Source organism: Pantoea endophytica, from assembly GCF_002858935.1.
Lineage (GTDB): Bacteria > Pseudomonadota > Gammaproteobacteria > Enterobacterales > Enterobacteriaceae > Pantoea > Pantoea leporis.
Genome location: NZ_PJRT01000029.1, coordinates 1 through 57671, shown reverse-complemented (window position 1 = coordinate 57671; position 57671 = coordinate 1). Strand labels below are relative to the sequence as shown.

The 57671-nt window shown below is 53.6% G+C and carries 51 protein-coding genes and 6 tRNA genes (1 of these 57 running past the window's edge); 33 read left to right on the top strand and 24 right to left on the bottom strand.

Translation table 11 applies throughout. The features are described from left to right. On the bottom strand, positions 1–157 hold the 5' portion of the coding sequence (locus PZBJ_RS17900) for an IclR family transcriptional regulator (RefSeq protein WP_101763601.1). 629 nt of this gene lie to the left of the window's left edge; 157 of the gene's 786 nt are visible here — the first part of the coding sequence; its start codon is at positions 155–157; its stop codon lies beyond the left edge, outside the window. Between the two features lie 150 nt (positions 158–307). Here PZBJ_RS17900 and PZBJ_RS17895 point away from each other — a divergent pair, with 150 nt between their 5' ends. From PZBJ_RS17895 to ypdK, 3 genes are all read left to right on the top strand, one after another. Continuing rightward, a complete protein-coding gene (locus tag PZBJ_RS17895) occupies positions 308–1909 on the top strand; it encodes an MFS transporter (protein WP_101763600.1) in 1602 nt (533 codons plus the stop codon). Positions 1910–1914: 5 nt separating this feature from the next. After that, a complete protein-coding gene (locus tag PZBJ_RS17890) occupies positions 1915–2943 on the top strand; it encodes an HlyD family secretion protein (protein WP_101763599.1) in 1029 nt (342 codons plus the stop codon). A gap of 202 nt (positions 2944–3145) precedes the next feature. Then, on the top strand, positions 3146–3217 hold the full coding sequence (gene ypdK, locus PZBJ_RS17885; protein ID WP_099686956.1) for a membrane protein YpdK: 72 nt from the start codon (positions 3146–3148) through the stop codon (positions 3215–3217). 41 nt (positions 3218–3258) lie between these two features. On the opposite strand, the gene alaC is transcribed toward ypdK, so the two are convergent. Then, the gene (gene alaC / locus PZBJ_RS17880; RefSeq protein ID WP_008101332.1) at positions 3259–4497 is read right to left on the bottom strand and encodes an alanine transaminase; all 1239 of its coding nucleotides are present in this window, start codon (positions 4495–4497) and stop codon (positions 3259–3261) included. Positions 4498–4615: 118 nt separating this feature from the next. After that, positions 4616–5140: a GNAT family N-acetyltransferase gene (locus PZBJ_RS17875; protein WP_101763598.1), complete on the bottom strand. Its 525-nt coding sequence runs from the start codon at positions 5138–5140 to the stop codon at positions 4616–4618. A 419-nt stretch (positions 5141–5559) separates the two neighbouring features. Here PZBJ_RS17875 and PZBJ_RS17870 point away from each other — a divergent pair, with 419 nt between their 5' ends. Together PZBJ_RS17870 and PZBJ_RS17865 are read left to right on the top strand one after the other, a co-directional pair. Beyond that, positions 5560–7251 (top strand): sensor histidine kinase, encoded by a 1692-nt coding sequence (locus PZBJ_RS17870; protein WP_101763597.1) that lies wholly within the window; start codon positions 5560–5562, stop codon positions 7249–7251. Further along, positions 7248–7973, top strand: coding sequence for a LytR/AlgR family response regulator transcription factor (locus tag PZBJ_RS17865; protein ID WP_101763596.1), 726 nt, complete (start codon positions 7248–7250; stop codon positions 7971–7973). Before PZBJ_RS17870 ends, PZBJ_RS17865 begins: the two co-directional genes overlap by 4 nt. Before the next feature lie 31 nt (positions 7974–8004). On the opposite strand, the gene glk is transcribed toward PZBJ_RS17865, so the two are convergent. Together glk and PZBJ_RS17855 are read right to left on the bottom strand one after the other, a co-directional pair. Further along, on the bottom strand, positions 8005–8970 hold the full coding sequence (glk, locus tag PZBJ_RS17860; protein WP_101763595.1) for a glucokinase: 966 nt from the start codon (positions 8968–8970) through the stop codon (positions 8005–8007). A 160-nt stretch (positions 8971–9130) separates the two neighbouring features. Next, positions 9131–10783: an alpha-keto acid decarboxylase family protein gene (locus PZBJ_RS17855; protein WP_101763594.1), complete on the bottom strand. Its 1653-nt coding sequence runs from the start codon at positions 10781–10783 to the stop codon at positions 9131–9133. Positions 10784–10996: 213 nt separating this feature from the next. On the opposite strand from PZBJ_RS17855, the gene mgrA reads away from it, so the two are divergent. Beyond that, positions 10997–11986, top strand: coding sequence for an L-glyceraldehyde 3-phosphate reductase (gene mgrA / locus PZBJ_RS17850; protein WP_101763593.1), 990 nt, complete (start codon positions 10997–10999; stop codon positions 11984–11986). Between the two features lie 159 nt (positions 11987–12145). After that, a complete protein-coding gene (locus tag PZBJ_RS17845; RefSeq protein WP_101763592.1) occupies positions 12146–12502 on the top strand; it encodes a DUF2502 domain-containing protein in 357 nt (118 codons plus the stop codon). Positions 12503–12547: 45 nt separating this feature from the next. On the opposite strand, the gene PZBJ_RS17840 is transcribed toward PZBJ_RS17845, so the two are convergent. Then, a complete protein-coding gene (locus PZBJ_RS17840) occupies positions 12548–13789 on the bottom strand; it encodes an Nramp family divalent metal transporter (protein ID WP_008101352.1) in 1242 nt (413 codons plus the stop codon). Positions 13790–14158: 369 nt separating this feature from the next. On the opposite strand from PZBJ_RS17840, the gene PZBJ_RS17835 reads away from it, so the two are divergent. From PZBJ_RS17835 to PZBJ_RS17820, 4 genes are all read left to right on the top strand, one after another. After that, the gene (locus tag PZBJ_RS17835; RefSeq protein WP_101763591.1) at positions 14159–15349 is read left to right on the top strand and encodes a NupC/NupG family nucleoside CNT transporter; all 1191 of its coding nucleotides are present in this window, start codon (positions 14159–14161) and stop codon (positions 15347–15349) included. A gap of 192 nt (positions 15350–15541) precedes the next feature. Beyond that, positions 15542–16630 (top strand): LLM class flavin-dependent oxidoreductase, encoded by a 1089-nt coding sequence (locus PZBJ_RS17830; RefSeq protein ID WP_101763590.1) that lies wholly within the window; start codon positions 15542–15544, stop codon positions 16628–16630. A 5-nt stretch (positions 16631–16635) separates the two neighbouring features. Next, a complete protein-coding gene (locus PZBJ_RS17825; protein ID WP_101763589.1) occupies positions 16636–17226 on the top strand; it encodes a cysteine dioxygenase family protein in 591 nt (196 codons plus the stop codon). After that, positions 17219–18820: a rhodanese homology domain-containing protein gene (locus PZBJ_RS17820; protein WP_101763588.1), complete on the top strand. Its 1602-nt coding sequence runs from the start codon at positions 17219–17221 to the stop codon at positions 18818–18820. The genes PZBJ_RS17825 and PZBJ_RS17820 overlap by 8 nt, the downstream gene beginning before the upstream one ends. A gap of 140 nt (positions 18821–18960) precedes the next feature. Here the strand turns inward: PZBJ_RS17820 and PZBJ_RS17815 are convergent. Together PZBJ_RS17815 and PZBJ_RS17810 are read right to left on the bottom strand one after the other, a co-directional pair. Next, positions 18961–19036 (bottom strand) — tRNA-Ala (locus PZBJ_RS17815). A 42-nt stretch (positions 19037–19078) separates the two neighbouring features. Further along, a tRNA-Ala gene (locus PZBJ_RS17810) sits at positions 19079–19154 on the bottom strand. Positions 19155–19515: 361 nt separating this feature from the next. On the opposite strand from PZBJ_RS17810, the gene PZBJ_RS17805 reads away from it, so the two are divergent. Beyond that, entirely contained in the window at positions 19516–20304 is a 789-nt protein-coding gene (locus PZBJ_RS17805) for a formate/nitrite transporter family protein (protein ID WP_101763587.1), read from the top strand. 111 nt (positions 20305–20415) lie between these two features. Beyond that, positions 20416–20769 (top strand): YfeC-like transcriptional regulator, encoded by a 354-nt coding sequence (locus PZBJ_RS17800; RefSeq protein ID WP_101763586.1) that lies wholly within the window; start codon positions 20416–20418, stop codon positions 20767–20769. Between the two features lie 35 nt (positions 20770–20804). On the opposite strand, the gene gltX is transcribed toward PZBJ_RS17800, so the two are convergent. Beyond that, positions 20805–22226, bottom strand: coding sequence for a glutamate--tRNA ligase (gene gltX, locus PZBJ_RS17795; protein ID WP_101763585.1), 1422 nt, complete (start codon positions 22224–22226; stop codon positions 20805–20807). A gap of 273 nt (positions 22227–22499) precedes the next feature. Here gltX and PZBJ_RS17790 point away from each other — a divergent pair. The 5 genes from PZBJ_RS17790 to PZBJ_RS17770 all read left to right on the top strand — a co-directional run bounded on the left by PZBJ_RS17790 (position 22500) and on the right by PZBJ_RS17770 (position 23388). Next, positions 22500–22575: transfer RNA gene (locus tag PZBJ_RS17790), tRNA-Val, on the top strand. 49 nt (positions 22576–22624) lie between these two features. Then, a tRNA-Val gene (locus PZBJ_RS17785) sits at positions 22625–22700 on the top strand. Between the two features lie 41 nt (positions 22701–22741). Further along, positions 22742–22817 (top strand) — tRNA-Val (locus PZBJ_RS17780). A 4-nt stretch (positions 22818–22821) separates the two neighbouring features. Then, positions 22822–22897: transfer RNA gene (locus PZBJ_RS17775), tRNA-Lys, on the top strand. A 161-nt stretch (positions 22898–23058) separates the two neighbouring features. After that, the gene (locus PZBJ_RS17770; RefSeq protein ID WP_101763584.1) at positions 23059–23388 is read left to right on the top strand and encodes a FlxA-like family protein; all 330 of its coding nucleotides are present in this window, start codon (positions 23059–23061) and stop codon (positions 23386–23388) included. On the opposite strand, the gene PZBJ_RS17765 is transcribed toward PZBJ_RS17770, so the two are convergent. Further along, on the bottom strand, positions 23385–24305 hold the full coding sequence (locus tag PZBJ_RS17765) for a LysR family transcriptional regulator (protein WP_101763583.1): 921 nt from the start codon (positions 24303–24305) through the stop codon (positions 23385–23387). The genes PZBJ_RS17770 and PZBJ_RS17765 overlap by 4 nt on opposite strands. A 102-nt stretch (positions 24306–24407) precedes the next feature. Between PZBJ_RS17765 and PZBJ_RS17760 the strand changes: the two genes are divergently transcribed. Then, positions 24408–25409, top strand: a complete 1002-nt coding sequence (locus PZBJ_RS17760; RefSeq protein WP_101763582.1) for a bile acid:sodium symporter family protein — start codon at positions 24408–24410, stop codon at positions 25407–25409. Positions 25410–25440: 31 nt separating this feature from the next. Here PZBJ_RS17760 and PZBJ_RS17755 read toward each other — a convergent pair whose 3' ends face one another. The 3 genes from PZBJ_RS17755 to zipA all read right to left on the bottom strand — a co-directional run bounded on the left by PZBJ_RS17755 (position 25441) and on the right by zipA (position 28725). After that, on the bottom strand, positions 25441–25659 hold the full coding sequence (locus tag PZBJ_RS17755) for a DUF3820 family protein (RefSeq protein WP_101763581.1): 219 nt from the start codon (positions 25657–25659) through the stop codon (positions 25441–25443). Between the two features lies 1 nt (position 25660). Continuing rightward, the gene (gene ligA, locus PZBJ_RS17750; protein WP_101763580.1) at positions 25661–27679 is read right to left on the bottom strand and encodes an NAD-dependent DNA ligase LigA; all 2019 of its coding nucleotides are present in this window, start codon (positions 27677–27679) and stop codon (positions 25661–25663) included. Between the two features lie 68 nt (positions 27680–27747). Further along, positions 27748–28725: a cell division protein ZipA gene (gene zipA / locus PZBJ_RS17745; RefSeq protein WP_101763579.1), complete on the bottom strand. Its 978-nt coding sequence runs from the start codon at positions 28723–28725 to the stop codon at positions 27748–27750. Positions 28726–28942: 217 nt separating this feature from the next. Here zipA and cysZ point away from each other — a divergent pair, with 217 nt between their 5' ends. The 5 genes from cysZ to crr all read left to right on the top strand — a co-directional run bounded on the left by cysZ (position 28943) and on the right by crr (position 33889). Further along, positions 28943–29701, top strand: coding sequence for a sulfate transporter CysZ (gene cysZ / locus PZBJ_RS17740; protein ID WP_101763578.1), 759 nt, complete (start codon positions 28943–28945; stop codon positions 29699–29701). 140 nt (positions 29702–29841) lie between these two features. Continuing rightward, positions 29842–30813 (top strand): cysteine synthase A, encoded by a 972-nt coding sequence (gene cysK, locus PZBJ_RS17735; RefSeq protein WP_101763577.1) that lies wholly within the window; start codon positions 29842–29844, stop codon positions 30811–30813. Between the two features lie 388 nt (positions 30814–31201). Beyond that, positions 31202–31459 (top strand): phosphocarrier protein Hpr, encoded by a 258-nt coding sequence (gene ptsH, locus PZBJ_RS17725; RefSeq protein WP_101763576.1) that lies wholly within the window; start codon positions 31202–31204, stop codon positions 31457–31459. A gap of 157 nt (positions 31460–31616) precedes the next feature. Beyond that, the gene (gene ptsI, locus PZBJ_RS17720) at positions 31617–33344 is read left to right on the top strand and encodes a phosphoenolpyruvate-protein phosphotransferase PtsI (protein WP_101763575.1); all 1728 of its coding nucleotides are present in this window, start codon (positions 31617–31619) and stop codon (positions 33342–33344) included. A gap of 41 nt (positions 33345–33385) precedes the next feature. Beyond that, complete coding sequence (crr, locus tag PZBJ_RS17715) at positions 33386–33889, top strand: PTS glucose transporter subunit IIA (RefSeq protein WP_008107804.1); 504 nt, start codon at positions 33386–33388, stop codon at positions 33887–33889. 227 nt (positions 33890–34116) lie between these two features. On the opposite strand, the gene PZBJ_RS17710 is transcribed toward crr, so the two are convergent. The 11 genes from PZBJ_RS17710 to PZBJ_RS17660 all read right to left on the bottom strand — a co-directional run bounded on the left by PZBJ_RS17710 (position 34117) and on the right by PZBJ_RS17660 (position 43923). After that, complete coding sequence (locus PZBJ_RS17710) at positions 34117–35478, bottom strand: ATP-binding protein (protein WP_101763574.1); 1362 nt, start codon at positions 35476–35478, stop codon at positions 34117–34119. After that, positions 35475–36155, bottom strand: a complete 681-nt coding sequence (locus tag PZBJ_RS17705) for a response regulator transcription factor (RefSeq protein WP_008107810.1) — start codon at positions 36153–36155, stop codon at positions 35475–35477. The genes PZBJ_RS17710 and PZBJ_RS17705 overlap by 4 nt, the downstream gene beginning before the upstream one ends. A gap of 176 nt (positions 36156–36331) precedes the next feature. Beyond that, positions 36332–37213, bottom strand: a complete 882-nt coding sequence (gene cysM / locus PZBJ_RS17700; RefSeq protein ID WP_101763573.1) for a cysteine synthase CysM — start codon at positions 37211–37213, stop codon at positions 36332–36334. Positions 37214–37285: 72 nt separating this feature from the next. Continuing rightward, complete coding sequence (gene cysA / locus PZBJ_RS17695; RefSeq protein ID WP_101763572.1) at positions 37286–38374, bottom strand: sulfate/thiosulfate ABC transporter ATP-binding protein CysA; 1089 nt, start codon at positions 38372–38374, stop codon at positions 37286–37288. Continuing rightward, the gene (gene cysW / locus PZBJ_RS17690) at positions 38364–39236 is read right to left on the bottom strand and encodes a sulfate/thiosulfate ABC transporter permease CysW (RefSeq protein ID WP_101763571.1); all 873 of its coding nucleotides are present in this window, start codon (positions 39234–39236) and stop codon (positions 38364–38366) included. The genes cysA and cysW overlap by 11 nt, the downstream gene beginning before the upstream one ends. After that, positions 39236–40069: a sulfate/thiosulfate ABC transporter permease CysT gene (gene cysT / locus PZBJ_RS17685; RefSeq protein WP_064739484.1), complete on the bottom strand. Its 834-nt coding sequence runs from the start codon at positions 40067–40069 to the stop codon at positions 39236–39238. Before cysT ends, cysW begins: the two co-directional genes overlap by 1 nt. Beyond that, a complete protein-coding gene (locus PZBJ_RS17680; RefSeq protein WP_101763570.1) occupies positions 40069–41085 on the bottom strand; it encodes a sulfate ABC transporter substrate-binding protein in 1017 nt (338 codons plus the stop codon). The genes cysT and PZBJ_RS17680 overlap by 1 nt, the downstream gene beginning before the upstream one ends. A gap of 269 nt (positions 41086–41354) precedes the next feature. Next, positions 41355–42251 (bottom strand): Dyp-type peroxidase, encoded by an 897-nt coding sequence (locus tag PZBJ_RS17675; RefSeq protein WP_101763569.1) that lies wholly within the window; start codon positions 42249–42251, stop codon positions 41355–41357. A gap of 101 nt (positions 42252–42352) precedes the next feature. Beyond that, positions 42353–42973, bottom strand: coding sequence for an RpoE-regulated lipoprotein (locus PZBJ_RS17670; protein WP_101763568.1), 621 nt, complete (start codon positions 42971–42973; stop codon positions 42353–42355). Between the two features lie 63 nt (positions 42974–43036). Next, on the bottom strand, positions 43037–43489 hold the full coding sequence (locus PZBJ_RS17665; protein ID WP_233501682.1) for a DUF2919 domain-containing protein: 453 nt from the start codon (positions 43487–43489) through the stop codon (positions 43037–43039). Positions 43490–43497: 8 nt separating this feature from the next. Further along, entirely contained in the window at positions 43498–43923 is a 426-nt protein-coding gene (locus tag PZBJ_RS17660; protein WP_061717913.1) for a GNAT family acetyltransferase, read from the bottom strand. 211 nt (positions 43924–44134) lie between these two features. On the opposite strand from PZBJ_RS17660, the gene amiA reads away from it, so the two are divergent. The 9 genes from amiA to PZBJ_RS17615 all read left to right on the top strand — a co-directional run. Then, positions 44135–44992, top strand: coding sequence for an N-acetylmuramoyl-L-alanine amidase AmiA (gene amiA, locus PZBJ_RS17655; RefSeq protein WP_101763566.1), 858 nt, complete (start codon positions 44135–44137; stop codon positions 44990–44992). 48 nt (positions 44993–45040) lie between these two features. Continuing rightward, positions 45041–45964 (top strand): oxygen-dependent coproporphyrinogen oxidase, encoded by a 924-nt coding sequence (gene hemF, locus PZBJ_RS17650; RefSeq protein ID WP_101763565.1) that lies wholly within the window; start codon positions 45041–45043, stop codon positions 45962–45964. 268 nt (positions 45965–46232) lie between these two features. Then, positions 46233–48875: a type VI secretion system Vgr family protein gene (locus PZBJ_RS17645; RefSeq protein ID WP_240632922.1), complete on the top strand. Its 2643-nt coding sequence runs from the start codon at positions 46233–46235 to the stop codon at positions 48873–48875. Position 48876: 1 nt separating this feature from the next. Further along, positions 48877–51282: a phospholipase D-like domain-containing protein gene (locus PZBJ_RS17640; RefSeq protein ID WP_101763564.1), complete on the top strand. Its 2406-nt coding sequence runs from the start codon at positions 48877–48879 to the stop codon at positions 51280–51282. After that, a complete protein-coding gene (locus PZBJ_RS17635; RefSeq protein ID WP_101763563.1) occupies positions 51279–52460 on the top strand; it encodes a T6SS immunity protein Tli4 family protein in 1182 nt (393 codons plus the stop codon). Before PZBJ_RS17640 ends, PZBJ_RS17635 begins: the two co-directional genes overlap by 4 nt. Before the next feature lie 24 nt (positions 52461–52484). Further along, complete coding sequence (locus PZBJ_RS17630; protein WP_240632921.1) at positions 52485–54467, top strand: phospholipase D-like domain-containing protein; 1983 nt, start codon at positions 52485–52487, stop codon at positions 54465–54467. Then, a complete protein-coding gene (locus PZBJ_RS17625; RefSeq protein WP_158238613.1) occupies positions 54467–55648 on the top strand; it encodes a T6SS immunity protein Tli4 family protein in 1182 nt (393 codons plus the stop codon). Before PZBJ_RS17630 ends, PZBJ_RS17625 begins: the two co-directional genes overlap by 1 nt. Then, the gene (locus PZBJ_RS24465) at positions 55649–56623 is read left to right on the top strand and encodes a phospholipase D-like domain-containing protein (RefSeq protein ID WP_101763561.1); all 975 of its coding nucleotides are present in this window, start codon (positions 55649–55651) and stop codon (positions 56621–56623) included. Then, the coding region (locus PZBJ_RS17615) for a T6SS immunity protein Tli4 family protein (protein ID WP_101763560.1) at positions 56620–57671 on the top strand (1052 nt) is incomplete at its 3' end. The genes PZBJ_RS24465 and PZBJ_RS17615, both read left to right, overlap by 4 nt.

Genomic DNA, 57671 nt, shown 5'->3' with positions numbered 1-57671 from the left:
GCACCGTCGAGCGCGGCAGATCAACCACCTGCGCAATTTCACCTAAACTCATGCCGCCGGGATGCTCACCCAGCGCGTTCAGAATTTTTGCCGCACGCGCGATGACCTGAATGCCACCCGCTTTTTCATCCTCACGGCTTGAGGGAAGTTCAACCATGATGCGTTCCTTTTTGGCCTGCCCTACTTTAACGCGAATGATCGCACTTTTACACCCTGTATCACATTGCAATACAGCATATCGATATGTAAGATGCCATCTGTATCACATCGCAATACACTGCATCAACATCATAACGAGAAGCCTGCTATGAACGCCCAGCCCATTGCGGCTCCGGCCCCCCATCCGTTTACTCTGCGCCTGGCGCTGGGATTGGTTGGCGTGCTGATTGCCGCGCTCACATCGGGATTAAACGATCGCGTCACTGATATCGCGTTAGCCGATATCCGCGCTGCCATCGGCATCAGTTACGATCAAGGCAGCTGGATCATCTCCGCGTATCAGGCCGCTGAAGTGGCGGCAATGATGATTGCGCCCTGGTTCGCCGTCACCTTTTCGCTGCGCCGCTTTGCGCTCACCGTCTCCGCTGGTTTTATGCTGAGCGGTCTGCTGCTGCCGCTGATGCCTAACGCCACGCTGTTTATCGCCTTGCGCGTGGTGCAGGGGTTATTTGGCGGCGCGCTGCCGCCAATGCTGATGACCGTTGCGCTGCGCTTTCTTCCGCCGCCGATCAAATTATACGGTTTAGCCGGATATGCGCTGACCGCCACTTTCGGTCCGAATATGGCCGCTTCGCTGGCGGCGTTCTGGACCGATGACGTCAGCTGGCTGTTTGTCTTCTGGCAAGTGGTGCCCGCCATGCTGATTGCCATGCTGCTGATTAGCTGGGGTTTGCCGCAGGATCCGCTGCGCCTTGAGCGTTTTAAACAGATCGACCTGTTCGGCATGCTGACCGGCTGCTCCGGTATGGCGCTGTTGATTCTGGCGCTGACGCAGGGCGAACGACTCGACTGGCTCGAATCGCCGTTATTCTGCGGCTTATTATTCAGCGCGCTGGCGTTGCTGACTGTGTTCTTTATTAATGAATGGTTTCACCCGCTGCCGCTGTTCAAATTGCAAATGCTGGGGCGGCGCAATCTCGCGCACGGCTTGCTGGTGCTGGCGGGCGTGCTGATTCTGTCGCTGTCAGGTTCGGCGCTGCCGTCGGCCTATCTGGCGCAGGTGCAAGGCTTCCGCACGCTGCAGTTCGCCCCGCTGGCGTTGACCATCGGATTGCCGCAGTTGCTGATCGCGCCTTTTGTTGCCGCGCTGCTGAATATTCGCTGGGTGGATTGCCGCTGGATGTTGACAGCGGGCGTAGCGCTGTTGGTGACGTCCTGCCTGATGGGCATGCACATCACCACCGATTGGGCGCGGCAGAATTTCTGGCTGATTCAGATTTTGCAGGCGTTCGGCCAGCCCATGGTGATTTTGCCGGTGCTGATGAGTGCCACCAGCGTGGTTGCACCCCCAGAAGGCCCCTTTGCCTCGGCGATGTTCAACACGGTGCGCGGTTTCTCCAGCATCGCCGCCAGCACGCTGGTGGAATGGTTTATCAGCCACCGTGAAAAATTCCACTCCAACGTGCTGGTCGATAGCGCCGCCAGCCGTTCATGGCTGATGACGGCGCCGAACAGCGCACAATCCAGCAGCAGCGTGCCGTTGCTGCCGGACGGCAGCGTCAGCAGCGCGGAAAACCTCAGCGGCTTCGCCACCTTGCTGAAACAGCAGGCGATGGTGCTGAGCCTGAGTGATTGCTACCAGATGCTGATTGCCTTCGCCGCCCTGCTTTTACTGTTAACCGCCTGGTTGCCAAAACGCGTGTGGCCACCACAAACACTGATTCAACCTGTTACGACGACGTCGAGATAATTGATATGCAAGCTTTTGCTTTGAAGAGAACGGTGCTGTTGAGCGCCTTATTACTGGTGTTATTAGCGATGGCTTTTTTTGTCTGGTCATCAATGACCGGCAACGATCACCGCACCACCGATGCCTACGTGAATGCCGATTACACGCTGGTTGCACCGAAAGTTTCCGGCTACATCGCCAGCGTCAACGTGCAAGACAACCAGCGCGTGAAGGCCGGCGAACTACTGGCGACACTCGACGATCGCGATTACCGTGTGGCGTTAGAGACCGCGCAGGCCAATTTGCAGGTCAGCGAGGCGAAGCGTTTGAGTAGCCAGGCGCAGCTGGAACAGCAGCAATCCACTATCGACCAGGCGAAGGCCACGTTAGCGGCGAGCCAGGCTTCAGCGCAGTACGCCGGACAAAGCGCCGCGCGTTACAACCAGCTGTATAAAAGTGGCACCATCGCCGCAGACGATCAGCAAAAAGCCAACTCAACGCAGCGATCCGCTTCGGCTACCGTCCGCCAGAGCGAAGCGGCGCTAGCTTCCGCCGTCAAGCAAGTTGGCGTGCTACAAGCTGCGGTGCGTCAGGCCGCTGCCGATGTCGCTGCCGCGCAGGCCAGCGTCGATCAGGCGCAGCTCAATCTTTCCTACACGCGGATTGTGGCGCCGGTGGATGGCATGGTCGGTCAGCGTTCGGTGCGCCTCGGCGCCTACGTTAGCGCAGGCACGCGTTTGCTGGCGGTGGTGCCGCTGCAGCAAACCTATATCACCGCTAATTATCTGGAAACGCAGCTGGCGGATGTGCAGCAAGGGCAGAAAGTGAGCGTGAAGGTGGATGCCTTGCCGGGCAAGGTATTTAGCGGCCGCGTCGACAGCATCGCTCCGGCGACGGGCGCGACCTTTTCCGCCATTTCGCCGGACAACGCCACCGGCAATTACACCAAAGTGGTACAGCGTTTACCGGTGAAAATTGTGCTCGATGAGAACCAGCCGGATCTGGCCAAACTGCGCGTGGGAATGTCGGCGATACCGGAGATTGAGACCCGCTGAAAATGTGAGCAATATCTCAGAAGCGGCCTATTTATTTTTGGGACAAATCCGCGTAAATTAGCCCTCGATCCTGTTTCGGGCTTGCCTGGAGCGACCTGAGAAGAAAGCGTGTAGCTATGATGAACTCCACCTTTCTCTTATTCTGTTCGGGTTACGCGGGTTTGGGATCGCCCGCCGGGTAGCCGCTCAGAGGAGTTGTTTTGTGAGATACGCTTTGATGGGAATTTCTTTCTTCCTGTTGCTTTGGGTCGGTACTTTTGTACTGATGCTGTAGAGCCGCCAGGCGGGGCGACGCTGAGTCGCCCCACTTAATGGTTATTCCTCTTCTTCTTCCAGCGCTTTCACCGTTCCCGGCAAAATGCCATCGGCACGGAACATCGATTTAATCCCCCGCACCGCCTGACGAATACGATCGCTGTTTTCAATCAGCGCGAAACGCACGTGGGTATCCCCGTAATCACCGAAACCGATGCCCGGCGAGACGCACACTTTGGCCTCCTGCATCAGTAATTTGGCAAACTCCAGTGAGCCAAGATGCGCGTAGTGATCGGGAATTTTCGCCCAGACGTACATCGACGCCTTCGGCAGATCGACCATCCAGCCCGCTTCGTGCAGGCCTTTCACCAGCACATCGCGGCGGCGTTTGTACTGTTCAGCGATATCGCGCACGCACTGTTGATCGCCTTCCAGCGCCGCAATCGCTGCGACCTGCAGTGGCGTGAAGGTGCCGTAATCGTGATAACTTTTGATGCGCGCCAGCGCGGAGACCAGCTCTTTGTTACCGACCATAAAGCCGATGCGCCAGCCCGCCATGTTGTAGCTTTTCGACAGGGTAAAGAATTCTACCGCCACATCACGCGCGCCTGGCACCTGCATAATCGACGGCGCTTTCCAGCCATCGTAGGTGATATCAGCGTAGGCGAGATCATGGATGACCAGCACGTTGTACTGCTTCGCCAGCGCGATGACGCGCTCAAAGAAGTCGAGCTCAACGCATTGCGCTGTAGGGTTCGACGGGAAGCCGAGAATCATCATTTTCGGTTTGGGATAGCTTTCGCGAATCGCCCGCTCCAGCTCGTTGAAGAAATCAACGCCCGCTACCAACGGAACAGAACGCACCTGCGCGCCAGCAATGACCGCGCCGTAAATGTGAATCGGATAGCTGGGGTTCGGCACCAGCACGGTGTCGCCGTGATCGAGCGTGGCCAGCATCAAGTGCGCCAAACCCTCTTTGGAGCCGATGGTGACAATCGCTTCCGATTCCGGATCGATCTCTACCTGATAACGGTCTGCGTACCAGCGCGAAATCGCGCGACGCAAACGGGGAATACCTTTCGAGGTTGAGTAACCGTGCGTGTCTTCGCGCTGCGCCACCTGGCAGAGTTTTTCGACGATATGCGGCGGCGTGGGGCCATCCGGGTTGCCCATCGAAAAATCGATGATGTCTTCGCCGCGCCGACGCGCAGCCATCTTCAATTCAGCGGTAATGTTAAAAACATACGGGGGAAGGCGTTCAATACGCGAGAAACGACGGGGTGTGCTGTTATCAGCCATGATGTCCTCTGGTTTACGTAAGCGCCCGGACCGTCCGAGCGACGTGGGTCACTGTGGTGACCGCACCAAGAACATAACGCGCTGATAACAAGATTGTCGAGAGCAGACGGAAATTTTTTTAATGTTGCGGATTCAGGCGGCCAAACACCCAATCGCTTACCCATTGGCCGTTTAGCAGATAATTATCCCGCAGCGTACCCTCAAGGACGAAACCATTCTTCTCAAGAATGCGGCGCGACGGCCAATTCCCCTCAATCACCATCGCTTTCAGCTTATGAAATTCTGCCTGTAGCAAAAACTGGCACAGCGCGTCGAGCGCTTCACTGCCATAACCCATTCCGGTAAACGCCGCGCGCAGCATGTAACCCACTTCGGCCTGACGATAAGGATGCCACTCGGCGCTGCAGCCAAACAGGCCAATCGGCTCGCCGGTTTCCCGGATGCGCGCCACCAGACACAGCATATGAAAACTGCTCGCCTGCCACGGCGCCAGACGCTCAGTAAAGCGTTGACGAATATCGTTTTCATCCGGGATTTCACTGACCCACGTCATGGTTGCGCGGTCCTGATGTACCGCTTTGAAAATCCGCCAGTCTTCAGGTTGAAGCCGACTGAGGGACAAACGTGGCGTGAGTAATTGCATGGCTGAGTTCCCCTTTTTATCCGGCAACATAGCAAACCGGCGTATTGACAACCAGCGATCGGCGCACGCTTTCGCTAATCCTCTTTTTGTTACTCAAGTTTTCCTCTTTTGGCAGAGGTCGCCATTTATGGCGTAATGCCGATCAGTTAAGCACCTAATCAAATCACCGCATATTCCGTAGCGGCGCGATTTATCGCGCAATGAATTGCGCCGCTACAATGTGTGCTCGCGGTAATTAAGGGTTTTCATGTCTTAACTGACAAGCATTAGGTCATTTATGGCGACCAGGCATGCTCAAAATTGATCCCGGCTACGAGAAAGGTCTGCAGATTGCTGTGAGGCTGGCGGATCGTGACCACATTTTTTATCATAGCCTCCCGTTTCTTGCCTGAGAGATGCCCTTGCCTTCCCACTTCGACATGCTGCTGGCGGTTTTTGACCGCGCGGCGCTGATGCTGATCTGTCTGTTCTTCCTCACGCGCACGCGGGTGTTTCGTCAGCTGTTGCAAAAAGATGAGCATTCGGTGCGCGAAAAACTGGTGGTGACGGCAATATTCTCGCTGTTTGCGCTGTTCAGCACCTGGTCAGGCATTAACGTCGACGGCTCGCTGCTCAATGTGCGCGTGATTGCGGTGATGTCCGGCGGCATTCTGTTTGGTCCGTGGGTAGGCATCGCCACCGGCGTGATTGCCGGTTTGCATCGCTATCTAATTGATATGGATGGCGTCACGGCGGTGCCTTGCCTGCTCACCAGCATCATTGCCGGTATCGCTTCGGGCGTGATCAACCGCCGGGTGAATAAAGAGCAGCGCTGGCGCGCCGGTATTCTTGGCGGCATGTTGTGCGAAAGCCTGACCATGCTGCTGATTGTGCTGTGGGCCAAGCCGATGACGCTGGGACTGGCGATTGTGTCCGAAATTGCGCTACCGATGATTCTGGGCGCCTCAAGCATCGGTTTAATCGTGCTGCTGGTGCAGAGCGTCGAAGGTGAAAAAGAGGCGATTGCGGCGCGTCAGGCCAAGCTTGCGCTGGAGATCGCCAACAAAACATTGCCGCTGTTTCGCCAGGTTGATAGCCAGTCGCTGCATAAAGTGTGCGATATCATCCGCACCGACATTCACGCCGATGCGGTCGCCATCACCAATAACAAACAGATTCTCGCTTACGTCGGCTACGGCGAGCAGAACTATCACAACGGCGATGATGCCATCAGCCCGACCACCGCGCAGGCGATCGCCAGCGGTAAAATTATTATTAAAAACAACGACGAGGCACATCGCACCAAAGATATTCACTCGATGCTGGTTATTCCCCTTTGGGAAAAAGGGGAAGTGACAGGCACGCTAAAAATCTATTATCGCCGTGCGCATCGCATCACCGGGTCGCTGAAAGAGATGGCGATTGGGCTGTCGCAAATCATCTCCACCCAGTTGGAAGTCTCGCGGGCTGAACAGCTGCGTGAGATGGCGAACAAGGCAGAATTGCGCGCACTGCAGAGCAAAATTAACCCGCATTTCCTGTTTAACGCCCTGAATGCTATTTCCTCTTCGATTCGCCTTAATCCGGACACCGCGCGCCAGTTGGTGATCAATTTGTCACGTTATCTGCGTTACAACCTCGAACTCAACGATGACGAGCTTATCGATATCAAGAAAGAGTTGTGGCAGGTGAAGGATTACATCGCGATTGAGCAGGCGCGTTTCGGCGATAAGCTGTCGATGATTTATGACGTGGATGAAGATCTGCACTTCACGCTGCCCAGCCTGCTGATTCAGCCGCTGGTAGAGAACGCCATTGTGCACGGCATTCAGCCTTGCCGCGGCAAAGGCGTAGTGACGCTGAGCGTGAAGGATTTAGGCGATCGGGTGCGCGTTGCGGTGCGCGATACCGGTGATGGCATCAGCGATGATGTGATGAGCCGCGTGGCGCGAAACGAGATGCCCGGCAACAAAATTGGTCTGCTGAATGTGCATCATCGCGTTAAGCTGCTCTCCGGCCAGGGCTTGGTCATCACCCGCCATCATCCCGGCACGGAAATCGCCTTTACGCTTAGCAAGAATGGCCAGCGGCTGCCTGCCCCGCTGCGCCCCACCACGGAAACCGCCACGTGAAAGCCATCATCGTTGAAGACGAATTTCTTGCCCAGCAAGAGTTAAGCTGGATGATTCAGCAACATAGCCAAATCAGCGTTGAGGCCTGCTTTGATGATGGGCTGGAAGTGCTGAAATATCTGCAGAACCATCGTGTGGATGTGATTTTCCTCGATATCAACATTCCTTCGCTTGATGGCATGCTGCTGGCGCAAAACATCAATCAGTTTGCTCATAAGCCATTGATTGTGTTTATCACCGCGTGGAAAGAGCATGCGGTTGAAGCGTTTGAGCTGGACGCGTTTGACTACATTCTCAAGCCGTATCATGAGTCGCGCATCATGACCATGCTGCAGAAACTGGAAGCCAGCGCGCAACAGCAGTTGCAACCACAAAACGCAGCCACCAGCTCGCCACAAACCGTCAATCTGGTGAAAGATGAACGCATTATCGTCACCGATATCAACGAGATTTATTACGTTGAGGCGCACGAGAAGTTGACGTTTGTGTATACGCGGCGCGAAGCCTATGTGATGTCGATGGTGATCAGTGAGTTTTGCAGCCGTTTACCGGAACAGCAGTTCTTCCGCTGCCATCGCTCTTACTGCGTCAACCTGAGCAAGATTCGTGAAATCGAGCCGTGGTTTAACAATACCTATTTGGTGAAGTTGCGTGATTTGGATGCGCAGGTGCCGGTGAGTCGCAGCAAGGTGAAAGCCTTTCGGCAGTTGATGAGATTATAAGGCGAACGGCGGATGCCGCTCGCCTGCGTGTTTACAGCTCGCGGCCCAACACCTGACGCAGGTGCGCACCGGCGCCGAGTAAGCCCGGCTGATCGTGAGTAATCATATATACCGGAATATCGACCAGGTAATCGCGGAAGCGACCTTTATCTTCAAATGCCGCGCGGAAACCGGAGGCTTTAAAGAAATCGAGGAAGCGCGGCACAATACCGCCCGCGATATAAACGCCGCCGAAAGTGCCCAGATTCAGCGCCAGGTTGCCGCCAAAACGGCCCATGATCACGCAGAACAACGACAGCGCGCGACGGCAATCGATGCAGGTATCTTTTAATGCGCGTTCGGTGACATCTTTAGGCTTGAGGTTTTCTGGCTCACGCTCATCTGACTTCACGATGGCGCGATACAGATTAACCAAACCGGCACCGGACAGCACGCGTTCCGCCGAAACGTGGCCAATCTCCGCGCGCAGCACTTCGAGAATTTCACCCTCTTCTTCGCTATTTGGCGCGAAGTCAACGTGACCGCCCTCGCCCGGCAAGCTGATCCAGCGCTTATCCACGTGCACTAAATGGCTGACGCCGAGGCCGGTACCCGCACCATAAATCGCGATAGGCTTGCCTTCAACCGGCGCTCTACCGCCAAACTGAATCACTTCCTGTTCGCTCAGCATCGGAATCGCCATAGAAACGGCGGTGAAATCATTAATGATTTCCAGGCTTTCCAGCGCCAGATGCTCTTTCATCACTTTGGTCGAGAACGCCCAATCGTGGTTGGTCATCTCCACCCAATCGCCGGTAATCGGACAGGCAATAGCGATACAGGCGTGCTTAATGTCCTGTTTTTGCTCGTCCAGATAGTGGCGAATCACCGCTTCGAGATTGTCGTAGTCTGATGTTGAGAAGGTTTGGGCTTGCGAGATAGCGCCGTTTTCTACCTCACACAATGCGAGACGGGCATTGGTACCGCCCACATCGCCGACCAGGGCGTATGTTGTCATTCTTCTGCTGCTCCGCTTGGGTCATAAACAATTGCAGGACACTATAAAAGCCTGCCAATAAAACAACAACGCCCACCTGCACGATGGGCGTAATCCATTCAAAGATGCTGCACAGCCTACCGATCACCTGCCCGACTTCCCAGCGGCAACTTTCCGAAATTTAGCCACTATTACGCTGATGCAGTGCGGCGGTGACTTTACGTAGCAGCGGCGGCAAGTCCTGTTTGTCCATCACCACTTCCACCAGCGACAGACGTCGATTTCGCATTAATTGTTCCATCACCGCGTCGAGTTGCACCGTTTCGCTGACGCGCCAGCTTTGCGCCGCACAGTGCTGGCTCAGCGCCTGCGGTAGCACGGTCCAGTTCCATTGCGCGATATCATTGTAACGTTGCTCAGCACCGTGAATCGCGCGCTCAACGGTATAACCATCGTTATTAATCAAGAAGATAATCGGCTGCTGGCCGTCGCGTAGCATCGAACCTAACTCCTGAATCGTCAGCTGCGCAGAGCCATCGCCAATAATCAGGATGACCCGCCGATCTGGCTGCGCGGTTTGCACACCAAAAGTGGCGGGTAAAGTATAGCCAATCGATCCCCACAGCGGTTGCACCAGCAGTTGCGCATCCTGCGGTAAACGCAGCGCCGCCGCGCCAAAGGCCGCAGTGCCTTGATCGGCAAGGATAATATCACCGGGTTGCAGGAAGCGCTGCATCGCCTGCCAGAATGCCTGCTGACTGATTACCGCCGCAGCAATTTGCTCACTTTCCTCGTACTCAGACGCATCTGCCAGCCGCCAGTGCGCGCAGTGACGCTGATAAATCGGCGTCAGCGCCGCCAGCGCCTGCTGCATGCTCAACGGCGCAAACACCTCGCCAGCGACCGTGGCCTGAAACGGCTGCAGATCGATCACGCGCTCGGCGGGCAGATTTTGTGTGAAGCCGGCGGTTAAGGTGTCGGTAAACCGCACGCCGACGCACAGCGTAACGTCGGTATCTTCGATGGTCTGACGCACCGCATCGCTGCTGCCTTGCGCGGCATACGTACCGACGAAGCCCGGCTGCTGCTCGTTCAGCACGCCCTTGCCCATCAACAAGGTGGCGGCAGGAATCGCACGCAGCTGGCGCAACACCTCAAGCTGTGGCTGCAACTGCCAGCGTGAGGCCAGGAAATCGGCCAACAGCGCCACGCGCTGTGCTGGTGCCAGCAAGCGTTCTGCCGCATCGGCAAAGGCCACGGCAACCTGCTGATGGTTATCTGCGGCTGTGGCTTTTTCCTCTGATAGCGAAATCTCAGCCGCCGCCACATCCACCGCCAGCAGTAAATAGCCGGGGCGATGTTGCGTTAGCGCCTCGCTGATAACGCGATCAATCTCAGTCACTGCGTTTTCCGCCGTCAGCACCGCCGATGCCACACTTACTTCCTGCGCCATACGCAGGAAGTGACCAAAATCGCCGTCGCCCAGCGAATGGTGCACACAATCGCCCTGCTGTTGCGCCTGACTGGCGGGCGCGCCAACGATATGAATCACCGGCACATATTCGGCATAGCTGCCGGCGATGCCGTTAATCGCGCTTAGCTCGCCGACGCCAAAGGTGGTCAGCAGTGCCGCCGCACCGTTGCAGCGCCCGTAACCATCCGCCGCATACGCCGCATTCAGTTCATTGGCACAGCCAACCCAGGCAATGTCGGGATGCGCAATCACGCTGTCGAGAAATTGCAGGTTGTAATCGCCGGGCACGCCGAACAGATGACGGATGCCAGCTTGCTGTAATCGGTGCAGTAAATAATCGCCAACGTTCGGGTTTTTCATCGACAGCTCCTTGTTAAGGGGATAATCACGAGTATTAGCGATGTGGCTGAATTGGCGAGATATTCATCATCGTGGCGTGGTGATTTGTGGCAAGCATTCGTTACGACGACAGATAATTCTGTAAGTTGCGATCTTCGGCGCGTTTCGCCTTAGTGTAAACGCATACACTGATATGCTGATGTCACTTTCTCCCCTATGAGACAGGAACGCTGCATGAGTGCTTTTCCCCATCCCGAACGTTATCAACAGATGCAATACCGCCGCAGTGGCCGTAGCGGCCTGAAGTTACCGGCGATTTCACTGGGTTTGTGGCATAACTTTGGCGACAGTACGCGCGTCGATAACAGCCGTGAACTGCTGCGCCATGCCTTTGATCGCGGCATTACCCATTTCGATCTCGCCAATAATTACGGCCCGCCGCCGGGATCGGCGGAATCCAACTTTGGTCGCATTCTGCGCGAGGATTTTCAGGGACTGCGTGACGAGCTGGTGATTTCAACTAAAGCCGGTTACACCATGTGGGACGGCCCATACGGCGATTGGGGTTCGCGCAAGTATCTGATTTCCAGTCTCGATCAAAGCCTGAAGCGCATGGGATTGGAGTACGTTGATATCTTCTATCATCACCGCCCCGATCCCGAAACGCCGCTGGAAGAGACTATGCGTGCGCTGGATCAGGTGGTGCGTCAGGGCAAAGCGCTGTATGCCGCCATCTCCAACTATCCGGCAGACAAAGCCGCCGAAGCGATTGCGATTCTGCGCGACCTCGGCACGCCTTGCCTGATCCACCAGCCGCGTTATTCGATGTTTGAACGTACGCCTGAGCAGGGTTTACTGGATGTGCTGGGCGACAACGGCGTTGGTTGCATCGCCTTCTCGCCGCTGGCGGGTGGCGTGTTAACCGACCGCTATTTGCAGGGTATTCCACAAGACTCGCGCATCGCCAGCGGCAGTAAGTTCCTGAATGAAAACCAGCTGACGCAAGAGAAGATGGAAAAAGTGCGTCAGCTGCAGGCGATTGCCCAACAGCGCGGCCAGAAGCTGGCGCAGATGGCGCTGAGCTGGGTGCTGCGCGATGCGCGTGTTACCTCGGTGCTGATTGGCGCCAGTAAAACCGCGCAAATTGATGATGCGGTTGAGATGTTGAGCCAGCCGGAACTAAGCCAGGATGAGATCGACGCTATCCACAATATCTTAGTGTAAACGTTTACCCGCCCGGCATTGGTCGGGCGTTTTCCGCAGCAGAAAATTCTCATTTCAGATTTCCCTCAGCGTTTTCAGACTGATTCTCAAGGCTTCCCTGGTCCGATGTGGCAAACTAGCGCAACGGTGGCAGTTATAAGCTACTGAAAAGGAGAAGTTATGAAACGTGCCATTTTGTTTGCCGCCTTGCTGGCAACCTTATCCCCGTTGGCTATCAGCACAGCACAAGCCGACAGCGCCACCATAAATTTGGGTCCGGGCGTTACGCTGCATCTCGGCGATCGCGATCGTCACGGTAATTACTGGGACGGCGGTCGCTGGCGCGAGCCGCGCTGGTGGAACGATCGTTATCAGTACAACGATCATCGCTGGTGGCGTCACGAAGAGTGGAAACGTCATCGCGCCTATGAACGTGAGCGCGAACGCCGCTGGCATGAGCGTGAACGTCGTGAACATCACCGCCACGATCATCGCCATGATGATCGTCGAGGTCACCACGATCACCATCATCACTAAACAAAAAATCCTGCACAATGGCGGGATTTTTCTTTTCTCTGGCAGTTACCAACCGAGCGCTTCGCCGACCAGCAAATAGAGATTGAGGGCGATCACCAGCACCACAATCAGCCGCCCGGCATTTTGCATCAGGCGTGAGTTCACCATCTCATCGCCCATCAATTCGCGGTTGCCGGTAAAGGAGAGCAGCGGAATCAGCGCCAGCGCGATACCGAAACTCAACAGCACCTGACTCATTACCAGAATGCGCGTGGGATCCCAGCCCGCCCAAATTACTATAAAAGAGGGCAACATGGTGATAGTGCGGCGGAACCACAGCGGAATGTGGAAACGGATAAAGCCCTGCATCACCACTTGTCCCGCCAGCGTGCCGACCACGGTAGAAGAGAGACCGGCAGCCACCAGACTCAAACCGAACACAATCGCCGCCGCTTCACCCAACAGCGGTTGCAGCGTTAAGTAAGCCTGATCGAGATCGACGATGCTGGAGTGACCGCTAAAGTGAAATGCCGCGGCGGCGGTGGCCATCATCGCCAGATTCACAAAGCCAGCGATGGTCATGGCGATAGCCACATCCAGCTTGGTTGAACTGTAACGTTGCGCCTTGCTGCCTTTATTGCCGTGCTGCGTCAGCGCCGAATGCAGATAAATCACGTGCGGCATAATGGTGGCGCCTAACACACCAGCAGCGAGGAATACCGCATCCGATGTTGGCAGCGATGGCAGCGCCATGCCAACCACCAGCTCACTCACTTTAGGCTGGGAGAAAAACAGCTCCACAATATAAGCCGCCGCTACAAACAGCAGCAGACCGCCAATCACCAGTTCCAGCGGCTTCTGCCCGCGACTTTGCAGCATCAGAATCAGGTAGGTCGCGATACCGGTTAACACCGCACCCTGCAGCAGGGAAATGCCAAGTAATAGCTTGAAGCCGAGCGCCGCGCCGATAAATTCAGCGAGATCGGTGGCCATGGCGATGATTTCCGCCTGCACCCAATAGAACCACACCGCCGGACGCGGGAAGCGATCGCGGATGTGTTCTGCAAGATTTTTGCCGGTAGCAATGCCCAGCTTGGCGGACATCAGCTGGATCAGCATCGCCATGACGTTGGCCCACACCACCACCCATAACAGCTTGTAGCCATAGGCGGCGCCGGCCTGAATGTTGGTCGCGAAGTTGCCGGGATCGATGTAGCCAATCGCCGCAATAAAGGCGGGGCCCAGCAGCGCGAGTTTGATCTTTCTGGCTCCGCGAGCGGCGCGCTCGGCGGTGCGGCTTTCTAGCATAGTTTTACCCTGTCCTAATGCTTGTTGACCTGTCCAGATTAAGGGTCATTCAAGGCAGATGAAATTTGGTTATAGTTATTGTAGTAATAGATGGTGCTATAAAGTATAGCCATTGCTATACATTGCGGTAAAGTCAGTTCTTGCTAAAAACAAATGCAACGCAAAAGACTCTACTCTTGGGTTATTTTATAGACAATGTTTTTGTGGATATTTCTTGTGATGAATTTGTAATAGGGTTGTGAGCGGTCAGACTTATCTGAGAAAAAACGCGATAGCGAATACTTATAATGTGGTTTTGATCTCGTTTTTAAGTAACGCGTTACATAGAATACGCAACAAAATACAACCCTCCTCAAATTTGGAGCCGACATGTCCCATGTTTTGCATTTTCTTTTAGCACTAGTGGTGGTAGCGGTGCTGGCCTTGCTGGTCAGCCACGATCGTAAAAGCATCCGTCTTCGTTATATCGTTCAACTTCTGGTAATCGAAATTCTGCTGGCCTGGTTCTTCCTGAACTCCTCCATCGGTCTCGGCTTTGTGCAGGGCTTCGCAGGATTCTTCGATCATCTGCTCAAATATGCCGCCGAAGGCACCAACTTCGTGTTTGGTAATATGAGCGAAAAAGGTCTCGCTTTCTTCTTCCTCAACGTGCTTTGCCCCATCATTTTCATCTCTGCGTTAATCGGTATTTTGCAGCATTTCCGCATTTTGCCGTGGGTGATTCGCGGCATTGGTACCGTGCTGTCCAAAGTAAACGGTATGGGCAAACTGGAATCCTTTAACGCCGTGAGCTCTCTGATTTTGGGACAGTCAGAAAACTTCATCGCCTATAAAGATATCCTTGGCAAAATGTCACAGCGCCGTATGTACACCATGGCAGCGACTGCCATGTCGACCGTTTCGATGTCAATTGTCGGCGCCTACATGACCATGCTGCAGCCAAAATATGTGGTGGCCGCGCTGGTATTGAACATGTTCAGCACCTTTATTGTGCTGTCGCTGATTAACCCGTACCGCGTGGACAGCGAAGAAGATCTGCAACTGCAGGACCTGCATAAAGGCCAGAGCTTCTTCGAAATGCTGGGCGAATACATCCTCGCCGGTTTTAAAGTTGCGATGATTGTTGCCGCAATGCTGATTGGTTTTATCGCCTTGATCACCGGTCTGAACGCGCTGTTCGACCTGATTTTCGGCATCAGCTTCCAGGGCGTGCTGGGCTATGTGTTCTATCCATTTGCGTGGGTGATGGGTGTTCCTTCACACGAAGCGCTGCAAGTAGGCAGCATCATGGCCACCAAACTGGTTTCCAACGAATTCGTGGCAATGATGGATCTGCAGAAAATCGCCGGTCAGCTGTCGCCACACTCGGAAGGTATTCTTTCTGTGTTCCTGGTCTCCTTTGCTAACTTCTCCTCTATCGGGATTGTGGCGGGCGCGATTAAGGGTCTGCACGAAGAGCAAGGTAACGTGGTTTCACGCTTCGGCCTGAAACTGCTGTACGGTTCAACGCTGGTGAGCGTGCTGTCAGCCGCTATCGCTGGTCTGGTATTGGCCTTCTGATATACGGGGCGAGCTGCGGCTCGCCCTTCTGTTCTTAATTATTTCAATCGGTTCTAATCCGCGTCGCTTCCGCTTTTCCCCCGCTATCACCCGCTTCACTGTTAAACGCAAAACCTTTGCACAATATTGAATTTCCGTTCACACCGCCTGCGCCCGTAGTTTTTCTCCATGACGTCACTTCAGGAGAACCGCATGAGCATTCAATTCCTTGGCATGATTGGCCACCGCCTCGCTTCCGAAATTATTCCGGCTAGCGGCCCGCTGTTCGATAAAGAGTACATTGCGCGTTTTGCGCGGGCGCATGAAGACGCCGGTTTTGATCGCATTCTGGTGGGCTATTGGTCGGATCAGCCGGATGGTTTTCTGGTCACCGCGCACTCGGCGGCGCACACCTCGACGCTGAAATTTTTGCTGGCGCATCGTCCCGGCTTTGTCTCGCCGACGCTAGCGGCGCGCAAACTGGCTTCGCTTGATCATCTCACCGACGGTCGCTTAGCGGTGCACATCATCAGCGGCGGCAGCGATGCCGAGCAGCGCCGCGACGGTGACTTCCTCAATAAAGCCGAGCGCTATGCGCGTAGCGATGAGTTCCTCACCGTATTGAAGCAGAGTCTCGAATCCGCGCAGCCGTACGATCATCAAGGCCGGTTTTATCAGGCCGAGCAGGCGTTCTCAGCCATCAAACCGCTGCAGAATAAACTGCCCATCTATTTTGGCGGATCGTCGCAGGAGGCGATTGATGTTGCAGCACGCCATGCCGATGTGTTTGCGCTGTGGGGCGAGCCGCTGAAAGGCGCGGAAGAGACGGTACGCAACGTGCGTGCCGCTGCCGCCAGACAGGGCCGCGAAATTAACTTCAACATCTCGTTCCGGCCGATTCTTGGCACAACTGAAAAAGAAGCCTGGGAACGTGCGGAGCACATCCGCGCCACGGCCGAAAAACAGCTTAACGAAAGTGGCTTTGCCTTTGGTAAGGCAAAGCCGCAGAGCGTTGGCGCGCAGCGTTTACTCGCCGCCGCCAATGAAGGCGATCGTCTGGATAAAGTGCTGTGGACCGGCGTCGCAAAACTGGTTCAGGGCGGCTACAACTCCACTGCGCTGGTGGGAACGCCGGAGCAAGTTTCCGATGCACTGCTGGAATATTATCGCCTTGGCATTCATAGCGTGCTGATTCGCGGCTTCGATCCGCTTAACGATGCGGTGGAATATGGTCGCGAGCTGATTCCGCTGACGCGCGAGAAAGTCGATGCGCTCTCAGCCGCCGAGAAAAGGAGCGCCTGAAGCTTATGAGCCAGTATCAGCACCAGCGCCTGCGAGATTTTGTCGCCAATCTTGCCAACTTGCTGGATGCGCAGCCGGAAGAGGCCACGGTGTTACAACGTGGCAGCGCGTGGCTTGGCGAGTTGATTCGCCACGACGACTGGCTGGACGACGCCTTTACCCAACCTCATCCCGAACACTATCAACAATATTTGTTGTATGCCGATGCGCAGCAACGCTTTTCGGTGGTGAGTTTCGTCTGGGGGCCAGGCCAGCAAACGCCGATTCACGACCATCGCGTATGGGGACTGATTGGCATGCTGCGCGGCGCAGAGATTTCACAATCCTGGCAGCCGGGGCCAAACGGATTGCAGCCGGAAGGCGCGCCAGTCCGACTCGATCCCGGCCGCGTTGAAGCGGTGTCGCCGACGGTAGGCGATATTCATCGCGTCAGCAACGCCTATGACGACCGCGTCTCCATCAGCATTCACGTTTATGGCGCCAACATTGGCGCGGTCAAACGCGCGGTCTACCGCGAAGACGGCAGTGAAAAAACGTTTATCTCCGGTTACAGCAACCGTTACTTACCGAACATTTGGGACCTTTCACATGACTAAACCGGTTTTCCCTTTACGCCAGGCGGCGGAAATTATTGAGGCCCTGCGTCAGCAGCAGGAAGTGGCGATTGTCGATGTGCGCGATGAAGCGCTGTTTGCCACCGCGCATCCGTTGTTTGCGGTGAATATTCCACTGTCAAAACTGGAGCTTGAGCTGCTGGACCGCATTCCGCAGCGCACCACCGCGATCACGCTGTATGACGGTAACGAAGGCCTGGCGCAAACCGCTGCCGAACGGATTGCCGCGCTGGGTTACAGCAATGTCGCGCTGCTGGCAGATGATTTGGCCGGCTGGCAAGCGGCGGGCGGCGAACTGTTTATCGACGTGAATTCACCCAGCAAAGCGTTTGGCGAACTGGTTGAGCATCACAATCACACACCTTCTTTATCTGCGGACGAGGTGCATCAGCTGATTAACAGCGATGCTAACGTGGTAGTGCTCGATGCGCGTCGTTTCGATGAATATCAAACCATGAGTATTCCAGGCGCCACCAGCGTGCCGGGCGGTGAACTGGTGCTGCGCGTGCGTGACATCGCGCCATCGCCGGAGACCACGGTGATAGTGAACTGCGCCGGCCGCACGCGCAGTATCATTGGTACGCAATCGCTGGTGAACGCCGGGATTCGCAATCCGGTGTTCGCACTGCGTAATGGTACCATCGGCTGGACGCTGGCCGGGCATGCGCTGGATAAAGGCCAGTCGCGCCGCTACGGTGAGGCCAGCGAAACCGCACAGCGTCAGGCGGCGAACAATGCGCGCATCATCGCCGATCGCGCCGGTGTGGAACGTATCCCACTCGCCACGCTGAAACGCTGGCAGCAGGAGACGCGTACCACTTATCTGTTTGATGTGCGTGATGCCGACGAATACGCCGCCGGGCATCTGCCTGGCAGCCGCCATGTGCCGGGAGGTCAACTGGTGCAGGAGACCGATCATTACGCCAGCGTGCGCGGTGCGCGCATTGTGCTAATTGATGATGACGGCGTGCGCGCCAATATGACCGCATCCTGGCTGGCGCAGCTTGGCTGGCAGGTTTCGGTGCTGGAGGAGCTGCAGGCCAGTGATTTCAGTGAACGCGGTAACTGGAAAGCGCAGGTGCCGCCCGTCGCTCAACCCGAATTCATCTCACCGCAGCAGTTAGCGGAATGGTTGCAGGAAGGACAAACGCAGGTACTGGATTTCACCACGCGCGCGAACCATCTCAACAGCCATATTCCGGGCGCGGCCTGGTTGCTGCGCTCTACCCTGCAGCAGCAAGGCAAAGCGTTGTTGCCGGAGGCACGTCGCTATGTTCTGACCTGCGGCAGCAGCCTGCTAGCGGGTTATGCGGTGCAACAAGTGGCTGAGCTGACCGGCAAGCCGGTGTTTGTGCTGGAGGGCGGTAACGCTGCCTGGCGCGAAGCGGGTTTGCCAACGGAGCAGGGAGAGCAGCAACTGTTGTCCCCGGCCATTGATCGCTATCGCCGTCCATATGAAGGCACCGATATTGAAGCGGGCGTGATGCAGGCGTATCTGGACTGGGAATACGGTTTAGTGGCGCAGCTGGATCGCGATGGCACGCACGGTTTCCGGGTGCTGCAATTGCAGCCGTAGGCTGTTACGGCCTGATGATAATTTGCGTCGTGAGTGATGAGGTCGCCAAAATGGCGGCCCTTCAAACGACAAAAATCGCAATTTACTGCGTTGCGTTTAAGAAGGTATTTTTTTGAATGTGTTCAGAATGAACAGAGATTTGGTGGAGATAAGCGGGATCGAACCGCTGACCTCTTGCATGCCATGCAAGCGCTCTCCCAGCTGAGCTATACCCCCACATCTGGAAATCATTTTTCGGTCAAACCGTTGGGAGCGGTTTGGTGGAGATAAGCGGGATCGAACCGCTGACCTCTTGCATGCCATGCAAGCGCTCTCCCAGCTGAGCTATACCCCCGAACCGAAAAACTGCCGAGTAAACTCGACGGACGGGATAATATGAAACCGCCCCTTGAGTGTCAACGTCAAATTCTCGTTCTGTGTTTGATCGCTGAAAAAGGCGTCAACCCCGCGTCAGCATGGTTTTTTTTCAACACGCCATCCCGCTGCGCGACTATTTATATGCACCATCCGGCAATGCTTCCCCACTCCAACCTCAACCCTGCGTTAACTTTAGGTTAAAGATGTTAGAAGCAGTCTTGTTTTCGTTAAAAGTGCGTGTAAAACTTAGCGCGCTAATTAACCGGTCATCCTACCAGGGTGTTCTCTCAATGACCGGCCAGCAACGTCCCCATTAATCCATAAAAGAAAAGTGAACTATGTCGCTGCATACACCTAAAGAGATCGCCCAACTGGCGATTCAAGCTGGCGTGGCTAAAAGCCGCCTGCCTATCTCCACCTTGTTGATTCTTGGCTTTATGGCCGGTGCGTTTATCGCCACTGGCTTCCTGCTCGATCTGCATGTCATTAACCAACTGCCTGCTGAATGGGGTTCATTCGGCGTGCTGCTCGGCGCTGCGGTGTTCCCGGTCGGGTTGATCATGACGGTACTGGCGGGCGGCGAGCTGCTGACCGGCAATATGATGACGATGCCCATCGCCTGGTTCGCTCGTCGCATCAGTGGCTTCAGCGTTCTGCGTAACTGGTTTTGGGTTACCCTCGCCAATTTCATTGGCAGCGTTGCGGTTGCATGGTTCTTTGGTCACATGCTGGGCATGACCGAAGGCGATTACCTGAAAAAAACCGTGGCGATTGCGCACGCAAAAGTGAATGCCGATTTCCTGCATGCCTTTATTTCCGGCGTGGGCTGCAACTGGCTGGTGTGTCTGGCGGTGTGGCTCGCCTTCGCCAGTAAAGATGTGGTAGGTAAAATTTTCGGTATGTGGTTCCCGGTGATGGCGTTCGTGGCGATTGGCTTCCAGCACGTCGTCGCAAACATGTTTATTGTTCCGGCGGCAATTTTTGCCGGGCAGATGAGCTGGGCGGAATTTGCGCCAAACGTGATCGCGGTGTTCCTCGGTAACGGCGTGGGCGGTGCAATTTTTGTTGGCCTCACCTATTTCATCGCTTTCCGTCCGGAACAACCCGCAGTGAGCCAGGCGCAATAACCGAATTTTGCCTTTTGTTGGAGAGCAGAAGGCATTTTCTGTTCAGGTTACTTTTCCCCGTTACGTTTTGTTGTAATATGTAGAACTAATGTATTTAACAGGGACAGCATCGTGAAAAAGGAATGGCTTACCCCCGAGGAGCTCGCGCAGGAAACGGGCTACAGTCGGCAAACGGTGAATAAATGGATCAAGCGTGAAAACTGGACAACCACGCCAAAGCCCGGTGTTCAGGGCGGTAAAGCGCGATTGATCCATATAGATGAGCGCGTAAAGAGCTTTGTTCAATCCACCCGCCACGCGAACGAACCGGCGGCTAATTACGGTGCACAACAAAATACGTTACCTGCGTTATTAATAAATTCTGTCCAGCAAATGACGGCAGCGGAGCAAGATCAATTTGCGGCGTTGTTGTTGCGGGAGGGAATTCGAGGCGTACTGGAACGTCTGGGGATTCAGGAAGAATAAATAAGCCGGAAGCAGATGCTTCCGGCTTTTTCACATTATGCGTTTGCTTCGCGCTCCGCGATGAATGCCAGCGCTTTTTCGATTCGCGCAACGCTGCGGCTGCGACCAATCGCTTCCACCGTCACATCCAGCGCCGGTGACTGACCAGAACCGGTCACCGCTACACGCAGTGGCATACCGACTTTGCCCATCCCCAGCTCCAGCTCATCTGCCGCAGACTGAATTGCATGATGCACATTCTCTGCGTTCCAGTTGCTGTCGCTGATTGCAGCCAGTTTGTCGCGCACCACTTCCAGCGGCTGACGCGCGACCGGACGCAGATGCTTCTTCGCCGCGTCAGCATCAAAGGCTTCAAACTCTTCATAGAAGTAACGGCAAGATGCCGCGATCTCTACCAGGGTTTTGCAACGCTCGCCCAGTAAGGTAACCAGCTTTGCCAACTCCGGACCGGTGCGGGTATCAATCTTCTGCTGCTCAATATGCCATTGCAGCTGCGTAGCAACGTACTCCGGCGGCAGCGTATTAATGTAGTGATGATTTAGCCACTGCAGTTTTTCAGTATTGAAAGCACTGGCCGACTTACTCACGGCATCCAGAGTGAACAGCTCTGCCATTTCCGGCACGCTGAAAATCTCCTGATCGCCATGTGACCAGCCAAGACGTACCAGATAGTTGAGCAGCGCTTCCGGCAAATAACCGTCATCACGATACTGCATCACGCCAACAGCGCCATGACGTTTGGACAACTTCTTACTGTCATCGCCGAGGATCATTGATACGTGCGCGTAAGTTGGCACTTCTGCACCGATCGCTTTCAGGATATTGATCTGGCGTGGCGTGTTGTTGATATGGTCTTCACCACGAATCACGTGAGTGATGCCCATATCCCAGTCATCCACCACCACACAGAAGTTATAGGTGGGTGAACCGTCGGTACGACGAATGATCAGGTCATCCAGTTCCTGATTACTGAATTCAATCGGACCACGAATCTGATCGTCAAAGATGACAGAACCGTCCTGCGGGTTGCGGAAGCGCACCACGCACGGCTCATCAGCGGCGTGATGTTCATGGCTGTCGCGGCAGCGGCCGTCATAACGCGGCTTTTCGCCTTTTTCCATCTGCTCTTCACGCAGCGCATCGAGACGTTCTTTACTGCAGTAGCATTTATAGGCCGTGCCCGCTTCCAGCATGTCGTCGATCACCGCGTTGTAGCGATCAAAACGCTTGGTCTGATAATACGGACCTTCATCCCAGTTAAGGCTCAGCCAGTTCATACCATCCATGATGGCTTCAATGGCTTCCGGTGTGGAACGCTCCAGATCGGTATCTTCGATACGCAGAACGAATTCGCCTTTGTTATGGCGAGCATAAAGCCAGGAGTAAAGAGCAGTACGAGCACCGCCTACGTGCAGATAGCCCGTTGGGCTGGGTGCGAAGCGAGTTTTGATTTTCATTCAGCATTGCCTTAAATGCGCAGGTTTCATTGTCTGGATGACAAAAAAACGGGTTAACGCGAAAAAACAGTGCGCACATTCTAGCAGGTGAGGCTGATTCCTCAATGATTGTCGCGGTGGCATCCCGGTTTGCTGTGCGCTTTTCTGCTAATAAAACCAGCACATTGGCGAAAAGCGCCCCACGATGATTATTTTTAAAGCGAACGCACATTTAAGTTTTAAAAACCGTTGACTCACTTTGAAGGATCCCTATAATGCGACTCCACACAGCGGGGGTGATTAGCTCAGTTGGTAGAGCATCTCCCTTACAAGGAGGGGGTCGGCGGTTCGAGCCCGTCATCACCCACCACTCTTTAGAAGGTTTAAAGATGGCCCGCAGTGAACAAGAGATAAGATATGGGTGATTAGCTCAGTTGGTAGAGCATCTCCCTTACAAGGAGGGGGTCGGCGGTTCGAGCCCGTCATCACCCACCATATCTTAGTCAGATGACACTCTTGTTAAGCAGTACCGAAGTGGGTGATTAGCTCAGTTGGTAGAGCATCTCCCTTACAAGGAGGGGGTCGGCGGTTCGAGCCCGTCATCACCCACCACTTCGGGTCGTTAGCTCAGTTGGTAGAGCAGTTGACTTTTAATCAATTGGTCGCAGGTTCGAATCCTGCACGACCCACCAATGTAAAAAGGCGCCCTAAAGGCGCCTTTTTGCTATGCGTTAAATCTGTGGTTAATGCGCTAAATCCCAACGAACCCTTTTCGCAAGTTTAACACTCCCTGCCCTCAAGCCTCCTTATACTCTAACCGATAACGATAATGGTCTATTGCAAGGAGAAAACCATGTCTATATCCAGCGTAGGTAGTGTCAGCACCGCAAGTAGCGGCGGCGGTTCTACCTCAGAAATCGCCAGCCTCTATAAACAGATTCAATCCATCACTAAGCAGCTGAAAGATCTTTCCAGCGACGATACGCTCACCGATGAGCAAAAGTCTGAACAGGAGCAGATGCTGCAATCACAGATTCAAATGATTGAAGCGCAAATCGCGCAAATTGAGCAGCAGCAAGCTGAGAAAGCGCAACAGAAACAGGAAGCACAGCAACCTGCGGCCACCAAAGCTGATGGTATTAACCGCCCAACTGATACCAATCAAATCAACGTTTACGTTTAAAACGCCGGCTTTAGCATGCGTTGTTGCGTCAGCAGGGCTGCCTGCTGGCGCACTTCCTGCCAGATCGCTTCTGCGGCGGGTGTCAGCGAGCGGTTTTTGCGCTTTATCAGCATCAGGCTGCGATTAATTTCCGGATAAAGACGCCGCACCGTGAGTTTGCGTCCTGACGGCAACGGCAAGGCCAGCGCAGGCAGAATGCTGATGCCAATTCCCGCTTCCACCATCGGATAAAGCGTAGCGGGATGACCGATTTCCTGCACCACATGCACACTCAACGCCAGCTGTTGCAGCGCGGCATCAACTAACACGCGACTGCCGGAAGCATAATCCTGTAGCACCATATTGCGTCCGGCCAGCATCGACCATTGCGCCTGTTCAATTTGCGCCAGCTCGTCATCTTCATGACACAGCAGTAAAAAAGGCTCCTGCAGAATCTCTTCGCTGTCAAAATCAGTGTCGTTGAGCGGGCCAATTACAATGCCAAAATCAACCTCCGCATTGCGTACGCTTTGCAGCACCCATTGCTGTACGCGGTCATGCAGGATGACGCGGATATCCGGATAGCGCTGCTGGCTGCTGGCCAGGCACTGCGGCATCAGATGGGCAGAAGGCGTTTGGCTGGCGGCAACACGCACCGTGCCGCTGCGCTGTTCGCCATAGCTGCGCACATCCAACACGGTGGTATTGAGGTCGTCCAGCAGACGATTAAGCCGTGTGGCCAGCTGCTGCCCCGCCTCGGTCAGCATTACTTCCCGCGTAGTGCGATCGAGTAAGCGCACGCCCATTTCCGCTTCCAGCTCTTTAATGCTATGGCTGACCGCCGACTGACTTAAACCAATCGCTTGGCCGGCCAGACTGAAGCTGCCGTGATGCGCCACCGCGACAAAGGTACGCAACTGACGTAAGGTGTAATTCATCGATATCGCTCATAGATTGATGCAATAAATCAATTTTATTTCTAAACCCAGCAGGCGCACAATCAGCACCATCATTTTTTTAAATTTAACCGGATTTTAACAATGGGATTTTTACGCCTCGATCCGATGATGATTAAACTCATCATTACCGTGCTGCTGGCCAGCTTTATTCCTGCCAAAGGCGTCTTTGTCGATATCTTCGAATATCTGACCACCGCCGCCATCGCCCTGCTGTTCTTTATGCATGGCGCCAAACTGTCGCGCGAGAAGATCATTGCCGGCAGCAGCCACTGGCGTTTGCACTTGTGGATTATGTGCAGCACCTTTGTGATTTTCCCGATTATTGGTTTGCTGATTGTCTGGTGGCATCCGGTTAACGTCAGCCCGGAGATTTACACCGGCTTTATCTATCTGTGTATTCTGCCAGCGACCGTGCAATCCTCAATCGCCTTCACCTCAATGGCGGGCGGCAACGTCGCCGCTGCGGTCTGTGCAGCTTCAGCCTCCAGCCTGCTCGGCGTATTTGTCTCGCCGCTGCTGGTGAATCTGGTGATGAATGTGCATAGCGAAATGCCGGGCAACGGTCTGGAGCAGATTGGCAAAATTATGCTGCAACTGCTGGTGCCGTTTGTTTTAGGACATCTGTCGCGTCGCTGGATTGGCGCGTGGGTCGAGAAGCATCGCAGCCTGATTGGTAAAACCGACCAAACCTCGATTCTGCTGGTGGTTTACTCCGCCTTCAGTGAAGCGGTGGTGAACGGCATTTGGCATCGCGTGGGCGTGGATACCTTGCTGTGGATTCTGGTTGGCAGCGTGCTGGTGCTGTTTATCGCACTGGCGATTAACCTGGCGGCATCGCGCCTGTTTGGCTTCAGCCGTGCGGACGAGATTGTGGTGCTGTTCTGTGGCTCGAAAAAGAGTCTGGCGAACGGTGTCCCGATGGCCAACATCCTGTTCCCGGCCAGTTCCGTGGGGATTATCGTGCTGCCGCTGATGATCTTCCATCAGGTGCAGTTAATGGTGTGTTCTTTCATTGCCCAGCGCTATAAAGCCGGCAATGAAAAACGGCTGGCGCAGCAGCAAGTAGAAGCGCAGAAGTCCTAAATACAACGGCCCGCAAAAGCGGGCCGTTTTGTTATTCATTGCGCTTGAGCGGTTTGATTAAACCTTCCAGCCCTTCGATCTTGATGGTCAGCGTCAGCTGCATCAATTCGCCTAACTTACCGGCCGGGAATTCATCTTTGCGAGCGAACCACAGCAAATACTCCTCCGGCACATCAATCAGCGCTCTGCCCTTGTACTTGCCGAACGGCATCACGGTATTGGCGATTTCAACCAGTTGCTGTTTATCCACATTACGCTCCGAGCAGGCGAATCATTTCCGCTTCGTCGATCACCGGAATGCCGAGCTCCTGCGCTTTCGCCAGCTTGGAACCGGCCGCTTCCCCCGCAATCAGCAAATCGGTTTTCTTCGACACGCTACCGCTCACTTTAGCGCCCAACGCTACCAGACGCTCTTTGGCATCATCGCGATTCATCTGCGACAGAGAGCCGGTCAGTACCACGGTTTTACCGGCAAATGGACTATCAATTTCTTCGACATTGACCACTTCAACCTGCGGCCAGTGCACGCCAATCTCTTCAGTAAGATCGCGAATAACGGCGCGGTTGCTCTCTTCATCCATAAAGTTACGCACATGCGTCGCCACCACTTTGCCGACATCTTGTACTTCAATCAGCGCATCGAGATCGGCGTTCATCACCTTTTCCAGCTCGCCAAAGTGATTGGCAAGGTTGGCGGCAGTGGCTTCGCCCACTTCGCGGATACCCAGCGCATAGAGGAAACGTGCCAGCGTGGTGGATTTGGCCTTTTCCAGCGCATCAACCACGTTCTGAGCCGATTTAGGGCCCATGCGATCGAGTCCGGTTAGCTTACCGGCAGTAAGGCGGAACAGATCGGCTGGCGTTAAGACGTACTCTTTCTCCACCAACTGATCGATGATCTTATCGCCCATGCCATCGACATCCATCGCACGACGCGAAACGAAGTGTTTAAGTGCTTCTTTACGCTGCGCGCCACAAATCAGGCCGCCGGTGCAGCGCGTCACAACTTCACCTTCCACGCGTTCAACGTCTGAACCGCACACCGGGCAATGACCTGGGAAGACGATTTCACGCGTCTCTGTCGGGCGCTCCGATTCCACCACGTTGACCACTTGCGGAATCACGTCACCGGCGCGGCGAATCACCACCTTGTCGCCAATGCGCAAACCCAGTCGGGCAATTTCATCGGCGTTGTGCAGCGTGGCATTACTTACCACAACGCCCGCAACCTGAACCGGCTCCAGACGCGCGACGGGCGTAATCGCGCCGGTGCGGCCCACCTGGAATTCGACATCGCGCACGAACGTCATCTGTTCCTGCGCCGGGAATTTAAAGGCTACAGCCCAGCGCGGCGCTCGCGCCACAAAGCCGAGCTGCTCCTGCAGCGCCTGCGAATCGACCTTGATAACCACGCCATCGATATCGAAGCCGAGCGACGGGCGCTCCTGCTCAACCTGACGATAAAACGCCAGCACTTCATCGGCGCTGTGTGCCAGGCGAATACGATCGGTGACTGGCAATCCCCACGCCTTAAACTGTTGCAGACGTTGCCAATGGCTGGCAGGCATTTCACCGCCTTCCAGCAGACCAAAACCGTAGCAGAAGAAGGTCAGTGGACGTTTAGCGGTGATGCGTGGATCGAGCTGGCGCAGTGAACCGGCTGCGGCGTTGCGTGGGTTAGCAAAGACTTTCGCGCCGGTGCGACGCGCTTCTTCATTCAGCTTTTCAAAACCGCTTTCGGTGATAAACACTTCGCCACGCACTTCAACGCGTGCGGGGATGTTATCGCCATGCAGACGCAGCGGAATGGCGTGAATTGTGCGCACGTTCGCCGTGATGTTCTCGCCGGTGGTACCATCTCCGCGCGTCGCCGCACGCACCAGCAGGCCATCTTCATACAGCAAGCTCACGGCTAGACCATCCAGCTTGAGCTCGCAGCAGTAAGTCAATTCGTCAGTGCTTTTAAGGCGATCCTGCACGCGTTTATTAAAGGCAAGGAAGCCCGCTTCATCAAAGGTGTTGTCCAGCGATAACATCGGCACTTCATGACGCACTTGCTCAAAAGCCGCCAGCGGTGCCGCACCCACGCGTTGGGTGGGTGAATCAGGGGTGATCAAATCAGGATGTGCGCTTTCCAGCTCGCGCAGCTGAACCATCAATCGGTCATACTCTGCATCCGGAATTTCCGGCGTATCCATCACGTGGTAGAGATATTCGTGGTGACGTAACGTGGTGCGCAGCGCGGTGATCTGCTCCTGAACCGATTTCATAGTCTCTTATCCGATAAAAAACCCCCGACAGGCGGGGGTTATACTTGTTTTGACTCAGCTAGCGGCGATTAACCGATAACTTCGCGAATACGCGTTTTGTAGGTTTCCAGCTTCTGCGGCGTCATCATGCGACGCTCATCATCCAGCACCACGCCGCCTACATCATCAGCGATACGCTGCGCGGATTGCAGCATCAGCTTGAAGTTCTGATTCGCATCGCCGTACGACGGCACCATCATGAAGATCGAGACGCCAGGCGTAGAGAAATTCCCCATTTGATCCGGATCGAATGAACCCGGCTTCACCATGTTCGCCAGGCTAAACAGCACCGGACCGCTGCCGGCTGGGCTAAGATGGCGATGGAAAATGTTCATCTCACCAAACTGGAATCCGGCCTGCAGGATGCCCTGCAACAGCGCTTCACCGTTCAGTTCGCCGCCCGCATGTGCAGCGACGTGCAGCACTAATACGGCCTCTTTTTTACTGCCAGGCGCAGCAGCCGCTGGCTGTGGCGCTTCTGGTTGATGTGCAACTGGCGCTTCAGGTTCGAATTCTGGCTCTTCTGCGGCGAGGAATTCAGGTGCAGGTTGAGTCGCGGAAAGCGGTTCGTTATCCAGCAAAGGATCGGCCTGAATCGGTAGTGGTGCAGGCGCTGGCGTTGGCTTCGCCACTGGCGCTTGCGGCGCAGCCGGCTTACGCACGTCTGGCTCGTTATCCAGCAGCGGATCGCCTAATAATGGGTCAGCCTGACGTGATGCCGGTTGACGTACAGGTTCAGGCGCACGCGGCGCGCTCGCTGGACGTGCAGTGAATTCAGGTTCTTCATCCGCATCACGAGGACGACGTACACGGACTTCGCCGACGCCATCATCTTCTTCGCTCAGCAGATCTTCATCGGCTTCTTCGCGCTGTTTCAGACGTTTGTGCGGGCGATCACGAAACACGGAGGAGCGCTCTTTATGGCTGGTCCACAGTCCATGAAGTAGCAGCGCTATTATGGCGATCGCGCCAACAACGATTAATATCAGACGCAAATCCTGCATCATTGTATTCTCTGTTGTTCCAATACCTTGCCACCACGGCAAACTTTATCCTCTAACTGTATTTGCCCAGCTAAACAAGTGCAAGTCTGTGCAGTATTTTCTGACAAATTAGATAGCTGCCCCACGCTTTTTTGCTGTTTTTTCGCGCAAACACTGCCTGAAGCCGATAAAAAGCCAGGTTATGATGGACGCGCCGCTATATTTAGGAGAAAGGCTCGCTATGCCCGCAGGAAATTCGGTCTCAACATTTAATGGTGTTCACTACTTCGCTGAAGGATGGAAACTGGTGCGCCTGCCCGGCATTCGTCGCTATGTCATCATGCCGCTACTGATCAACATCGTGCTACTTGGCGGTGCCTTTATCTGGTTGTTTCAGCGCTTGGGGCAGTGGATCCCGGCTTTAATGTCACATATCCCTGACTGGCTGCAGTGGCTGAGTTATCTGCTATGGCCGCTCTCAGTGATTTCGATTGTGTTGGTATTCAGTTACTTCTTTTCGACTCTGGCAAATCTGATTGCCGCGCCCTTCTGTGGCTTGCTCGCCGAGCAGCTTGAAGGGCGATTGACCGGAACGCCATTACCAGATAGCGGTTGGGTGGGCCTGATAAAAGACATACCGCGCATCATGAAGCGAGAGTTTCAGAAGCTCGGCTACTATTTGCCGCGTGCGCTTGGTTTGCTGTTGCTGCACTTTATCCCCGGCTTTGGACAAACGGTGGCGCCCGTTCTATGGTTTTTATTCAGTGCGTGGATGTTGTCCGTGCAGTATTGCGACTACCCATTTGATAACCACAAAGTGAGTTTCCAGCAGATGCGCCAGGCGTTGCGCCAGCACAAAAGCGCAAATATGCAATTTGGTGCGCTGGTTAGCCTGTTCACCATGATCCCGATTATCAATCTGGCGATTCTGCCGGTTGCGGTATGCGGTGCAACGGCCATGTGGGTGGATCGTTATCATGCACAACATGCGCGCCGCTAAAGCTTTAAATCGTCTTATGCATTTTTGCGTAAGGCTTATGGTTGTGCGCTATATAGATATGCGATTTCTTTCCTTCCGCACATCATTAGAAAAGGTATGCTCTGAGGGTTCCCAATATTTCATACAGTTAAGGACGAGCTATGAGTAAGATCTATGAAGACAACTCTCTGACAATTGGTCATACGCCGCTGGTTCGACTGAACCGCATCGGTAACGGCCGCATTCTGGCTAAGGTCGAGTCGCGCAACCCGAGCTTCAGCATCAAATGCCGTATCGGTGCCAATATGATTTGGGACGCGGAAAAACGCGGTATTTTGAAGCCGGGCGTTGAGCTGGTTGAACCAACCAGCGGTAACACCGGTATTGCGCTGGCTTACGTCGCCGCAGCGCGCGGTTACAAGCTGACGCTAACCATGCCAGAAACCATGTCAATTGAGCGCCGCAAGCTGCTGAAAGCGCTGGGAGCTAACCTGGTGCTAACCGAAGGTCCTAAAGGCATGAAAGGTGCCATCGCGAAGGCGGAAGAGATTGTCGCCAGCGATCCGGACAAATATGTGCTGTTGCAGCAGTTCAGCAACCCAGCCAACCCGGAAATCCACGAAAAAACCACCGGTCCAGAAATTTGGGAAGACACCGACGGCGAAGTGGACGTGTTTATTGCGGGCGTGGGCACCGGCGGTACGCTGACAGGCGTGAGCCGTTACATCAAGAATACCAAAGGCAAGACCGAGTTGATTACAGTTGCCGTTGAGCCAACAGATTCACCGGTTATTGCTCAGGCACTGGCGGGCGAAGAGATCAAACCAGGCCCACATAAAATTCAGGGCATCGGTGCCGGCTTCATTCCTGGCAACCTTGATCTGGAATTGATCGACCGCGTAGTGGCGATCACCAATGAAGAAGCCATTAGCACCGCCCGTAAGCTGATGGAAGAAGAAGGTATTTTAGCAGGTATCTCCTCAGGTGCTGCCGTTGCTGCCGCGCTGAAGCTGCAAGAAGATGAAGCCTTCGCCAACAAGAACATCGTGGTGATTCTGCCCTCCTCCGGCGAACGTTATTTAAGTACCGCGCTGTTTGCCGATCTCTTCACTGAGAAAGAACTCCAGCAGTGATGCTTAAAGTCTGAAACTGACGAAAAAAGCACCCGAATGGGTGCTTTTTTGTGGTGCAGATCTCACTTTTATCACCAGACAGATTGCTTTCAGTGATGCGGCTCTGGTATTTAAGCTTCCAATTATTTCGGTGCCTGAAATTAATCTGCCTTTGAAGTGGATCAAGCTGAATCGATTTACTGATTTGGCGAAACGGCGAATCACGGCATAATGAGAAGAGTGACGCATTCGTGCAGTTTTTGATCTGTCACTGTTAATGACGTACTCATTCGAGCGCATTTTATGGTGAGCTTAAAGCCATACCAGCGCACCTACACAGGCTAAAGTTACGGCTCCAGGCTAGACTTTAGATCCATAACACCAAACCTGATAAAGTTGGGGAAATAGAATGTTCCAGCAAGAAGTTACCATTACCGCACCTAACGGCCTTCATACTCGTCCTGCAGCCCAGTTCGTCAAAGAAGCAAAGGCTTTTAAGTCAGAAATCAATGTGACCTCTAATGGCAAATCTGCCAGCGCGAAAAGCCTGTTTAAACTGCAGACTTTGGGTCTGACTCAAGGTACGGTTGTTACGCTGTCTGCTGAAGGTGAAGACGAGCAGCAAGCGGTTGAGCACCTGGTCAAGCTGATGGCTGAGCTGGAGTAACCGGCTCAGTTCGCAACTAAACCGACCCCTTTGCCCCATTGAGTGCAAATATCTTGATCGCGGACAATCTGTCCGCGTTATTGCATCTTTAGAGTACTGCTCCGCGACAGTGGCGACGCATCGGGTCAATGAGCCATCGTGATTAAAAGGTAGGGTTATGATTTCAGGCATTTTAGCATCACCGGGTATCGCTTTCGGCAACGCACTTTTGCTGAAGGAAGATGAGATCGTCATCAGCCGTAAAAAAATTACTGACGATCAGGTTGAGCAGGAAGTTCAGCGCTTCCTTGATGGACGCAGCAAAGCTGCTTCACAGCTCGAAGCCATTCGCATTAAAGCCGGTGAAACCTTCGGTGAAGAGAAAGCGGCGATCTTTGAAGGTCACATCATGCTGCTCGAAGACGAAGAGCTTGAGCAGGAAATCATCGACCTCATCAAGAAAGACCATGCTACCGCGGACGCCGCTGCTCACACCGTGATTGAAGGCCAGGCCGTTGCACTGGAAGAGCTGGATGACGAATACCTGAAAGAGCGTGCGGCTGACGTACGTGATATTGGTAAGCGTCTGCTGCAGAACATTCTCGGTCTGCACATTGTCGACCTGAGTGCGATTGCTGACGAATCTATTCTGGTGGCGAAAGATTTAACGCCGTCAGAAACCGCACAGCTGAACCTGAAAAAGGTGCTGGGCTTTATTACCGATCTGGGTGGGCGTACATCTCACACCTCGATCATGGCGCGTTCGCTTGAGCTGCCTGCGATTGTCGGCACCGGCAACGTGACTGCCACCGTGAAAAACGGTGATTTCCTGATCGTTGATGGCGTGAACAACAAAATTTACGTCAATCCAACTGATGACGTGCAGGAAGAATTGAAAGCAATTCAGACTCAATATCTGTCTGAAAAGCATGAACTGGCGAAACTGAAAGATCTGCCAGCCATTACGCTGGACGGCCATCAGGTTGAAGTCTGCGCTAACATCGGTACCGTGCGTGATGTTGCCGGTGCTGAACGCAACGGTGCGGAAGGTGTTGGCCTGTATCGTACCGAGTTCCTGTTTATGGACCGTGATTCACTGCCAACCGAAGAAGAACAATTCCAGGCGTATAAAGCCGTGGCTGAAGCCGTGGGTTCGCAGGCGGTTATCGTGCGTACCATGGACATCGGCGGCGACAAAGATCTGCCTTACATGAACCTGCCGAAAGAAGACAACCCGTTCCTCGGCTGGCGCGCGATTCGTATCGCCATGGACCGTAAAGAGATTCTGCATGCGCAGCTGCGCGCGATTCTGCGTGCATCCTCATTCGGTAAACTGCGCATCATGTTCCCAATGATCATTTCAGTAGAAGAAGTTCGCATTCTGAAAGGCGAACTGGAGCTGCTGAAAGCGCAACTGCGTGAAGAAGGCAAATCCTTTGATGAGACCATTGAAGTGGGCATCATGGTTGAAACGCCAGCATCTGCAGTGATTGCTCGCCATCTGGCGAAAGAAGTCGACTTCTTTAGTATTGGGACAAATGACCTGACGCAGTATACTCTGGCGGTCGATCGTGGTAATGATTTGATTTCACACCTCTATAACCCAATGACGCCGTCTGTTCTTGGCCTCATTAAGCAAGTGATCGACGCATCACATGCCGAAGGGAAATGGACCGGCATGTGTGGTGAGCTGGCTGGTGATGAACGTGCTACACTACTGTTACTGGGAATGGGGCTGGACGAATTCAGCATGAGCGCCATTTCAATCCCAAGCATCAAGAAAATCATTCGTAATACTAATTTCGAAGATGCGAAGGCATTGGCGGAGCAGGCTCTGGATCAACCAACAGCGGATGATTTGATGAATTTGGTCAACAAGTTCATTAAAGAAAAAACGCTCTGCTGATCCACGGACGCTAGCCTCAAATTACTGCTTAGGAGAAGATCATGGGTTTGTTTTCTAAACTTTTTGGCGAAAAATCAGAGAGCGCGTCAGGCACTATTGATATCGTTGCGCCTCTGTCAGGCGAAATCGTAAATATCGAAGACGTACCTGATGTGGTATTCGCTGAGAAAATCGTGGGTGACGGTATCGCAATCAAACCAACCGGCAACAAAATGGTTGCACCGGTTGATGGTACTATCGGCAAGATTTTCGAAACTAACCACGCATTTTCAATCGAGTCTGATAACGGTATCGAACTGTTTGTTCACTTCGGTATCGACACGGTTGAGCTCAAAGGTGAAGGTTTCAAACGCATCGCTGAAGAAGGCCAGAAGGTTAAGAAAGGCGACGTGGTGATCGAGTTTGATCTGGCACTGCTGGAAGAGAAAGCGAAATCCACGCTGACGCCAGTTGTAATCTCGAACATGGACGAGATTAAAGACCTGATCAAACTCTCCGGTCAGGTAACTGTGGGCGAGACTCCGGTTATCCGCATCAAAAAGTAAGCTTTGGCCGATTCGTGAGAATTGCAAAACGGCACCCAATGGGTGCCGTTTTTGTTTAAGACTGCCCTACTCTTGCATCTTTCAACGCGCACAATGCGGGAAGAGGTCGGGACGTCGGGGCAGAGGAGTAAAGCGTCTCGCGCCAGGGAAGGCGCGAGCCGAGGCCCAGGGACGGTTTATGCCGTCTTTACGATCTGCCCCGTTGTCCTGACCGACTGCACTAAGCCTTATTCCTGCTTCCAGCGCGGTAACCTTAACGTTAACTCCAGACCACCTTCCGGGCGATTTACCGCCTGAACTTCACCGTGATGCGCCAGAATCACCTTACGCACAATCGATAGCCCCAAACCGTAGCCTTTGCCCATCAGCGGAGAATTAACCCGTACAAAAGGATCGAAGATGCTCGAAAGCTTCTCATCGTCCACGCCCGGCCCTTGATCGCGCACGCTAATTGCCAGCCACTGATTTTCCGCCTGCAGCCGCACGTTGATGTGCTGCCCTTTGTGCGAGAATCGCAGCGCATTGCGCAGCACATTCTCCACACCACGACGAATCAGTTCCGCATTGCCGTGAACGGTGTAATCGGCATTCTCATCCACCTGAAAATCGACAATCACGCCGGGAATCTGCGCTTCGTAGCGCACATCGGTCACCACCGCATGCAGCAGGCCGGTAAGGTCGAAATATTGTTCCCCAGGCATACTTTCGTGCTCAGCGCGCGAAAGCGTCAGCAGCTCGCCAATCATCTTGTCGAGGCGTCGGGCTTCCTCATCAATGCGATTGAGCGAGGATTCGACGGATTCCGGCGTCTGCCGCGCCAGGCCTGTCGCCAGCTGCAAGCGCGCCAGCGGTGAACGCAGCTCGTGGGAGATATCATGCAGCAGCTCCTCACGCGCTTTCACCAGCGTATCGAGGCGCTCGACCATCGCATCAAAATCCTGCGCAACGTTCGAGAGCTCATCATGGCGTTTGCGCATCACCGGATAGAGCCGTACCGACAAATCACCGCTGGAGACGCGCGCAAAGCCCTCACGCAGCTGCCGCATTGGTCGCGTCAGGTTCCACGCCAGCAGCAGGCTAAACAGCAGCCCCAATGCGCCAGCGAAGGTAAACATCGGTTCGGGGATATTCAGGATGCGGCGCGGGCGGCCGCCGCCCATTGAGCTGTCTTCGCGCAGACCTTTAACGTCGTAACGCAGCTCGTACTGTTTGCCATCCTGCCCTTTTACCCAGCGCACAATCACATCAGGAAACGGTCCCTGAAAGGGTTCGTTGATGCTTTCTGGCGGCGCATTGTTGGGCGTCGCAGCGGGTTTTTCGTGCTGGATCACCGAGAAGAATTGCCGATCGTTCGGTTCCCAGTCGGCCATCATGTCATCAAGCGAGCTGGGACCACCGCGCTCCAGTACTGAAACCGCTGACGCCATTTGCAGATTAACGATACGCCGAATCGCCACCAGCTCTGGCGGCTCATGTCGATTACCGGAGAGCGTAAAGCCTAGCCACAACAGTTGGCTGATGATGACAAACACAATCCAGAAGCCCAGCAAAATCTTCCAGAACATGCGGCCGCGATAGCTGTGTTTCATCGAATGCGATAACCAATACTGCGCACAGTTTCAATGTTGACGCTGTCGGCGGTTAAGGCAGCCAGCTTTTGACGGATGTTGCTGATATGCACATCAACGCTACGATCGTAAGCTTCGCGCGGACGGCCAAGGCCTTTTTCCGACAGCTCATCTTTCGACACCACGCGATCCGGCGCACGCAGCAGCAAATCCAGCAAGTTAAACTCTGAAGCCGTCAGATCGAACGCTTTGCCCTGCCATTCGGTGATACGCGTGGCGGGATTGAGGCTGAGATCGCCCCAGCGCAGCAGCTCTTTCTTATCCGGCAGCGGAGTCTGATCTTCAAAGCGACGCAGTACGGCGCGCAGACGGGCCACCAGTTCACGCGGATAGCACGGTTTCGGCATGTAATCATCCGCCCCCATTTCCAGGCCGATCACCCGATCAATATTGTCGCCTTTCGCCGTCAGCATAATCACCGGTAACCGGCTGTTCTGCCGCACCTGGCGCAGCACATCGATGCCGCTCATATCAGGCAGCATGATGTCGAGAATCATTGCGGTATAGTTGCCCGATAACGCGCCTTCCACCCCGGCGCTACCGGTTAAAACCAGTTGTGTTTCAAAACCTTCAGCAATCAGGTATTGACTCAACATGGTGCCAAGTTCTACATCATCATCAACCAGCAGAATTTTCATCGTTATCTCTCGTGTAAATTGCCGCTATTTTGTCCTGAGTCCACAACGAACGCAGCCGGTTTTACGCGATCCTTACGTTGCTTACGTCAGACGAATATTACGAAGACTATAGACAAAAATGGCCTGGACGTACCATCACAGTACGCGCAGGCCAAATCATCGGTGGGAAGGTGGGATCAGTGGAAAACGCCGGTTGAGAGATAGCGGTCGCCGCGATCGCACACAATCGCCACCACCACGCTGCCTGGCTGGGCCGTGGCGATACGCAATGCGCCCGCCACCGCGCCGCCAGAGCTGACGCCACAGAAAATCCCTTCACGCTGCGCCAGCGCGCGCATGGTCTCTTCCGCCTCGCGCTGCGCCATATCTATTACCTCATCCACTAACTCCGGACGGAAAATGCCAGGCAAATAGGCTTCAGGCCAGCGACGTATACCGGGAATGCTGCTACCCTCTTGTGGCTGCAGGCCAATTATTTGCACCGCCGGCGCGAACTCTTTCAGGTAACGTCCAACGCCGGTAATGGTGCCGGTGGTGCCCATGCTGGAGACAAAATGCGTCATGCGGCCAGCGCTTTGCTGCCAGATTTCCGGGCCCGTGGTGAGATAGTGGCCCAGCGGATTATCGGGATTGTTGAACTGATCCAGCACGCGTCCTTCGCCGCGACCGGCCATCGCCTGCGCCAAATCGCGAGCCCCTTCCATGCCCTGCTCGCGCGATACCAGCAGCAATTCAGCGCCGTAGGCGCGCATCGCATCCTGGCGCTCCTGGCTCATGTTATCGGGCATCAGCAGGCGCAGCTTGTAGCCCTTCATCGCGGCGATCATCGCCAGCGCAATGCCGGTATTGCCGCTGGTGGCTTCAATTAAGGTATCGCCCGGTTTGATGTCACCGCGCAACTCCGCCTGATGAATCATCGACCAGGCCGCACGATCTTTGACGGAACCGGCTGGATTGTTGCCTTCCAGCTTTAGCCAGATCTCGCTGCCGTTATCAGGCGTCAGCCGCTGCAACTTTATCAACGGCGTATTGCCGATGGTATTTTCCAGTGTGGTCACGGTTTAATTCCAGACGAAAGAGGGGCAAATAAAACGGGCGGGAAAATCCCGCCCGAAGGAGTGTCAAAAATATCAGGCGCTCTCGGCAAAGGCAACCGGGCGCAGCGGCGTAGTGCCATGGTAAATTCGCGCCTGTTGCAGGCCAACGAACAGGCGTTCACCACGCATCGGCGCATGGTGATCGCCGTCGAACACCACGGAGAACACCTCGCCCTGCCAGCCGCTCGGCTGAACGACCAACTGCCAGAAGTGGCCGCGCGGGCTGATCTCCAGCACCTGCACTGGCAAAGGCGTTTCCAGGCTGCTCTGGCGTGAAATATCGATTTCCCACGGACGCAGGAACAGTTCAACTTCGCCCTGATGCGCAGGCGTGTAGCCCAGCGGCCAGCGATGCGCGGCCACATGGAACTGCGAGCCGTGTACTTCGCCTGTAAAGCGATTCACTTCGCCAAGGAATTCCAGCACAAAGCGCGTCGATGGATCGCGCCATACGTCATCTGGCGTACCAACCTGTTCAATGTTGCCCTGGCTCATCACCACCACGGTGTCCGCCACTTCCATCGCTTCTTCCTGGTCGTGGGTTACAAACACGCTGGTGAATTTCAACTCTTCATGCAACTGACGCAGCCAGCGACGCAACTCTTTACGCACCTGCGCATCCAACGCGCCAAACGGCTCATCCAGCAGCAGAATTTGCGGTTCTACCGCCAATGCACGCGCCAGCGCTACACGCTGCTTCTGTCCACCCGACAACTGCGCCGGGAAGCGGTTGCCCAGATGGGAAAGTTGTACCATCTCAAGCAGACGCGTAACGCGCTGTTTGATCTCAGCAGCACCTGGACGTTCGCGACGTGGCAGAACGGTAAGGCCAAAGGCGATATTGTCGAACACCGTCATGTGGCGGAACAGCGCGTAGTGCTGGAACACAAAGCCCACCTGACGATCGCGCGCATGGATGCGGCTGACGTCTTTGCCATTGAAATGGATCTGTCCGCTATTCTGATGTTCCAGCCCAGCGATGATACGCAGCAGCGTGGTTTTACCAGAACCGGATGGCCCCAGCAGCCCCACCATCTTGCCGGAAGGAATATCCAGAGAGATGTCGTTAAGAACCGATGTGCGGTCAAACGATTTGTTGATTTGTTTAATCTCAATGCTCATGATTTTCCTCCTGTAGGCGCTTCTGCTGATGCTCTAATCGCCACTGCACCACGCTTTTCAGAAACAGCGTTACGATTGCCATCAGGGTCAGCAGCGCGGCGGCAGTAAAGGCGCCCACGGTGTTGTAATCCTGATGCAGTAATTCAACCTGAAGCGGCAAGGTATAGGTTTCGCCGCGAATCGATCCCGAAACCACCGAGACCGCACCAAATTCACCAATCGCACGTGCGTTGGTCAGCACCACGCCGTACATCAGCGCCCAACGGATATTCGGCAACGTCACGCGGCGGAACATCTGCCAGCCGGATGCGCCGAGCAGCACCGCCGCTTCATCTTCGTGACTGCCCTGGCTCAGCATCACCGGCACCAATTCACGCACCACAAACGGACAGGTAACGAAGATGGTGGCCAGCACCATGCCCGGCCAGGAGAACATAATCTGAATATTGTGCGCATCCAGCCAGCCACCGGCAGGACCGTTGACGCCCCAGAACAGCAGATACATCAAGCCGGCAACCACCGGCGACACGGCAAACGGGATATCAAACAGCGTCAACAGCAACTGGCGGCCGGGAAAGGTGAAGCGCGTCACCAGCCACGCCAGCAGCGTACCGAACACCATGTTGACCGGCACGGTAATCAGCGCCACCAAAAGGGTCAGCCAGATGGCGTGCAGCATGTCGCCATCTTTCAGGTTACTCAGCGAGGCAACCAAACCCTGGTTGAGCGCTTCCCAGAAGATGGAAACCATCGGCACCACCAGCAGCAGGATGGAAACTAGCGCACCGATGCCAATCAGCAGCCACTTGCCCCAGTTAATTGGCTGGCGGTCGGCGTGATTGATGTGTGAAATCTCCGCCATCAGTGGCCTCCTAAGCGACGGCCGAAGCGGCTCTGCAAGGTGTTAATCGCGAACAGCAGCAGCAAAGAAGCCGCCATGATCACCGAGGCGATGGCGCTCGCCGCCGGATAATCAAACTCCTGCAGACGCACGAAAATCATCAGCGAGGTCACTTCCGTTTTCCAGGCGATGTTGCCAGCGATAAAGATTACCGCGCCAAACTCACCGATGCTGCGGGTAAACGACAGCGCAGTGCCGGCCAGCAATGCCGGCGCCACTTCTGGCAGCACCACGCGACGGAAGCTCTGCCAGCGCGTTGCGCCCAGCGTTTCCGCGGCTTCTTCATATTCCGGACCTAACTCTTCCAGCACCGGCTGCACGGTACGCACCACAAACGGAATGCTGGTAAAGGCCATCGCCACAGCGATGCCGAGCCAGGTGTAAGAGACTTTAATATCAAAATGCGCCAGCCACTGACCGTACCAGCCGTTGACCGAAAACAGACCCGCCAGCGTTAAACCTGCCACCGCAGTCGGCAGCGCAAACGGCAGATCCATCAAACCATCCAGCAGCGTGCGGCCGGGGAAGCGATAACGCGTCAGAATCCACGCCATCAGCATGCCGAATACGGCGTTGAACAGCGAGGCCACGCCCGCCGCCAGAATCGTCACTTTATAGGCGGCGATCAGCTGTGGATGGCTAATCACCGCCCAGTATTGCGCCAGCGTCATTTGCGACAGCTGCATCAGCAGCGCGCTGATCGGCAGCAGCAGAATCAGACAGGTGAAGAGTAAGCTGGTGCCGAGGCTCAGTCCAAAGCCGGGCAAAACACGTTTTTGAGCGAGCGCGAACATTAACCGCGCCCCGCTGCCAGTAATTTGTCCAGCTCACCGTCATTGGCAAAATGGACTTTCATCACGTTATCCCAGCCGCCAAAGGCGTCTTTGACGTTGAACAGTTCTGTCTGCGGGAAGCGATCTTTCTGCTCCGCCATCAGCTGCGGGTTATTCACGCGATAGTAGTAAGTGGTGATGATTTTCTGCGCTTCAGGCGTGTAGAGATAATTCAGATAAGCTTTGGCCGCGTCGATGGTGCCGTTGTGCTCGACATTTTTGTCGACCCACGCCACCGGGAACTCCGCCAGAATATTGGTTTTTGGCACGATCACTTCGTAGTCGTCTTTGCCGTACTGATTACGGATGTTATTCACTTCCGATTCAAAGCTGATCAGCACATCGCCCAGACCGCGCTCGGCAAAGGTGGTGGTCGCACCGCGACCGCCGGTATCAAACACTTCCACGTTCTTGAGGAACTTCGCCATAAAGGCTCTGGTTTTGGCTTTATCTTTGCCATCCGCCTGATCGGCAGCGCCCCACGCGGCGAGATAAGTGTAACGGCCGTTACCCGAGGTTTTTGGGTTAGGGAAAATCAGCTTCACGTTATCGCGCGCCAGATCGGCCCAGCTGTGAATCTGCTTGGGGTTACCTTTACGCACCAGAAACGCCATGGTGGAGTAAAACGGTGAGCTGCTGTTTGGCAGACGTTGTTGCCAGTCAGCGGGAATCAGTTGGCCTTTGTCGTGCAGCACCTGCACATCGGTCACCTGATTGTAGGTCACCACATCGGCGCGCAGCCCTTGCAGAATCGCCAGCGCCTGCTTAGAAGAACCGGCGTGCGACTGCTTGATGGTCAGCTTGTCATTAGGATGGGCAGCGTCCCACTGTTTTTCAAAGGGTGCATTCAGGGCAACGAACAGTTCGCGCGAAACGTCGTAAGAGCTATTCAGCAACTCGGTCGCTTGCGCCGCACCGGCTAAAGCACACGACAGCGCGATACCGCCAAGCCATTTTTTCGAAATCGGAAGTGTCATGCTGCACCCTGAAAGACGGCAGTTAAGCCAATGCCATTAGATGCTGTCAGTGTATTTATAACTCAGGGGAAAGCTGTAACGGTTTTATATATCGTTTAGGGATTTCAAAGTCTAAAAAGGCATAAGACGGCGGGAGAGTTTATGCGACGAATGGAAATGTAAATCGGCACTAAGCGATTCATTGCGCAATAAATTGCGCCGCGACAAATAAGGGCTGATATCCGTAGCGGCGCGATGAATCGCGCCAGGTTGACCTTAATACATAGAGGTTACAGCGCTTGCAAAGCATCCAGCGACGGCGCAAAAAAGTAGCTGCCGCTAACCGGTTTGGTGAAGCGCAGCATGGCGTCCATCTTGCCGTCGCGCTCGCCGAACATGCTCAGCAATTGCTGCTCGATATTGTAGAGACGATGGCAGTAAGAGATGAAGTACAGCCCATGCGTGCCACTGGCGCTGCCGTATGGCAGGCTCTGGCGCAGAATCTTCAGCCCTTTGCCCTCTTCTTTCAGATCGACACGGCTGAGATGCGATGTCGCAGGACGCTGATCACTCGGCAGCTCTTCATCCGTTTCTTTAGTACGGCCAATAATCGCTTCCTGTTTCTCCACCGCCATGCGATTCCACAGCTTAAGGTTGTGCTCCCAGCGCTGGGTAAACACATAGCTGCCGCCCGCATCCGCACCTGCGCTGATAATCGCTACCTCCTTGCGCGCTTCGCCCTGCGGATTTTCCGTGCCATCGACGAAGCCCGACAGATCGCGATCTTCAATCCAGCGGAAACCGTGCGTCTCTTCTTCGATATTGACCGCAGCGGCAAAGGCGCTAAGTGCCGCCTGAGCCAGCGCGAAGTTCACGTCATGTCGTTGGGATTGAATATGGATCAGCAAATCGCGCTGCGTGGCAGGCGCAATGCCGTTACCAAGCGCGGCGAAAGCTTTGAGTTCAGGTGCAGAAGCGTTGCCTTGCAGATCGCGCCACAGCGCATCACCAAAGGCGATCACCGCGCCCAATCCGGCATCACTGAATTGCGTCTGCAGCGCTTCAAGCTGCTGTAAGAAGAATTTGCTGCCCTGGCGCAGCGCGTCAAGATCGCCCGTGACGCGGGCTTCGAGCCAAATGGCGAAACGGCGGTGCTCCAACAGGATCCCGCTCTGAAACTGAGACATTGCTATGCTCTCCGGCATGAAGGTTAGACGATATTTTTTCGCCCGCATCATACCGGAAAGCCACACTTTTTGAGCGGGTTTTTAAGCAAGTTTTATCTGGTTTAACGCTGCCAAACGATCTTGCTGATTTTCCAGCTTTTCAGGGTATCGTCCGACGGCATCAAGCCTTCCGGACCATGCCATTCACCGCTGTAAATGTAGGAGATGTGCTGGCTGCCCGGCGCACGGCACTCAACATCGCGTGCATCAAGGCCGGTGACCATTTTGCAGTTGTTAAAGGCTTTGCTGAACTTGTCGCTGAACAGATCGCCGATCTTGCTGCCGTCCGCCGCTTTGGCATCGGCATCCTGCACTTCAATGCGCTCCACGCTGCTGCTGCCGTTAATCACCAATTTAACGTTGTCGCCATCCAGCGCCTGCCAGAAATCCATCACCTGACCATTCTGCGTGCGCATGCCCTGACGCAGTTTGTAATCGCCGTTCAGCGCTTTATGGATGGCGTCTTCCGACATTGAGGTGGTGCTCGTCAGGCCCGCAACGCCTTGCTCGGTGACCTCCAGCGATCCACCAAACCAGCCGAGTGGATTGAGCGCCGACCAGTGATAGCTAAGCGGATTGTACCAATGGCTTTCGCTATCGCTCGCGCTGCCAGAGGAACCCGAACTGGCGCAGCCGGCCAGAACCATGCTGCTAACCAGCAGTGCGTGACGAACAACTTTCATGAAAACTCCTTGATCTGCTAAGCCGATTGGCGTGCCTGTTGGAGTCACAAACCGGCAAAAAGTTTATTCGACCTGCTGATGTTCCGGCAGAAAGCAGTCGCGCAGGCGAGGTTGCGTTTGCAGCCAGAACAACGCCAGCAGGTCAAATAGCGTCAATAACAGCGGCAGCGGCGAGTCGGGAAAGGCGCCTTGCAGCAGGCTGGAACCCTGCCACAGCAGGCTGACAAGGAGCGATGCGCTCAATACATGACGCCAGCTTTGCCACAGGCGCGGCCAGCGCTGGCGATAGCCGGTCAGCAATAAGCCGATAGCCGCCGGAATGCCTAACGCCAGCCCCAGCCAGAAGCTTTGGCGGTCGGGATAGAACAGCGCCAGCAAATCATTGCCCTGCTGGCGTGATGCGCCCGCCATCACCAGCAGCAGCCAGGTGCGCGCCTGCAATAACAGGATCAGCCAGAAAAGAAACGGCAGCCGCAGCTGCCCTTTCGCATCGTACTCTTCGGGAAGGTATTTCAAACCGACCCTCAATACTCGCGATCTTCAATCAGACGCTTGCCCAGCAGCAGCGAGTCCACCGGCTCGTATTCGAGCTTTTCGTAAAACGCCACCACCTGATCGTTCTCTTCGCGCACCATCAAATTGATTTTTGGGCAACCGCGCGCAATCAGCTTCTTCTCAAGACGATTCATCAACGCATTGGCAAAGCCACGGCCCTGATAATCAGGATGCACCGCCAGATAGTAGACGGAGCCGCGATGGCCGTCGTAGCCGCCCATCACCGTACCGACCACTTCGCCACCGACTTCCGCGACCAGAAACAGTTCCGCGTCGTGGTTCATTTTGCGTTCAATGTCCAGCTCCGGATCGTTCCATGGGCGTAACAAATCGCAACGCTCCCAGAGCGTGATCACTTCTTCAAAATCTTCCTGGCGGAAAGAACGGATTTCCATCGACGTTACCCTGCTGTTAGGCACAATTCGCTGATTATCACGCATTCTTTGCCAGGCGCAACCCTCACGCGTGACAACGGAGCAAAAAAAGCGCGACATCGCTGTTAGTCTGTTGCAATAGAAAGTAAACACTTGAAATAGTTGCGAGGTCGCTGCCTGGCTATTGTTACGCTATAACACTGGGCAGGATTTACCTGCCATGGACCCGTAAATGAAGAAGATTTCACTGCTTAAGCGGCTTACCAATCGTCGCCAACTGATACTTTCCGGTTTAGCGCTGGCGGTGTTATCACCGCGTGCGGTGCAGGCCAAAGAACAGAACAGCGATTTGCGCGTCAGTCCGCGTCATACGCCACCGAAACCCGCCAGCAACGGCAAACGTATCGTGATGATCGATCCCGGCCACGGCGGCATCGATTCCGGCGCCGTCGGCGAAGAGGGTTCGGAAGAGAAACACATTGTGCTGGCGATCGCCAATACCGTGAAGACGCTGCTGCAATCGCATCCGCACATCGAAGTGCGCCTGACGCGCGACAGCGACCACTTTATTCCGCTCTATCAGCGCGTCGAAATCGCCCACCAGCACGGCGCTAACCTGTTTATGTCGATTCACGCCGACGGCTACACCAGCCCGGATGCTAACGGCGCATCGGTGTTTGCCCTTTCCAATCGCGGTGCCAGCAGCGCGATGGCGCGATACCTTTCGCAGCGTGAAAACGATGCCGACAAAGTGGGCGGTGCTGAGGTGCAGGATAAAGATCATTACCTCAACCAGATTCTGTTCGATCTGGTGCAGACCGATACCATTCGCAACAGCCTGACGCTGGGTAAACACGTCCTCGATCAGATTCGCCCGGTGCATCATCTGCACAGCCAGCACACCGAACAGGCTGCATTTGCGGTGCTGAAATCGCCGTCGATTCCTTCGGTGCTGGTGGAAACCTCCTTCATTACCAATCCGCGTGAAGAGCAGCTGCTTGGCACGCAGGCGTTCCGCCAGAAAATTGCCAGCGCCATTGCCGACGGCATCACCCGCTACTTCGATGAGGTCGATCGTCGCGAAGCATAGTCTTTATCCTGTGGTAGAATCGCGGCACATTTCCGGAACGAGTGACTGATGAGCAATCCCGATATTTCCCGCGTCAAAGCCTTTTTGCTGGCGCTGCAAGATGATATTTGCGCCCAATTAGCGGCGGAAGATGGCAAGGCGAGCTTTGCCGAAGATGAGTGGCAACGTCCCGGCGGCGGCGGCGGACGCAGTCGCGTATTGCGTGATGGCGCGGTGTTTGAACAAGCCGGCGTTAACTTCTCGCACGTGCATGGCGATCAAATGCCCGCGTCCGCCACCGCGCATCGTCCTGAACTGGCCGGGCGCAGCTTTGAAGCGATGGGCGTATCGCTGGTGGTGCATCCATCCAATCCTTACGTGCCCACCAGCCACGCCAACGTGCGCTTCTTTATTGCGGAAAAACCGGGCGCCGATCCGGTGTGGTGGTTTGGTGGCGGTTTCGATCTTACGCCCTATTACGGCTTCGAAGAGGATGCGCTGCACTGGCATCAAACCGCGCACGATCTGTGCCAGCCGTTTGGTGAGGAGGTTTATCCGCGCTACAAAAAGTGGTGCGACGATTACTTCTACCTTAAGCATCGCGACGAGCAGCGCGGTATCGGCGGTCTGTTTTATGACGACCTGAACACGCCCGATTTCGATTACTGCTTCGATTTCATGCAGGAAGTCGGCAACGGTTTTGCCAACGCCTACCTGCCGATTGTGGCCAGGCGCAAAGCCCTGTCGTGGGGCGATCGCGAGCGCCAGTTCCAGCTCTATCGTCGTGGTCGCTACGTCGAGTTCAATCTGGTGTGGGATCGCGGCACGCTGTTTGGCCTGCAAACCGGCGGCCGCACCGAATCCATTTTGATGTCGATGCCACCGCTGGTGCGCTGGGAATACGATTATCAGCCAGAAGCCGATTCCCCCGAAGCCGCCTTGTACCGCGATTTCCTGCCGGTGAAAGAGTGGTTGAAGCCAACATCAAAATAATAAAATCGACCTGCCTTTAACAGCGCGATATCTCGCGCTGTTAAATCCCATACTTCTTATCGAATCAACTTATTACATCTACTCATTGCGCACAAAAGACACAATAAAGTAGTTGCCCATCCTGATTATTTACCACAGAATCACCCTTCTCAATTTGTGGATTAACCGTCATCTGACGGCTAAACGGAACCAGGAAGGTGCCACGTTGAAAGATTTCATTGCCACGGCTTCACTCTCGCTTTACACCCTTACCATCAACAACACGTCAATGCGCCCTGACGTGCTGCGCTTTCGCGGCCGCGAGGCGCTAAGCGAGCCGTTCCGCTGGGACATCGAGTTCACCACCAATTTGCCGGTTAAAGACGAGCTGCTGAACAAATTTGCCAGCCTGAGGATGCGCAGCGGCAAGGTGGTGCACGGCGTCATCACCCGCATGGAGTGGCTCAGCCAGAGCGCTGACCAGACGCACTACCGCATCATCCTCGAATCCCGCCTTGCGCTGATGAAGCTAACCTGCGAGAGCCGGATATTCCAGAACCTCAGCGCGCCGGAGCTGGCGGAGCAGCTGCTGCGCCAGCACGGTTTCGAAGGGCCGGATTTTGATTTCCGCCTGACGCGTGAATACCCGGCGCGCGAGCTGATTACCCAGTGGCAGGAGAGTGATTTGCAGTTCCTGCAGCGCATTCTGGCGGAGGTCGGCATCTGGTTCCGTTCCGGGATGAATGCGGTTACCGAACAGGAAACGCTGATTTTTGCCGATTCGCAGCAGGGCTATCAGTTTGATGTGGCGCTGCCGTACGCGGAACTTTCGGGCCTGCACGACGGTGAACGTGAGTCGGTGTGGGGCGTGCGCACCTGGCATAACGTGGTAACCGGCAGCGTGCGCGTGCGCGACTACAACTATCGCCAGGCTGGCGAACCGGGCGATGCCGATGCGGCTGTAGGTAGCGATGCCACTACCACCGGCGGGCACTATCGCTATATCGGCCCATATCGGAATCCCGGTGAAGAGGACGAAACCGAGTCCGGGCGGTTTTACGCGCGCATCGCCCACGAGCGCGAGCTGAAGCGTGCCGATTACGTGCACCTGTTCAGCAACGCCTCGCATCTGACGCCGGGCGCGGTGCTGGAGTCACAGGGCAAGGTTATCCGTGCGTTGCAGAACGGCGTGGTGATGACGCTGGTGACCTTCATCGCTTCGCGCGATTCGCGCCTGCACGTTTCCGTCTGGGGCATGCCGTACAGCGAACACTTCTGCTTCCGCCCCGCTACGTTGCCACGTCCGGAGATTGTCGGCACGCATCCGGCGCGGATTGAAAGCCGCAACGCTGATGATATCTACGCACATCTCGACGAGCACGGACGCTACCGGGTGAAGCTCGACGTGGACCGCCTGTTCAGCGAATCAGGCTACAGCTATCTGTGGGTGCGGCTGGCAAAACCCTACGCCGGCAGAGATTACGGTTTTCACGCGCCGCTGATTCGGGGCACCGAAGTGGGAATCGCCTTTGACGGCGGCGACCCGGACCGCCCGTACATCGCGCACGCCTTTCACGATTCCGAACATCCCGACGTCGTCAGCCGCGACAACCGCAGCCAGAACACCCTGCGCACGCCTGCGAACAACGAACTGCGCATGGAAGACAAGCGCGGCGCGGAACACATCGCGCTCACTACTGAATATGGTAAAACCCAGCTTAATCAGGGCCACATCACCGATAAGCAGGACAAACCGCGTGGCAGCGGCTTTGAGTTGCACACCGACGAACACGGTGTGATACGCGTGGCGAAAGGTTTATTCGTCACCGCCGATGGCCAGACCAAAGGCGTGGGCGAGGTGCTGGACATGGCGACCACGCTGCGCGAAATCGAGATTGCGATTAAACAAATCGAGCAGCTGAAGCTGGTGCAGGAGCAGGTTGACGCGCTGATTGTCGATATCAACGTGCAGCGTGAGATGTTCAGCAAGCGCCTGCAGCCGCTGAACGAGCTGATTCACTTCTCCGCCCCCGAAGGCGTGGCGTTCACCAGCGGCGAGCACCTGCAGATGGCGGCGGCGGAGAACATCCACATCAACGCGGGCGGTGACATCAGCGCCGGGGCGATGGGCAACGTCAACCTGATGGCGGGCGAAAAAGTCGGGCTGTTTGCGCACCAAGATAAGCTGAGTCTGATTGCGGGTGAAGGGCCGATAAAGGTTGAAGCGCAGAATGCGGCGATGAAAATCATGGCAGCGAAGAAGCTGAGCATGAGCGCGGAGCAGGACATACTGTTCGCCAGCAAGAAACGCATCGTGCTGATAGGCGGCGGCAGTTACCTGAAGCTGGAAGCCGGGCGGATTGAGTACGGCACCGAGTCAAAGTATGCGCGCAAGACTATGCGCACGCACAAGGCGGTGGCGCGGAAGATGCCGGTCGAAATGCCGGTGATGCCGCTGGCAGACCGGTTTGCGGAGCAAGCAGGTCACCGCGCGCTTAAGCCGTTAATTTATCTGGGCGATGCACCAGGTTCGGCTGGTCATGCCCATACTCAGCGTGGTTGGCAAATTGTCATCGCGCAGTCTAAAAGTGAGGCGATGAGCACCGATGAAATTGTTATGCGTGGAGAATCCGACTCTCAGGGCCGTTTGCTATCTGTAGAGCAACAAACGCATCTGTCTGAATTGGCGAAACAGCATGCAGATCGGTTATGGCTGGTGAGTGGACAGCGCGTGCTGCGCATACGGCTAAGCATCATCCCATCTACAGCAGATGAGGCGGTGAAAGAGGCCTGCGCACTGGATGCACTGGGTTATCACCGCGCGTTTAACCGGGCTAGCGGCAGCGATGTTCCCTTCTCGGCGTTCACGCAATGCATTCGCAAGGAACAGCAAACAGAGGCTTCACAGCCGGACCTCAAGGAGGAGAAATAACATGTCAGGCGACAGTTTTAACGATTATCCGCACAGCTGTGCGGTCTACTTCGATGAAGACAAGGATACCAGCCACATCGCTACGGCAACGATGAATCACTGGGTGCACAATGGTTTTGCACAGTTCACAGCTGGCAATCGTGTGAAAGCGCACCTCGGCGGCAAAGAGTATTTTGCTGCGCTGCTGGAAGCTTTTACACAGGCGCAGAAAACCATTTACATCACTGGCTGGCAAGTCAACTGGGATGCCCAGTTGGCTGACGGTGTGAGGCTGGTCGATTCACTACTGGCGGCGGTGATGGCCGCACCGTCGCTCAAGGTGTACATCATGCCCTGGAAAGATCCCTACCCAATGGAAACTTACTCGGCCGCCACCGAACGCGTTTTTGCTGCTCTTAACAGTCATGTCGGACGTCGGGCATTTCACGTGCTGAGCGCCGGTTCAAAATCCGGCAAGTTTTTCTCTCATCATCAGAAATGCGTCATTGTTGATGAGCGACTGGCTTTTGTCGGCGGCATCGACCTTGCCTACGGTCGTTACGATGACAACTATGGCATGCAGGCCGATGCGGCAGGCCGCCAGGGGATGAACATGTACAATCCCTGTGTCCCCGTGATGGCTGCGGGCCGGGGCTACAACCCGATGGAAGAATACGCAACGCCACATGCGGATCCGCGATTAGATCGCGATCCTAATGCACGCGAACAGGCGAAAAAGCGCGAGGCCATTAGCGTGACGCGCATTATTGACGCAGTACTGACGCGACGTGAAAGCCAGTCGCCGGGCAAGGCTAAAGAAAGCACCTATCTGGACGCAAAAATCCAGCCGCGCATGCCGTGGCAGGATTATCAGGTAGAGATTGAAGGTCCGGCGGTATATGACCTGATAGCCAACTTTGTTCTGCGCTGGAACAGCTATCCACCGCACTATCCAAAATCGTCACTGCTGACACAGACGCCAGAACTGCACATCCCGGCGACGCGTCCTGAGAGAGTCGGCTCCTGCCACGTTCAGGTATTGCGCAGCGCATCGCAGGAGATGTGTCGGAGCGAGCAGAAACGGCCGCTGCGCGGTAAGCCGCCGGAGAGCAAAACGCAGCATGACGTAATGGACGCGATGAAGCTGCTGATCGACAAGGCCGACCACTATATTTATATCGAGAACCAGTTTTTCGTTTCGGCGTTTGGCGTCTCATCAGTAGAAGGCAGTGAAAAGTTAAGTCCGGTGGCAAGCAGTATTAACCCCTCGGCCAGCGCGTTTGTCACGCGCAGATTTCCGGACAAGCCCGCGCCCGAAAATCAGGTGGCTGAGTGGTTAGCCAACAAAATAAAGGGCCACATTATCTCGTTCAATCCGATGCCGTTCCACGTCTACATCATGCTCCCGGTCTATCCGGAAGGTCGGCTGGACGATCCCACCATCGTGGCGCAGATCCACCTGACGCGGCAGTCGCTGGTGTTTGGCTCGCACAGCCTGATAAACCGCATCCGCCGCACCCTGTGGGTGAAGCAGCAACTGGAAGAAATGCAGGTGCCACGAAAAGAGTGGCATCGGCAGATACCTAAACTTGAAGAAGCGTGCGGCGAAGGTTATCTGGATATCGATATTGAGGCTTGCTATGAGTTCGTTACGCTGCTGAATATGCGCGACCACGATGAGCTGAACGGCCAGCCTGTGACCGAGCAGATTTACGTGCACAGCAAGCTAATGATCGTTGACGATCGCTGGGTGCTGGTGGGCAGCGCCAACATCAACGACCGCAGCCTGCTAGGCGATGGCGATTCTGAGCTGGCAGTGACAATAGCCGATATGGATCACAGCGTTCATGACCTTGACGGCAGCGGCACGCCAGAGCCATGCCGCACGTTTGCCAGAGACCTGCGCCAAAAAGCCTGGCGTAAATGGATGGGCAGCGCAGCGGCTGAATGTGAAGAAGCACTGGATAAACCAGCACTGCAAGCGAGCTGGGAGAAGATTCAGAGTATAGCCAAGAAAAATGCTATAGCATACGAAACTGTTTTCAACTTCACACCTCGAGATATATTTAAATTACAAATTTCTAGAGATGATGAATATTATGAAGGCGAAAGGCCGAAACTTAATAGAGATGTATTGGCATCTTCAATCTGGCCTACACTCGCGGTGAATAAAACAAACCAACCATCTGATAGAGAAAAAATGCCCTTTTCAGAGAGGTTTTGGTTTGAGTACAACATGAATAAATTCTCAAAAAAAAATCGACTAAATGAAATCGATGGATATTTCACTCTATTGCCAGCGGAGTGGACCTCAGGAGAGAATAACCTTATTCCATTCAATATGCGACTAATCGCTAGAAACGACCAGAAAACTAGTGATTTGCAGCTATCAATAAATTCGACTGATAACAAAAGAGTTATTACATGAAGAAGATTAATATCTTTTTTTTATTTTCGTCTATATTAATATCTAAATACTCGATGGGACAGAAATGGAACGATGAGTGTGTGGGTTACTATCAGATGAATCTGCCCTCAGAATTGGAGGTTGCAGTGTACCCAATCAATAGCTTAATTTCGCCGGCTAAAGAACCACGCAGTGATTATGGCATCTTAATACAAAGAACCAAGAAGCCGGAGATCACATTTGGAACAAAATCCCGAGAAAGCAATCTGAATAGATTTCAGGCTGATTTCTCAGAGTTTTATTATGAAAAATTTAAGGTCGGCATTTCATCAAAAAATCCAAGCGTCATTAACTTATTGGAATATAAAAAAAATACTATAAGTGATTACGAATTCATAGCTGCATCAGGGCGGCAATTAGAAAAGCGCGACTCTGAATTATTTGATGAACCCCTTCCTTCAGAAATGGAGTCTAACAGAGTTTATGGTTTTTTAATAAAAGATTATAACAATGCATTTTCAACATATGAACTTAGAGGATACACACTTAATATTAGCAGCGGACATCGTCTATATAAGTTCTGGTCAAAAAAAGATGATTATCTTGATGATAAATCACAAACCGCAGAAAACCAGTGGCATAAAAAAGAGCCAGAAGTCAAATCTCTGCTAAGCCGTTTTAGCCCACGTGAGTTGTATGAAGTTCCAAATAAACAAGGCTTTTGCATTCCTTACGGATTCATAGCTAATGATTCCGGTCATGAATCACACAACATGGCTGTTACCTACCGGTTAAAAGATCATCCTGATGTGACGATCCTCTTTCAAACTCTGACATCAGATCCTGGCCCAGGTAATAATCGGCCAAAATTTGATATGAATGAGAAAGAATATGTTACTGAGTTCTGGAACCGTATTTATGGGGCAAAATTCCGGAATATAAAGCTTTATGGGAAAGGCTTTAGCTATCCAAAAATTGATGGTCGCAAAGCCGTAGCCGCTTTTGCAAAATTCACCCGTTACGATAAATCTGTCGATTATGGCTACGTTGCTTACGTCAAAGGCAAAACACCGGATGAACCAACCATTATGTTTTTCATAATGCGTAAGGGTACTCAGGCTACAGTCAATCCTCCATTCGATCACCAAGAACTGGAGAAAATGGCAGAACATATCGTTGCGTCAATTAAAAAGCGCTAATAGATTATTTTCCGCCAACAGCAAGTGCGGCGCGCCGGCTCAAAATCCGGCAAGTTTTTCTCTCATCATCAGAAATGCGTCATTGTTGATGAGCGACTGGCTTTTGTCGGCGGCATCGACCTCGCCTACGGTCGTTACGATGACAACTATGGCATGCAGGCTGATACAGCAGGCCGTCAGGGGATGAACATGTACAATCCCTGCGTACCCGTGATGGCTGCGGGCCGGGGCTACAACCCGATGGAAGAGTACGCAACGCCACATGCGGATCCGCGATTAGATCGCGATCCTAATGCACATGAACAGGCGAAAAAGCGCGAGGCCGTTAGCGTTACGCGCATTATTGACGCGGTACTGACGCGACGTGAAAGCCAGTCGCCGGGCAAGGCTAAAGAAAGCACCTATCTGGACGCAAAAATCCAGCCGCGCATGCCGTGGCAGGATTATCAGGTGGAGATTGAAGGTCCGGCGGTATATGACCTGATAGCCAACTTTGTTCTGCGCTGGAACAGCTATCCACCGCACTATCCCAAATCGTCACTGCTAACACAGACGCCAGAACTGCACATCCCGGCGACGCGTCCTGAGCGAGTCGGTTCCTGCCACGTTCAGGTATTACGCAGCGCATCGCAGGAGATGTGTCGGAGCGAGCAGAAACGGCCGCTGCGCGGGAAGCCGCCGGAGAGCAAAACGCAGCATGACGTGATGGACGCGATGAAGCTGCTGATCGACAAGGCCGACCATTATATTTATATCGAGAACCAGTTTTTCGTTTCGGCGTTTGGCGAGTCTTCGATCAAGGGGCCGAAGGCGCTAAGTCCGGTGGCAAAAAGTATAACCCCCTCTGCCGGAGCTTTTATTACGCGCAGATTTCCTGACAAGCCCGCACCCGAAAATCAGGTGGCTGAGTGGTTAGCCAACAAAATAAAGGGCCACATTATCTCGTTTAATCCGATGCCGTTTCACGTCTACATCATGCTGCCGGTCTATCCGGAAGGCCGGCTGGACGATCCCACCATCGTGGCGCAGATCCACCTGACGCGGCAGTCGCTGGTATTTGGCTCGCACAGCCTGATAAACCGCATCCGCCGCACCCTGTGGGTGAAACAGCAACTGGAAGAAATGCAGGTGCCACGAAAAGAGTGGCACCGACAAATACCTAAGTTGGAAGAGGCGTGCGGCGACGGTTATCTGGATATCGACATTGAGGCTTGCTACGAATTTGTAACCCTGCTGAACATGCGCGATCACGGTGAGCTGAACGGCCAGCCAGTCACCGAGCAAATTTACGTGCACAGCAAGCTGATGATCGTTGACGATCGCTGGGTGCTGGTGGGCAGCGCCAACATCAACGATCGCAGTCTGCTGGGCGATGGCGATTCTGAGCTGGCAGTGACAATAGCTGATATGGATCACAGTGTTAATGACCTTGACGGCAGCGGTACACCTGAGCCGTGCCGCACATTTGCCAGAGATCTGCGTCAGAAGGCCTGGCGTAAGTGGATGGGCAGCGCGGCTGCTGAGTGTGAAGATGCACTGGATAAACCAGCACTGAAAGCTAGCTGGGAAAAAATTCAGGAGATAGCTAAAAATAACTCTAATATTTATGAGAGAGTTTTTAATTTCATTCCACGGGATATAAAAAAAACTGAAAACAACACAGGAAAGAATTCATTCGCAGATGATGTAAATGAAGAAGACAGTGATCTTAACTCTTCAATATGGCCAATTCTATCTGCAAATCAGATAAACTCGATTACTGATTGCAATTACATGCCATTTTCAACTGAATTTTGGTCTAAATATAAAAACAACAGTTTTTTAAGCCGAGATAATTTGAAGAATCTAAATGGATACTTTACTTCTCTTTCAGTGAAATGGACCAATGGGGAGGATAATCTAATCCCTTATAATATGAGACTAATTGCAGGACTAAATGGGGAGAGCAATCGCAACGAACACATTGCAATGAATATCAAGATGAAAAACCAGAAGGAAGATATTTAATGAAAGCATTATTTACCTCATTTTTTTTCCTTAGTTATTCTTTATCATCTAATGCATCAAGTGTTCAGTGGGGTAGTGAGTGTGTAGGCTATTATGAATTTGAACTTCCAATCGGTGCAGAAATCGCATTATACCCATTGGCAGAATTTACGAACCCAAGACCCGATAAAATGAGAAAGCTGGATGTTATTATAAAACGATTTAAGACGCCAGAGATTACTTTTAGTGAAAGCCAGTATGGAAATGGAGATGATAGTGTTCAGGCTCAGTTTTCCGAGTTTTATTATGATAAATATAAAGTTGGAATCTCATCAAAAAGCAAGAATGAAATTAATTTCAAACATTACCGAGAAAAAGTAATAGATGACTATGAATTCAGCAAACTATCCAATAGGTTGTTAGAAGAGCAGGACTTCTCACTCTACAATGAGCCAATGACTTCTGAAGAAGATTTTAACCGTATTCATGGGTTTTTGGTAAAAGATGACATGAATGCATTCACCGTTTACAGTAGAAGAACCTATTCTGTTCAGATAAATGGTGATGGGAGAATTTATCAATTTTGGGCAAAGAGAGAGCCTTATCTCGAGGACCAATCACAAACCGCAGAAAACCAGTGGCATAAAAAAGAGCCTGAGGTTAAATCGTTATTAAGCCGATTTACTCCACGCGAGTTGTATGAAGTTCCAAATAAACAAGGGTTTTGTATTCCCTACGGTTTTATCGCCGATGATTCTGGTCAGGAACCACACAACATGGCCGTTACCTATCGATTAAAAGAACATCCAGATGTTTCAATATTTGTTCAGGATCTTGGCATGGCACCTGATGCCGGAGAAGAGACAAAGATGGATCCCAAGGAATATGTAACTTGGCTGTGGAACTGGCAGTATCAATGGCGTTCCGTCAATAAAGAATTAATCAGCCCTAAGTGGCGCACCATTGAAATGGATGGACGCAAAGGATTAGGAACATTTGCTAAAGCCGAATTTGAAGATGGTCGTGTTGATTATGGTTATGTCGCGTATGTGCGCGGGGATCATCACGCCAGAAACGTTCAGCCAGACTTGCTGGTTTATGTGATGCAGTACAGCGTTCAGGCGAAAGATCGCCCACCGATGGATAAAAAAGAAATCGAGGAAATGGCGGAGCGGATTGTTGCATCGGTAAAACGGCGATAAATGATTGAGAGGACGGGGAAATCTAGAGTCATTTTAGTTAGGCTATCCAACCATCGTGGCGCAAAATCGCTGGTATTTGGTTCGCACAGCCTGATAAACCGCATCCGTCGCACCCTGTGGGTACAACAGCAACTGGAAGAAGCGTGCGGCGAAGGCTATCTGGATATCGATATTGAGGCTTGCTATGAGTTCGTTACGCTGCTGAATATGCGCGACCACGGTGAGCTGAACGGCCAGCCAGTCACCGAGCAGATTTACGTGCACAGCAAGCTAATGATCGTTGACGATCGCTGGGTGCTGGTGGGCAGCGCCAACATCAACGACCGCAGCCTGCTGGGCGATGGCGATTCTGAGCTGGCGGTGACGATAGCCGATATGGATCACAGTGTTAATGACCTTGATGGCAGCGGTACACCTGAGCCGTGCCGCACATTTGCCAGAGATCTGCGTCAGAAGGCCTGGCGTAAGTGGATGGGCAGCGCGGCAGTTGAGTGCGAAGAAGCACTGGATAAACCAGCGCTTAAAGCGAGCTGGGAGAAAATCCAAGCGCTAGCATTGAATAACTCTATTGCATATGACGTCGTTTTTAATTTCATTCCACGTAATTCATTTGAACCAGAAAGTTCAAATGAAATTAATTACACCGGTAAACAAGATTCTGAAAACGAGGATAACATCCCTGCTACAATATGGCCCATACTTGCAGTCAACAGAACTGATGTACCACACAATAAAATCAACATGCCGTTTTCAGAAGTATTCTGGCGAAAATATCATGGCAAAAAGTTCAATAATAAGTACAGGCTACATGATATCAAAGGATACTTTACTTCGCTCGCTCCTAAATGGACCTCAGGTGAGGATAATCTTATCCCATATAATATGCGATTAATTGCCGAGTATAATATGCAGAAAGATGACAATAAAAAACTCGCTATTGTTAAAATAGACTCTAGTGATATGGAGACTTTATGAAATATTTTCAATTACCACTCTTTTCATTCTGCATTTTGGCTACATATAGTGCTTCAGGCCAGGGATGGAAAAATGAATGTATTGGGTATCACAAAATGGAGCTTCCATCAGGACTGGAAACTGCACTATATGTGGTTGACAATCTTACGGCCCCCCCTAAAGAACCTAAAAGTCTTTACGGTGTTTTAATACAAAGAACAAGAGAGCCAGTAATTACTTTTGGAACTAAAGCCCGTGAATCTGGTGATGATAGAGTCCAGGCTCAGTTTTCAGAGTTATATTATGGAAAATATAAAATAGGAGTTTCATCTGAAAGCTCTAACGCAATTAATTTTTCAGAATATAAAAAAAAGGTTAAAAGCGACTTTGAGTTTGAGGCTCATTCCGGAAGGCAATTAGAAATACGAAAACTTGGTACCCATCAAGACAGACTCAGGCCAGAGCAAGAGTTTAATCGCCTCTATGGTTTTTTAATTAAAGATTACAACAATGCATTTTCAGCGTATGAACTTAGAGGATATACGCTCAATATCAGCAGTGGTCATCGCCTTTATCAGTTATGGTCAAAAAGAGATAATTATCTTGAAGACAAATCACAAACCGCAGAAAACCAGTGGCATAAAAAAGAGCCAGAAGTCAAATCTCTGCTAAGCCGTTTTAGCCCACGTGAGTTGTATGAAGTTCCAAATAAACAAGGCTTTTGCATTCCTTACGGATTCATAGCTAATGATTCCGGTCATGAATCACACAACATGGCTGTTACCTACCGGTTAAAAGATCATCCTGATGTGACGATCCTCTTTCAAACTCTGACATCAGATCCTGGCCCAGGTAATAATCGGCCAAAATTTGATATGAATGAGAAAGAATATGTTACTGAGTTCTGGAACCGTATTTATGGGGCAAAATTCCGGAATATAAAGCTTTATGGGAAAGGCTTTAGCTATCCAAAAATTGATGGTCGCAAAGCCGTAGCCGCTTTTGCAAAATTCACCCGTTACGATAAATCTGTCGATTATGGCTACGTTGCTTACGTCAAAGGCAAAAC

Coding starts and splice junctions, on each gene's coding strand:
- PZBJ_RS17705 (WP_008107810.1), bottom strand. CDS start 36,155: ATGAAAATTCTGCTGGTTGATGATGATGTAGAACTTGGCACCATGTTG.
- PZBJ_RS17710 (WP_101763574.1), bottom strand. CDS start 35,478: ATGAAACACAGCTATCGCGGCCGCATGTTCTGGAAGATTTTGCTGGGC.
- PZBJ_RS17760 (WP_101763582.1), top strand. CDS start 24,408: ATGGGATTTTTACGCCTCGATCCGATGATGATTAAACTCATCATTACC.
- PZBJ_RS17625 (WP_158238613.1), top strand. CDS start 54,467: ATGAAAGCATTATTTACCTCATTTTTTTTCCTTAGTTATTCTTTATCA.
- PZBJ_RS17840 (WP_008101352.1), bottom strand. CDS start 13,789: ATGCTAGAAAGCCGCACCGCCGAGCGCGCCGCTCGCGGAGCCAGAAAG.
- cysT (WP_064739484.1), bottom strand. CDS start 40,069: ATGTTCGCGCTCGCTCAAAAACGTGTTTTGCCCGGCTTTGGACTGAGC.
- hemF (WP_101763565.1), top strand. CDS start 45,041: ATGAGCAATCCCGATATTTCCCGCGTCAAAGCCTTTTTGCTGGCGCTG.
- alaC (WP_008101332.1), bottom strand. CDS start 4,497: ATGGCTGATAACAGCACACCCCGTCGTTTCTCGCGTATTGAACGCCTT.
- cysW (WP_101763571.1), bottom strand. CDS start 39,236: ATGGCGGAGATTTCACACATCAATCACGCCGACCGCCAGCCAATTAAC.
- ligA (WP_101763580.1), bottom strand. CDS start 27,679: ATGAAATCGGTTCAGGAGCAGATCACCGCGCTGCGCACCACGTTACGT.
- gltX (WP_101763585.1), bottom strand. CDS start 22,226: ATGAAAATCAAAACTCGCTTCGCACCCAGCCCAACGGGCTATCTGCAC.
- PZBJ_RS17640 (WP_101763564.1), top strand. CDS start 48,877: ATGTCAGGCGACAGTTTTAACGATTATCCGCACAGCTGTGCGGTCTAC.
- glk (WP_101763595.1), bottom strand. CDS start 8,970: ATGACAACATACGCCCTGGTCGGCGATGTGGGCGGTACCAATGCCCGT.
- PZBJ_RS17895 (WP_101763600.1), top strand. CDS start 308: ATGAACGCCCAGCCCATTGCGGCTCCGGCCCCCCATCCGTTTACTCTG.
- cysZ (WP_101763578.1), top strand. CDS start 28,943: ATGCCCGCAGGAAATTCGGTCTCAACATTTAATGGTGTTCACTACTTC.
- PZBJ_RS17645 (WP_240632922.1), top strand. CDS start 46,233: ATGCGCCCTGACGTGCTGCGCTTTCGCGGCCGCGAGGCGCTAAGCGAG.
- PZBJ_RS17830 (WP_101763590.1), top strand. CDS start 15,542: ATGAGCATTCAATTCCTTGGCATGATTGGCCACCGCCTCGCTTCCGAA.
- PZBJ_RS17805 (WP_101763587.1), top strand. CDS start 19,516: ATGTCGCTGCATACACCTAAAGAGATCGCCCAACTGGCGATTCAAGCT.
- ptsH (WP_101763576.1), top strand. CDS start 31,202: ATGTTCCAGCAAGAAGTTACCATTACCGCACCTAACGGCCTTCATACT.
- PZBJ_RS17660 (WP_061717913.1), bottom strand. CDS start 43,923: ATGGAAATCCGTTCTTTCCGCCAGGAAGATTTTGAAGAAGTGATCACG.
- PZBJ_RS17875 (WP_101763598.1), bottom strand. CDS start 5,140: ATGCAATTACTCACGCCACGTTTGTCCCTCAGTCGGCTTCAACCTGAA.
- PZBJ_RS17770 (WP_101763584.1), top strand. CDS start 23,059: ATGTCTATATCCAGCGTAGGTAGTGTCAGCACCGCAAGTAGCGGCGGC.
- PZBJ_RS17890 (WP_101763599.1), top strand. CDS start 1,915: ATGCAAGCTTTTGCTTTGAAGAGAACGGTGCTGTTGAGCGCCTTATTA.
- amiA (WP_101763566.1), top strand. CDS start 44,135: ATGAAGAAGATTTCACTGCTTAAGCGGCTTACCAATCGTCGCCAACTG.
- ptsI (WP_101763575.1), top strand. CDS start 31,617: ATGATTTCAGGCATTTTAGCATCACCGGGTATCGCTTTCGGCAACGCA.
- PZBJ_RS17845 (WP_101763592.1), top strand. CDS start 12,146: ATGAAACGTGCCATTTTGTTTGCCGCCTTGCTGGCAACCTTATCCCCG.
- PZBJ_RS17670 (WP_101763568.1), bottom strand. CDS start 42,973: ATGAAAGTTGTTCGTCACGCACTGCTGGTTAGCAGCATGGTTCTGGCC.
- PZBJ_RS17870 (WP_101763597.1), top strand. CDS start 5,560: ATGCTGCTGGCGGTTTTTGACCGCGCGGCGCTGATGCTGATCTGTCTG.
- PZBJ_RS24465 (WP_101763561.1), top strand. CDS start 55,649: ATGATTGAGAGGACGGGGAAATCTAGAGTCATTTTAGTTAGGCTATCC.
- mgrA (WP_101763593.1), top strand. CDS start 10,997: ATGAGTGCTTTTCCCCATCCCGAACGTTATCAACAGATGCAATACCGC.
- PZBJ_RS17680 (WP_101763570.1), bottom strand. CDS start 41,085: ATGACACTTCCGATTTCGAAAAAATGGCTTGGCGGTATCGCGCTGTCG.
- cysK (WP_101763577.1), top strand. CDS start 29,842: ATGAGTAAGATCTATGAAGACAACTCTCTGACAATTGGTCATACGCCG.
- PZBJ_RS17765 (WP_101763583.1), bottom strand. CDS start 24,305: ATGAATTACACCTTACGTCAGTTGCGTACCTTTGTCGCGGTGGCGCAT.
- crr (WP_008107804.1), top strand. CDS start 33,386: ATGGGTTTGTTTTCTAAACTTTTTGGCGAAAAATCAGAGAGCGCGTCA.
- PZBJ_RS17675 (WP_101763569.1), bottom strand. CDS start 42,251: ATGTCTCAGTTTCAGAGCGGGATCCTGTTGGAGCACCGCCGTTTCGCC.
- PZBJ_RS17825 (WP_101763589.1), top strand. CDS start 16,636: ATGAGCCAGTATCAGCACCAGCGCCTGCGAGATTTTGTCGCCAATCTT.
- zipA (WP_101763579.1), bottom strand. CDS start 28,725: ATGATGCAGGATTTGCGTCTGATATTAATCGTTGTTGGCGCGATCGCC.
- PZBJ_RS17820 (WP_101763588.1), top strand. CDS start 17,219: ATGACTAAACCGGTTTTCCCTTTACGCCAGGCGGCGGAAATTATTGAG.
- cysA (WP_101763572.1), bottom strand. CDS start 38,374: ATGAGCATTGAGATTAAACAAATCAACAAATCGTTTGACCGCACATCG.
- PZBJ_RS17835 (WP_101763591.1), top strand. CDS start 14,159: ATGTCCCATGTTTTGCATTTTCTTTTAGCACTAGTGGTGGTAGCGGTG.
- PZBJ_RS17635 (WP_101763563.1), top strand. CDS start 51,279: ATGAAGAAGATTAATATCTTTTTTTTATTTTCGTCTATATTAATATCT.
- PZBJ_RS17855 (WP_101763594.1), bottom strand. CDS start 10,783: ATGAAAAACCCGAACGTTGGCGATTATTTACTGCACCGATTACAGCAA.